Consider the following 56149-nt stretch of genomic DNA (forward strand, 5'->3'; position numbering starts at 1 on the left):
ATGCGCAAGGTCGTGCGGCGCGTCGAGGAGATGCGCGACGAGCGTTACAGCCTGCTGCGCGGCTATTTCCGCGGCGCCGACGACGCGGACGACGACGATCACGAGCAGGTGCGGCTACAATCGGTGCCGGTCGATGCGCGCGCGGACGCGGTCGGGCGTTCGCTGGAAGAACTCGGGCTGTACGCGCTCGGGCTGGAAGTCACGGCGATCCGCCGGCACGGCATCCGCGGCGTCGAACCCGATCCGCAGACCAAGCTGCGCGCGAGCGACATCGTGGTGCTGCGCGGGCTGCCCGAGGCGCTCGCGCTCGCGGAGGAGCGGTTGTCGCGCCATCGGCGCGACCCGCCGGCCGCGGCCGCGTGAGCCACGACTCACAACCTGACCCGTATTGATCAGAAACGGTGCCCGATCTTCGCGCACCGTTTTTTTCGGAGAGTTTCATGCCGCATTCGTCGTCGGGCGCACCGCTCGATCCGGTCGCCTTCATCCATAGCCAGATCCGCACGGTGCCGGACTGGCCGCAGCCGGGCGTGCAGTTCCGCGACATCACGACGCTGCTGCAGAGCCCGAAGGCGCTGCGCATCCTCGTCGACCTGTTCGTCGAACGCTATGTCGACGCGAAGCTCGACTACGTCGCGGGCCTCGACGCGCGCGGCTTCATCATCGCGCCGATCGTCGCGTACGAGCTGAGCGTCGGCTTCGTGCCGATCCGCAAGGTCGGCAAGCTGCCGTACAAGACCCGTTCGGAATCGTACGACCTCGAATACGGCAGCGCGACGGTCGAGATCCACGAAGATGCGTGCCGCCCCGGCGACCGCGTGATCATCATGGACGACCTGATCGCGACCGGCGGCACGATGATGGCGGGGCGCAACCTGCTGCAGCGGCTCGGCGCGGTGGTCGTCGAGGGCGCGGCGATCATCGACCTGCCCGATCTCGGCGGCTCGGCGCTGCTGCGCAACGCCGGACTGCCGGTCTACACCGTTACCGAATTCTCCGGCCACTGAACGCCGGTCCCCCGGGGCGGGCCGCCCCGGCTTGCGTTGATTCACGCCTGGTTCACATTCCGCAGCGAGGTCACGATGCCCAACTTCATGCTGTTTCTCGCCACGTCGATCGCGATCACGTTCGCGCCGGGTCCCGACAACCTGCAGGTGCTCGCCCGCGGCATCTCGCAGGGTCGCGCGGCCGGCTTCGTCGCCGCGCTCGGCTTCACGGCGGGGATCCTGTTCCACACGACGCTCGCGGCGCTCGGCGTCGCGGCCGTGCTGCGTTCGTCGCCGGTCGCGTTCCAGATCCTGAAGCTCGCGGGCGCCGCGTACCTCGTGTGGATCGGCATCAGGGCGCTGCGCAGCCAGGGCCTCGCGAACGCGCATGCGCGGCCGCCGCAGCCGCTCGGCACGATCTTCCGGCAGAGCGTGATCGGCAACCTGATGAACCCGAAGGTCACGCTGTTCTTCGTCGTGTTCCTGCCGCAGTTCGTCGATCCGCACGGCGCGCAGAGCGTGACGCTGCAGATGTTCGAGCTCGGCGCGCTGTTCATGCTGCAGACGGCCGCGGTCTTCTCGCTGTTCGGCGTCGGCGCGGGCATGATCGGCACGTGGCTGAAGCGCCGCCCGAAGGCCGGCGTGTGGCTCGACCGGATCGCCGGTGCGACGTTCATCGCGATCGGCATTCGCGTCGCGCTGAAGGATTGATGACGATGACGTTTCCGTGCATCGCGGCCGCGCGCCGCTTCGATCCGGCCGCGCACCTGCGTTTCGAGATCGCCGGCCAGGCGGTCGGCTGGGTGCGCCGCCAGGACGTCGCGAAGCTCGCGCGCTGGCCCGACGTGTTCGAGCTGACCGGCGAGCGCGTCGTGCTGTCGGCGCGCTACGATTCGGTCGACGCGCGCAGCATGGCGCTGGCCAGCGCGATCGGCGCGCTCGCCGCCGAAGGCGCGATTCCCGGCTGGCGCGACGAGATCTACGCGATCCGCAACCGCTTCGACGATCCGCCGCTCGCGTACATCGAGCGCGCCGCGTCGCGCTTCTTCGGCACGCAGACCTATGCGGTGCACGTGAACGGCATCGTAGAATACGCGGTTACGCCGGGCGAGCCGCCCGCCGCGGCCGCGCCGAAGATGTGGCTCGGCCGCCGCAGCGCGACCAAGGCCACCGACCCCGGCATGCTCGACAACGTCGTCGCGGGCGGGATCGGCTGGGGGCTGGGCGTTCACGAGACGCTCGCGAAGGAATGCTGGGAAGAAGCCGGCATTCCGGCCGACCTGGCGGCGCGCGCGATCGCGGGCCGCACGGTGCAGGTGCTGAATTCGCTGCCGGAAGGCACGCAATCCGAACTGATCTTCGTGTACGACCTGCCGCTGCCGCACGACTTCGCGCCACGCAACCAGGACGGCGAAGTGGCCGAGCACCTGCTGGCCGGCGTGCCCGAGGTGATCGGCTGGTTGCGCGAAGGCCGCGCGACGATGGATGCGAGCCTCGCGACGCTCGATACGCTGCTGCGCCACCGCTGGATTGCGGCGGCCGACGCGGCCGGCATCGACGTGCTGTTCGTCCCGGCGGCGTGACGCGCGCCGAGCGCGCAGCCGCGCGGCGCGAACGGGCAATTTGACGAATACGGAAACAATGGGAGTAGCGGTCATGCCGACCGATCACAGCTTTATCTTGAAACTGTCGTGCCCCGACCGGCACGGCATCGTCCATGCGGTCTCGGGCTTCCTGTTCGAGCGCAGCAACAACATCCTCGATTCCGCGCAGTTCGGCGACAGCCGCACCAGCGAGTTCTTCATGCGCGTGCACTTCGAGCAGGACGGCGGCGGCGTGGATGCCGCGTCGGCGCTCGACACGCTTCGCAAGGAATTCGCGCCGCTCGCCGAACAGTTCTCGATGCGCTGGGAGCTGCACGATGCGGCCGTGAAGCCGCGCGTCGTGATCATGGTGTCGAAGATCGGCCACTGCCTGAACGACCTGCTGTTCCGCTATCGCACGGGCCAGCTGCCGATCGAGATTCCGGCGATCGTGTCGAACCACAAGGAGTTCTACCAGCTCGCGGCGAGCTACAACATTCCGTTCCATCACTTCCCGCTGATCGGCGGTTCGTCCGATGCCGCGAAGGCCGCGCAGGAAGCGCGCGTGCTGGAAGTGATCGACGAGCACCAGGCCGATCTCGTCGTGCTCGCGCGCTACATGCAGATCCTGTCGCCGAATATGTGCGAGCAGCTCGCCGGGCGCGCGATCAACATCCACCATTCGTTCCTGCCGAGCTTCAAGGGCGCGAAGCCGTACTACCAGGCGTTCGACCGCGGCGTGAAGCTGATCGGCGCGACCGCGCACTACGTGACGACCGATCTCGACGAAGGCCCGATCATCGAGCAGGAAGTCGAACGTGTCGATCACAGCATGACGCCCGACCAGCTGACCGCGATCGGCCGCGACGTCGAGTGCGTGACGCTCGCGCGGGCGGTGAAGTGGCACGTCGAGCACCGGATCGTGCTGAACGGGACGAAGACGGTCGTGTTCCGCTGATCCGTCGGCCGCGAACGGCCGGCTCCACAAGCAAAAACGCCGCGCCCTTTACGGGGCGCGGCGTTTTTGCTTTCCGCTGGCTGGCGGGCGGTTTCAGATCAGCCGCAGCAGGTACAGCTCGCGTTTCAGGTACGCATAGAAGATCGGCGCGGCGATCACGCCCGGCAGCCCGAACGCGGCTTCCATGATCAGCATCGCGAGCAGCAGCTCCCACGCGCGCGACTCGATCTGACCGCCGATGATCTTCGCGTTCAGGAAGTATTCGAGCTTGTGGATGACCACGAGGAACGCGAGCGACGCGATCGCGGTGCCCATGCTGACCGACAGCGACACCGCGACGATCAGCGTGTTCGAGATCAGGTTGCCGATCACCGGCAGCAGGCCGACGATGAACGTGACGAGCACGAGCGTTTTCGACAGCGGCAGCCGCTGGTGGAAGATCGGCAGCGCGACGAGCAGATAGATGCCGGTGAATGCCGCGTTGATCGCCGAGATCTTGATCTGCGCGAACACGATGCGGCGGAACGCGTCGGAGAAGCGCGACACGCGCATGACGAGCGCGGTCGACAGCGGCCGGCGCACCTTGCCCTGCTCGACGCCGATCGCGATCATCGCGCCGATGATCATCCCGAACAGCACGTGGCCGAAGCCGCGCGCGACGCTCTTGCCGCTTTGCTGGAGCTGGTCCATGTGCGAGTGCATCAGCACGGCCGCCTTCGTCTTCATCTGTTCGACGTCGACGGGCAGCAGATTGGCGATCCACGCCGGCGTGCGTGCGCGGGTCTGCTCGACGATCTGCATCAGCTGGTCGAGCAGGCTCTGCAGGTTCGGCACCGTGTGCTCGAAATGCTCGATGATGCCGATCGTCAGGCCGGTGAGCGCGCCGACGATCGCGATCGACAACAGCACGACGGCGACCCAGCGCGCGCGCATGCTGGTGGTGTGACGTTCGATCACGGGTGCGATCGTGTGGATCAGCTGGTAGACGAGCAGGCCGGCGAGCATCCCGCCGAGCAGCCGGAGCTCGAGGACGAGCCACATCATGACGAGCGCGAAGAGATAGCTGCCGATCTCGAGTGCCGACAGCTTCGGCAGGCTCAAGTCGCTCGTCAGCCGCACGCTGCGCAGGTGCGGCTCGCGGTTCTGCGTGTCGCGCGACTCTTGTTGCTTCTCCATCGTGGATTCCTGTCGTCCGTGTGTCGTGCCGCGCAGCGCGCGGCAGCGTGCGGGCCGCCCGGCGCCGCACCGGATTGGTGCGGATGGCGAACCTTACGACCGTAAAGTATAGCTGCCATTATGGTCCGCAAACGGGCCGTTTGGCGCGTGGTGTAAACGCAGAAGGGAAAACGAGGAGGCGCGCGGCCGGACGGCCGCGCGCGGGCAGGGTGGAGCGGCGTCAGCCGGCCGCGACTTTGCGGGTCGGACGCTTGAGCAGCGGCGCGAGGTACTTGCCGGTGAAGCTCGCCTTCGTCTTCGCGACCTGCTCGGGCGTGCCTTGCGCGATGATCTGGCCGCCGCCGGCGCCGCCCTCGGGGCCGAGGTCGATCACCCAGTCGGCCGTCTTGATCACGTCGAGGTTGTGCTCGATGATCACGACCGTGTTGCCCTGGTCGCGCAGCCGGTGGATCACTTCCAGCAGCAGCGCGATGTCGTGGAAGTGCAGGCCGGTGGTCGGCTCGTCGAGGATGTACAGCGTGCGGCCGGTGTCGCGCTTGGACAGCTCCAGCGACAGCTTCACGCGCTGCGCCTCGCCGCCCGACAGCGTCGTGGCCGACTGGCCGAGGCGGATGTAGCCGAGGCCGACGTCGAGCAGCGTCTTCAGCTTGCGTGCGATGACCGGCACCGCGCTGAAGAACTCGTACGCGTGCTCGACCGTCATGTCGAGCACTTCGCTGATGTTCTTGCCCTTGTACTGCACTTCGAGCGTTTCGCGGTTGTAGCGCTTGCCGTGGCACACGTCGCACGGCACGTAGACGTCCGGCAAAAAGTGCATCTCGACCTTCAGCACGCCGTCGCCCTGGCACGATTCGCAGCGGCCGCCCTTCACGTTGAACGAGAAGCGGCCCGGATCGTAGCCGCGCTCCTTCGACGTCGGGACGCCCGAGAACAGCTCGCGGATCGGCGTGAACAGGCCCGTGTACGTGGCCGGGTTCGAGCGCGGCGTGCGGCCGATCGGCGACTGGTCGACGTTGATCACCTTGTCGAAGTGCTCGAGGCCCTCGATCGCCTCGTGCGGCGCCGGCTCGGCGGCCGAGCCGTACAGGTGGCGCGCGACCGCGTGATACAGCGTGTCGTTGATCAGCGTCGACTTGCCGGAGCCCGACACGCCGGTGATGCAGGTCAGGAGGCCGACCGGCAGTTCCAGATCGACGTGCTTCAGGTTGTTGCCGTGCGCGTCGACGATGCGCAGCATCCGCTCCGGATCGGGCGCGAGCCGCTCGTCCGGGTACTCGATCACGCGCTTGCCGAGCAGGTACTGGCCGGTCAGCGACTGCGGATTCGACTGCACCTGCTTCGGCGTGCCTTCGGCGACCACGACGCCGCCGTGCTCGCCCGCGCCGGGGCCCATGTCGACCACGTAGTCGGCCGTGCGGATCATGTCCTCGTCGTGCTCGACGACGATCACCGAGTTGCCGAGGTCGCGCAGGTGCTTGAGCGTCGCGATCAGGCGGTCGTTGTCGCGCTGGTGCAGGCCGATCGACGGCTCGTCGAGCACGTACATCACGCCCGTGAGCCCCGAGCCGATCTGCGACGCGAGCCGGATGCGCTGCGCCTCGCCGCCCGACAAGGTCTCGGCGCTGCGCTCGAGCGACAGGTAGTCGAGGCCGACGTTGTTCAGGAACGTCAGGCGCGCGACGATTTCCTTGATCACCTTGTCGGCGATCTCGCGCTTCGCGCCGTCGAGCGTCAGCCCGTCGAAGTAGCCGAGCGCGTCGCGCAGCGGCCAGCCGCTGATTTCATAGATGCCGCGCGCGTAGTCGCCGGTGCCGATCCGCACGTGGCGCGCCTCGCGGCGCAGGCGCGTGCCGTCGCACGACGGGCACGGCTGGTTGTTCTGGTACTTCGACAGCTCTTCGCGCACCGCGACCGAATCGGTCTCGCGGTAACGGCGCTCGAGGTTCGGGATGATCCCTTCGAACACGTGCTCGCGGATCGTCGTGCGGCCGCGCTCGTTGATGTACGAGAACGGGATCGTCTGCTTGCCCGAGCCGAACAGCAGCACCTTGCGGATCTTTTCGGGGAGATCCTCGAATGCGGCGTCGATGTCGAACTCGTAGAACGCCGCGAGGCTCTGCAGCATCTGGAAGTAGAACTGGTTGCGGCGGTCCCAGCCCTTCACCGCGCCCGCGGCCAGCGACAGCGACGGGTGCGCGACGACCCGCTTCGGGTCGAAGAACGTGATCTGGCCGAGGCCGTCGCATTCCGGGCACGCGCCCATCGGGTTGTTGAACGAGAACAGGCGCGGCTCGAGCTCCTGCAGCGAGTACGAGCAGATCGGGCACGCGAACTTCGAGCTGAACAGGTGCTCGTGATCGGTATCCATCTCGAGCGCGATCGCGCGGCCGTCGGCCAGGCGCAGCGCGGTTTCGAACGATTCGGCGAGCCGCTGCTTCATGTCCGGGCGCACTTTCAGGCGATCGACGACGACGTCGATCGTGTGCTTGTCGTTCTTCTTCAGCTTCGGCAGCGACTCGACCTCGTAGATCTTCGCGACGCCTTCGTTCGCGGCGCCGCCGCCCGAGCGTACGCGAAAGCGCACGAAGCCCTGCGCCTGCATGTCCTCGAACAGCTCGGCGTGCTCGCCCTTGCGGTTCGCGACGACGGGCGCGAGGATCATCAGCTTGGTTTCCTCGGGCAGCGCGAGCGCCGCGTCGACCATCTGCGACACGCTCTGCGCCTCGAGCGGGATGTCGTGGTCGGGGCAGTACGGCGTGCCGACACGTGCGTACAAAAGTCGCAGGTAGTCGTGGATTTCCGTGACCGTGCCGACGGTCGAACGCGGGTTGTGGGACGTGGCCTTCTGCTCGATCGAGATCGCCGGCGACAGCCCCTCGATCAGGTCGACGTCGGGCTTCTCCATCAACTGCAGGAACTGGCGGGCGTACGCGGACAGGCTTTCCACGTAGCGGCGCTGGCCTTCGGCATAAAGGGTGTCGAACGCGAGCGACGACTTGCCCGACCCGGACAACCCGGTAATCACGACCAGCTTGTGGCGCGGCAGGTCGAGATTGACGTTTTTCAGGTTGTGGGTGCGTGCCCCACGGATACGGATCTGTTCCATGAACCTGGCGAAAATGGAGGGAACCAAACCTGCTACTATAACGGCTTTTCGAGACCGTCGTTTACGGCCCCCAGCCTTTACAGCAGGTGGCAGCAAGGCGACACCTGCGCCGGGGAATGCGGTCGCGCCGCACGGTTCCGGGCGGCCCGCAGGCCGTCTGCATCCGGCCCCGACGCGTCGCCCGAAAGGCCGCCAGGCCGCCGGTCCTGATCTTCCGCCGCCCGCCGCCGGGCGGACATTCCGATCATTCGAAATTCATTCCCGATGTCCAATCCGTCTGCCACGTCTTCCCGCATGACTGCGCCCGAACTGCGCGCGACCACGTCGCTCGCGGCGATCTTCGCGTTGCGCATGCTCGGCCTGTTCATGATCATGCCGGTGTTCTCGGTCTACGCGAAAACCATCCCGGGCGGCGACAACGTGCTGCTCGTCGGGATCGCGCTCGGGGCCTACGGCGTCACGCAGTCGCTGTTCTATATCTTCTACGGCTGGGCGTCCGACAAGTTCGGCCGCAAGCCGGTGATCGCCACCGGCCTCGTGATCTTCGCGCTCGGCAGCTTCGTCGCCGCGTTCGCGCACGACATCACGTGGATCATCGTCGGCCGCGTGATCCAGGGGATGGGCGCCGTGTCGTCGGCGGTGCTCGCGTTCATCGCCGACCTGACTTCCGAGCAGAACCGCACGAAGGCGATGGCGATGGTCGGCGGGTCGATCGGCGTGTCGTTCGCGGTCGCGATCGTCGGCGCGCCGATCGTGTTCCACTGGGTCGGGATGAGCGGGCTGTTCGCGATCGTCGGCGTGCTGTCGATCCTCGCGATCGGCGTCGTGCTGTGGATCGTGCCCGATGCGGCGAAGCCCGTGCACGTGCCCGCGCCGTTCGCCGAGGTGCTGCACAACGTCGAGCTGCTGCGCCTGAACTTCGGCGTGCTGGTGCTGCATGCGACGCAGACGGCGCTGTTCCTCGTCGTGCCGCGCCTCTTGGTCGACGGCGGGCTGCCGGTCGCCGCGCACTGGAAGGTCTACCTGCCGGTGATGGGGCTCGCGTTCGTGATGATGGTGCCGGCGATCATCGTCGCGGAAAAACGGGGCAAGATGAAGCCGGTGCTGCTCGGCGGCATTCTGGCTATCCTGATCGGTCAATTGCTGCTGGGCAGCGCGCCGCATACCATCCTGATTGTGGCGGCGATTCTCTTCGTCTACTTCCTCGGGTTCAACATCCTGGAAGCGTCGCAGCCGTCGCTCGTGTCGAAGCTCGCGCCGGGTTCGCGCAAGGGCGCGGCCACGGGCGTCTACAACACCACGCAGTCGATCGGGCTCGCGCTCGGCGGCATCGTGGGCGGCTGGCTGCTGAAGCATGGGGGCGCGAACACGGTGTTCTACACGTGTTCGGGGCTCGTGGCCGCGTGGCTTATAATCGCGGCCAATATGAAGGCGCCGCCGCGCAAGGCCTGAACCTCACTCGGGCAGGCATCGGCAGCGCGCCGGCGTGCCCGGCGGGCCGTTCCGGCGACACACGCGGGCGGCCCGGCATCGAATTTACTGGAGAAACACATGGCATCCGTCAACAAGGTCATCCTCGTCGGCAATCTCGGCGCCGATCCTGAAGTCCGTTACCTGCCGAGCGGCGACGCGGTTGCGAACATCCGTCTCGCGACGACCGATCGCTACAAGGACAAGGCGAGCGGCGATTTCAAGGAAATGACCGAGTGGCATCGCGTCGCGTTCTTCGGCCGTCTGGCGGAAATCGTCAGCGAGTACCTGAAGAAGGGTTCGTCGGTCTATATCGAAGGCCGCATCCGCACGCGCAAGTGGCAGGGCCAGGACGGCCAGGACCGTTACTCGACCGAAATCGTCGCCGAACAGATGCAGATGCTCGGCGGCCGCGGCGGTTCGGGCGGCGGCGGTGGCGGCGGTGACGAAGGCGGTTATGGTGGCGGCTACGGTGGTGGTGGCGGCGGTCGCGGCGAGCAGGCGGAGCGTGGCGGCGGCGGTCGTGCCGGCGGCGCGGCGCGTGGCGGTGCGGGTGGTGGCGGCCAGAGCCGTCCGAGCGCACCGGCAGGCGGCGGCTTCGACGAGATGGACGACGATATCCCGTTCTGATCGCCAGTCACACCCTCGCATCACGATGGGCCCGAATATCCGAGTCAAGCCAGTCGCTTGGCCCGGGTTTTCGGGCCTTGTTTCGTTTACGTCGTTCCCGCCGGTCGCACGCCGGATGAACCGTGGCTGACGCACTCTCCGACCTCATCGCGCCCGATCTCGACGTCCTGTTCTGCGGGATCAATCCCGGCCTGCTCGCGGCCGCGACCGGCCATCACTTCGCGGGGAGAAACAACCGCTTCTGGCGCGTGCTCCATCTCGCGGGCTTCACGCCGACGGAAATTTCGCCGCTGGACGATCGCGAGATCCTCCGTTACGGCTGCGGGCTGACGGCCGTGGTGCCGCGGCCGACCGCGCGTGCCGATCAGCTTTCGCGCGCGGAATTCGCGGTCGCCGGCGCCGCGTTCCAGCAGAAAGTCGCCCAGCATGCGCCGCGCTTCGTCGCGTTTCTCGGCAAGGCGGCCTATTCGGCGCTGTCGGGGCAGCGCGAAGTCGCGTGGGGATTGCAGTCGGCCCGCATCGAGCATGCGCGGGTGTGGGTGCTGCCGAATCCCAGCGGGAGAAACCGCGCATTCGGGCTCGACGATCTGGTCGATGCGTATCGCGAGCTTCATCTCGCGGCGATCACGGAGGGGCACGATGCGACGCAGTAAGACGGCGGCTCCGTGGCCGGGCGCCATCGTGCCACGCGCATTCTTCGACCGCATGGCCACCGAGGTCGCGCCGCAACTGCTCAACAAGATCCTCGCGGCCGCGGACGGCCGGGCCGGCCGCATCGTCGAAGTGGAAGCGTATGCGGGCGCACTCGATCCGGCGGCGCACACCTATCGCGGCAAGACCCCGCGCAACGCGACGATGTTCGGGCCGCCCGGGCACTTCTACGTTTATTTCACGTACGGCATGCACTGGTGCTGCAACTGCGTGTGCGGCCCGGACGGCGCGGGAACGGGCGTGCTGATCCGGGCGCTGGAGCCGCTGCACGGACTCGAACAGATGCGTGCGGCGCGGCCGCCGCGCACGCGCGATCGCGACTTGTGCCGCGGGCCGGCCCGGCTGACGCAGGCGATGGGGATCGGCGGCGCGCAGGATGGCGTCGACCTGGCCGGCGCGCATCAAGGGTTCGCGATCGTCGACGACGGGCTGGCGCCACCCGCCGATCTGGCGGGCGGGCCGCGCATCGGCATTCGCGTCGGCCAGGATCTCCCGTGGCGGTGGAGCGTGCCCGGCAACCGCTACGTATCGGGCGCGGTGCCGCGCGTGTGACGCGTGGCGCGCACTGTCGCGTCCAATTCGACCTGCGTCACGCGGTCGCCATGATTGACCCGCTAAGCTGGCCGTTTCGACGTTTCGAGCGAGGGGACACCATGCGGCGGGTCGTATTCAACCAGAAGGGCGGCGTGGGCAAGTCGACGATCGTCTGCAACCTGGCGGCGATCAGCGCGAGCGAAGGATTGCGCACGCTCGTCATCGATCTCGATGCGCAGGCGAACTCGACGCGCTACCTGCTCGGCGATGCGGCGGCCGACGCGCAACCTGGCGTGGCGGGTTTCTTCGAAACCGCGCTGACCTTCAACTTCCGGCCGGTCGACGTCGCGTCGTTCATCCACGCGACCCCGTTCGACGGACTCGACGTGATGCCCGCGCATCCGGATCTCGACACGCTGCACGGCAAGCTCGAATCGCGCTACAAGATCTACAAGCTGCGCGACGCGCTCAACGAGCTCGATACTTACGATGCGGTGTACATCGACACGCCGCCCGCGCTGAATTTCTATACGCGCTCGGCGCTGATCGCGGTCGAGCGCTGCCTGATCCCGTTCGACTGCGACGATTTCTCGCGGCGCGCGCTGTACACGCTGCTCGAGAACGTGAAGGAAATCCAGCAGGACCACAACGCGGCGCTCGAAGTCGAAGGGATCGTCATCAACCAGTTCCAGCCGCGCGCGAGCCTGCCGCAACGGCTGGTCGACGAACTCGTCGACGAAGGGCTGCCGGTGCTCGCGTCGCGGTTGTCCGCGTCGGTGAAGATCCGCGAATCGCATCAGCAATCGACGCCGGTGATCCATCTCGAGCCGACCCACAAGCTCGCGCAGGAATTCCGCGCGCTGCATCGCGAACTGGCCGGCTGACCCCGCGTCCCACCGCATCGACCAAGGCCGCTTCGAGCGGCCTCGTTTTTATCGCGACCGTAATTCATCCGATCATTGAATTCGTCATTAATAATCCAGAAAACGATTTCATAATAAATCCCGAAAAAACGATTACATCGACGACCACTCCATTTTTAATGAGGGCCGGTTTTCTAATAAACGGAATAATGGATTGGTAAGTATTGCGCGACGTCACGATGCGCTATGCTGTAAAAAGGTAAAAAGGCATTGCGGGTCGGAGCGTGCGGGCATCCTGCCCGCGATGTCGGCACGCCGGACTGCGGCGGCCGCTCTAAAGGGTAATAAGGGTTTATACCTATCATTAATGCCATTTAATTGACAATTAATCGCTCTAGAATGACTTCCTTCAACCGCTCGTGCTCAAACAGGTACGGGTCGTCAATAAGGAAGCGCTGTCGATCAAGCTTCCATTTTTCTTTACGTCGTCTCTCGCATTGCTAACAGGAGCGTGTCCGATGTCCGTATTTGCCCCCGAAAAACTCGCCGCCGATTATCAATCCGGTATCGCCGCCTGGTTCGCGATCGCCCGTCCGGCGATCCACGGTTTCGAGGCCGTCGTCGAACTCAACCTGCAAGCGGCCCGCACGGCGCTCGAGGAATACGAGGACAAGCTGAAGAACGCGTTCAACGGCAACAACCCGGCCGCGGGCTTCGCGCAGCAGGTCGCCGCGCCGCAGGAAGCGGCCGGCAAGGTCGTGTCGTATGGCCGCCATCTGTTCGACATCGCGGTGTCGACGCAATCCGAATGGGCGAAGGTCGCGCAGGCCCAGTACGAACAGAACGACAAGCGCCTGAAGGACGTGCTCGGCGAACTGTCGAAGCACGCACCGGCCGGCTCGGCGCCGGTGGTGGCCGCGCTGAATTCGGCGTTGTCCGCGGCGACCGCCGCGGCCGACTCCGTGCGTGCAGCGACGGGGCAGGCGATCGAAGCGGCGCAGAGCGGTTTCGATGCAGTCAGCGAAACGGCCACGCGCGGTGCCAAGCAGACGGCTGCGGCCGCCCGCAAGGACGCCGCGGCTGCGCGCGAATCGGCTGCGTGATCTGAACGCGTGCTGAACGCGTGTCGCGCGCAGGCGCGACACGCTTGATCGGCGCCGGACGGCGCCGGCGCCGCGTGTGCCACGCGGGGGCCGGCGAGCGTCCGATGCGCCGCAAGACGCCCGTGCACGGTTGCCCGTGCGGCGGTGTGTCGTGCCGCCGGTGCGAACAGGCGCCGCCCGCCAACACGGCGCGCGACCGCGACCGCGATCGCACCGGTTGGCCCGACGCGCGCCGTCGCCCCGTGCCGGCGTCACAACGACGAACTGATTTCGATGCAGGAATTGAACATGACGGATGTAGTGATCGTATCGGCCGCGCGGACCGCGGTCGGCAAATTCGGCGGCTCGCTGGCGAAGGTTGCGGCGCCCGAACTGGGCGCGACGGTGATCCGCGCAGTGCTGGAGCGTGCGGGCGTGAAGCCCGAGCAGGTCAGCGAAGTGATCATGGGCCAGGTGCTGACGGCCGGCTCCGGGCAGAACCCGGCGCGGCAGTCGCTGATCAAGGCGGGGCTGCCGAACGCCGTGCCGGGGATGACGATCAACAAGGTGTGCGGCTCGGGCCTGAAGGCCGTGATGCTGGCGGCGAACGCGATCGTCGCGGGCGACGCGGAGATCGTGATCGCGGGTGGCCAGGAGAACATGAGCGCGTCGCCGCACGTGCTGCCGGGCTCGCGCGACGGGTTCCGGATGGGCGACGCGAAGCTGGTCGACACGATGATCGTCGACGGGTTGTGGGACGTGTACAACCAGTACCACATGGGGATCACGGCGGAGAACGTCGCGAAGGAATACGGGATCACGCGTGAAGAGCAGGACGCGTTCGCGGCGCTGTCGCAGAACAAGGCGGAAGCCGCGCAGAAGGCCGGGCGTTTCAACGACGAGATCGTGCCGGTGTCGATTCCGCAACGCAAGGGCGAGCCGCTGCAGTTCGCGACCGACGAGTTCGTGCGTCACGGCGTGACGGCGGAGTCGCTGGCGGGGCTGAAGCCGGCGTTCGCGAAGGACGGCTCGGTGACGGCGGCGAACGCGTCGGGGCTGAACGATGGGGCGGCGGCGGTGCTGGTGATGTCGGCGCAGAAGGCAGCCGCCTTGGGCCTGACGCCGCTGGCGCGGATCAAGGCGTATGCGAACGCGGGCGTGGACCCGAGCGTGATGGGCATGGGCCCGGTGCCGGCATCGCGCCGTGCGCTGGAGCGCGCGGGCTGGACGCCGGGCGACCTGGACCTGATGGAAATCAACGAGGCGTTCGCGGCGCAGGCGCTGGCGGTGCACAAGCAGATGGGCTGGGACACGTCGAAGGTGAACGTGAACGGCGGGGCGATCGCGATCGGTCACCCGATCGGTGCGTCGGGCTGCCGGATCCTGGTGACGCTGCTGCACGAGATGGTCAAGCGCGATGCGAAGCGCGGGCTGGCGTCGCTGTGCATCGGCGGCGGGATGGGCGTCGCGCTCGCGGTCGAGCGCGACTGAGCAGCGGCCGACGACACGGTTCGCTTGCGGCGCGGGTCGGCGCCGCGGGCGAGCCGGGCGGTTTTCGCGCAACACAGGTAGTCAACAACAAAGCGCGGTGCCGATGCGTGTCGCGTTCGCGAAGCGGGCGGGGGCTGCGCATCGAAGCGGTGGGGCGGCAGCATGTGCGATGCCGTCGCCCCGCCTTTCATCGATTACTTTTTTGTCGGTAATTCATAGTATGACTAAGCGAATTGCAGTTGTGACGGGTGGGATGGGCGGCCTCGGCGAAGCGGTCAGCATCAGGTTGAACGACGCGGGTCATCGGGTAGTCGTCACGTATTCGCCGAACAACACCGGCGCGGACCGCTGGCTGACCGAGATGCATGCGGCCGGCCGCGAATTCCATGCGTATCCGGTGGACGTGGCCGATCACGATTCATGCCAGCAATGCATCGAGAAGATCGTGCGGGACGTCGGCCCGGTCGACATTCTCGTGAACAATGCGGGCATCACGCGCGACATGACGCTGCGCAAGCTCGACAAGGTCAACTGGGATGCGGTGATCCGCACCAACCTCGACTCCGTGTTCAACATGACGAAGCCGGTCTGCGACGGCATGGTCGAGCGCGGCTGGGGCCGCATCGTCAACATCTCGTCGGTGAACGGCTCGAAGGGGTCGGTCGGCCAGACCAACTATGCGGCCGCGAAGGCCGGCATGCACGGCTTCACGAAATCGCTCGCGCTGGAGATCGCGCGCAAGGGCGTGACGGTGAACACGGTGTCGCCCGGCTATCTCGCGACGAAGATGGTCACCGCGATCCCGCAGGACATCCTCGACACGAAGATCCTCCCGCAGATTCCGGCGGGCCGGCTCGGCAAGCCCGAGGAAGTCGCGGCGCTGGTGGCCTATCTGTGCTCGGAGGAGGCCGGCTTCGTGACGGGCTCCAACATCGCGATCAACGGCGGTCAGCACATGCACTGACGCGCGGCGGCCCGCACGGCGTTCGCGCCCGGGCGGGCCGCGTTCCGCACCATTCCGTGCCGAAGCGGCAGGCGCGCCGCTTCGGCCTCGCATTCCGGAGAACGCATGGGCGACACCTGGATGGGACTCGTGATCGGCGGCTCGGCACTGGCCGTCGCGCTGACGATGGCGATCGCGCTCTACTGGCTCGAGCGGCGCCGCGCGCGGCTGCTGCGGAATTTCGATCATCGCGATTGCTGGCTCGTCGCGTACGGCAAGTGCTTCGCGCGCAGGCCGGCGCGGTCGTTGCGCCGCATGCGCGGTGCACGCTGAGCGCGGCGCCGACGCGTCGCGATCGGTGAACGCTCGATCGGCGATCGATGGGCGGTCATGCCCCGCGCGCATGCCGTCGGCCACGCGCGCGGGATGCGCGATCAGTCGTTCCTTTCGCTCTTTCCGGCCGACTCGCCCGAGTCGTTCTTGTGGAAGATCCGCTTCGTCGTGCGCTTGGTGGCTTCCCAGCCTTCGCGCGACGCATGCGCGACGCCGTGCCCGACCGCCTTCGCGGCGCTCGCGGTCGCGTGGCCGAAGCTGCGCGCCGCGTCGCCGGTCTTGTGCGCGGCTTCCTTCGAATCGCGCTTGATGTCCTGCTTCACTTCCGACATGTCCGCGTGGGCGAGCGGGCCGAGCAGCGCCAGAACGAGCGCGGCGCCAATGAACTGACGAACTTTCACGACCGGTTTCCTTGAGGTAAGCCTCTTCATCGAGGATTCGTGTTGCCGGCGGGCGCCGGTTGAAACGCGCCGGCGGCCGATGCGTCGAGCATCACCGCCGCGCGGCCGGACAGCAGCACGCGCTCGCCGCAGCGCAGCGCGAAGCCGTACAGCACCGAGCGGCCGTCGCCGCTTATGCGTTCCGCGTCGACGGTGAGCGGCTGCTCGAAGGTGTCGAGCCGGTCGACGAACGCGTCGACGTTGCGCACGCTCGCGAGATAGCCGGCGCGCGGGCGCGCCTCATGCGCACCGAGCAGCGCGCCGTGTACGGCCATCGCCTGCGCCGCGTACTCGATGCCGCAGACCGACGCGAGCCGCCCGTGCGCGCGCAGCGGGTTGTGCGGATCGCGGTGGCTCGTCGCGGTGCAGCGAATTCGTTCGGCATCCCACGCATCGACCGAATCGAGCACGCACATCGTGCCGGCGTGCGGAATGTGCGCGGCAATCCACGCGTGGTCGAGCGGCGTGGTCAATACGACCGTCGTGGTCATCGCGCGCGCTCCGCGAAAGAGTCGGGCATCGCGACGTCGACCTGCACGCGCGTATCGGCCAGGTAGTCGAGCACGACGCGCGTCGATTGCCGCGTGGCGAGCGCGTCCAGCAGCGGCAGCACGCGGGCGGCCGGATTGCCGGCGCGCAGTGCGTCGAGCTCGGCATGCGCGAGCGTCGTGGCGGGCGCATCGGTGAGCTGCACGTCGATGCGGGCGAGCGTGCGTTCGCTCGCTTCCGGCGCGAACACGAGCGCGACGCCGAACGCGTCGCCGATCGGCCGCACCGCACGCAGCGGTTCCGGATAGTCGGTGTCGTACGCGATCAGCAGGCTCGGTACGCGATCGACGACGACCTGGCACAGGCTTTCGAGCAGGCCGGCGGCAAAGCTGCCGTCGTGCGCGCACAGCACGTTCGACGTCGCCATCGCGCGGGTCGCGATGCTCCAGTAGCCGGCCGGGGCGTTGTGCACCGAGTTGTGGAAGCGGGTCGGCGACAGCTGGCGATCGTCGCCGGCCAGCGTTTCGCAGATCGCGTGGCAGTTCTGGCCGTCGCCGCCGGATGCGCTGAACACGGTCGCGAGGGTCGCGGCGTCGCGGCCGCTCGCGGCCACCGCCGCGTGGCCGACCGCGAGCGCGGCGCGCACGACGGGGCCCGTGCGACGCCGCTCGGCGGACGGCAGCCCGGCGGGCGGCGGCAGTTCGGTGCGGGCGGCCGCGTAGGGTGCGCGGCCCGCGAGCACGTCGGCCGCGTGCGGCCAGTCGGTCAGTCCCGGCCCGACGAGGCCGACGCTTTCGATGAACGCGGTGAGTGTCATGGCGGGCCTCAACGGCGGGCGCGACCGGCCACGTGCCGGGCGCGGCCGAGGATCAGGCTGCAATTCGTGCCGCCGAAGCCGAACGAATTGGAGAGGACGGCGCGCACGCGCGTGTCGCGGCTCGCGAGCACGTAGTCGGCGACGAGCGCCGGGTCGGGCTGCGTCGTGTTGACGCCGGCCGGCACGAACTGCTCCTGCAGCGCGAGCGCGGCGACGATCGCCTCCAGCGCGCCGGCCGCGCCCAGCGTGTGGCCGGTCGCGCCCTTCGTCGAGCTGCACGGCGTGCGGGCGAACAGCGCGCCGAGCGCGCGGCTTTCCGCTGCATCGTTGCTCGGGGTCGCGGTGCCGTGCAGGTTCACGTAGTCGATATCGTGCGCGCCGAGGCCGGCGGACGCGAGCGCCTGCTCGATCGCGGCGCGCGCGCCGAGCCCTTCCGGATGCGGCGACGACATGTGATGCGCATCGCTCGATTCGCCGATGCCGAGCAGCAGGATCGCGTCGTCGTCGAGCGCAGCGGGCGGGTCGGGCACACGTTCGACGAGCGCGAACGCGGCGGCCTCGCCGATCGAGATGCCGTCGCGTGCCGTGTCGAACGGCCGGCATGGCCGGCGCGACAGCAGTTCGAGCGAATTGAAGCCGTACAGCGTCGTCAGGCACAGCGAATCGACGCCGCCGACGACGGCCGCGTCGATCAGCCCGGCCTCGATCATGCGGCGCGCGGAGCCGAACACCTTCGCGCCGGACGAACACGCGGACGAGATCGCCATCGCCGGCCCGCGCAGCGCGAAATACGCGCGCACGAACGCGGCCGGCGAATACGGGTTGTGCGTGTGCGCATAGCGGAAATCGGCCGGCAGCGCGCCGCTCGCCGGATCGCGGCGCTGGTACGCGCGTTCGGTTTCGAGGATGCCGGCCGTGCTCGTGCCGACGAATACGCCGATGCGTGCGGCGCCGTAGCGCGCGGCGGCCGCCGCGACGCGGGCGTCGAAGCCGTCCTGCGTCAGGCCGAGTTGCGCGAGGCGGTTGTTGCGGCATTCGAAGTCGGCGAGATCGGCGCGCACGGGGTGCGCATCGACGCCGTCCACCGCGCCGATCCACGTGTCGAGATCCGCGCGCTCGAAGTTGCACGGCACGAGCCCGCCGCGGGCGCGGCGCAGCGCATCGAGGGTCGCGTCGAGGCCGCGGCCGATGCAGCTGGTGGCGGTGAAGTGCGAGAGCAGGAGAGGGTTCACGAGGGTCGCATCCGGTGGCCGGAACGGGCGCCGCAGCAGAGCTGGCAGGCGCGCCGTTCGCGGTCAGATTTTATCAAACGGGGGTGCCGGCACGCGCGGCTGGCCGGGCGGTTCGGGCGGTTCAGGCGCGAGCGCCGCGCGCAACGTGGTCCAGTGCAACTGCGCGTCGGCGGCCGCGCGCAGCACCGCGTGCAGCACGTCGAGCACGACCGGTTCGCCGCGCGCATCGCGTGCGGCATGACCGTCGTGGACCAGCAGGATGTCGCGCGCCTCGAGGCCGTGCAGCAGGCGGCGCGTGACGGTCGCGGCGTCGCGCGCCCGCGTGTCGAAGCCGCGCCGCGTCCAGCTCGCCAGTTGCAGCCCGAATTCGCACAGCACCGGTTCGAGAAACGGATTGCGCAGGCCGGCCGGCGCGCGGAAGAACAGCGGGCGCGTGCCGGCGATGTCGGTCAGCGTCTGCTGCGCGGCCGCGATCTCGCGCCGCAGCGCGGCCGGCCCCGACAGCGAGAACGTATGGCGGTGCCGCTGACTGTGGTTCTCCACCGCGTGACCACGCGCGACGATCGCCTCGATCCACCGCGGATGGCGGCGCGCGAGATCGCCGATGCAGAAGAACGTCGCACGCGCGTCGTAACGGTCGAGCAGGTCGAGCACGCGCGGTGTGACGTCCGGGTCCGGGCCGTCGTCGATCGTCAGCGCGATGCGGCGGCCCGCGCCGGCCGGCAGGCGCGTCCAGTTCGGGCCGAGCAGCGTGCTGCGCGGCCACAGGCCCGCCGCGGTCAGCGCGAGATGCGATGCGACCGCGCCACCGACGGCCCACGGCCACGTGGCCGGTTGCGCGACCACGGCGGCGGCCGCGCCCGCGTGCAGTGCCGCGGCGCCCGCGATCAGCGGCGTCGGCTTCCAGCGGCGTGCGTCGCCGGCGTGGCGCGGCGGCATGGACGACGACGCGTTCATGCGCGGCCTCCGCGTTCGCCATGACCGATCGTCGTCGCGGCGCGCGGCGCGAGAATCGCCGCGAACGCGAGCGCGAGCATCGCGCCGGGGCCGACGGTCAGCCCGAAGGTTTCGAGCAGCGGCACGCGCGACAGCGCGAGCAGCCCGAAGCCGGCGACCGTCGCGAGGTTCGCGATCAGCAGCGATACCAGCGTGTACGGCGTGACGGGCTGCGCATCCGCGCGCCGGCAGAAGAACAGCGCGTAGTTCGAGCCGACCGCGACGATCAGCAGCATCCCGACCAGGTGCAGGATCGTCAGTTGCACGCCGGCGAGCGCGAAGCCGGCCGTCACGACCAGCACGGCCGCGACGAGTGGCGCAAGGGCGCGCGCGGCGCGGCGCGGCGAGCGCAGCGCGATCAGCAGCAGCACGGCGATCGCGGCGAACCCCGCGAGCGACAGCCGGATGTCCTCGTGCACGTAGCTCACGTACAGGCGATCGGCTTCGGCCTTCATGTCGACGAACAGCGCATCGGGCACGCCCGCGCGCGCGACGGCGGCGCGAATCGGCGTCGCATCGAGGCTCGACGCCGGTTGCGCGGTGCGTGCGGCGTCCGGCGCACGCAGCGGCAGCATCGCGCTCCAGCGGCCGTCGCGTTCGGTCAGCAGCGCGTCGACGGCGAGCGCCATCGACGTGCCGTGCAGGTCCGCGCGCGTCAGCAGCGGCGCGTGACGCGCGGCGTCGACGTCGGTGAGGAACGGCGCGAACAGGTCGGGCTTCACCGCGATCGGCTGGTGCGCGACGGCATCGCGCATCCGCGCGGCAAGCGTGTTCGCATCCGGCAGGCTCGCCTGGCGGGCGCGCTGCGCGGCGTCGCTCGGCAGGTAGCGGGCCGGATTGTCGAAACCGCCGAGCGTGCCGCGCTCGACGAGCGGCTGCAATTGCGCGGCCACTTTTTCCGCGCCTTCGAGTGCGGCCTGTTCGGTCGGCGCGGCAATCACGACGAGGTAGCGCACGTCGGGCGCGCCGACGTCGGCGCGCAGCCGGGCGTCGAGCGCCTGCGCCGGTGCCGGTACGGGGCTGAGCGCGGCGAGCTCGCGGCTCCACAGGCCGTCGCGATGCAGTGCGAGCGTCGCGCAGGCGGCGACCACGAGCACCGCGAGCGGCCAGCGCAGCCGCGGCGCGGCGTCGGCCGCGCGCGCGAGCACGGCGCCGACGCGCGAGACGTCGCGGATCGCGACATGCTCGCCGCGCAGGTGCGGCAGCACGAAGCGCGTGACGAGCGCGGCGGCCGTCAGGCCGACGATCGAATACAGCCCGAGCTGCACGAGGCCCGGGAAGCCGGAGAACAGCATCGACGCGAACCCGCACACCGACGTCAGCACGCCGAGCCGGATCGTCGGCCAGTACGCGGCGACCCACGCGCGCGTCGCGTCGGCCGGGTGTGCCGTGCCGCGCGTGCCGGCCTGCGCCGATTGCACGAACAGGTAGATCGAATAGTCGACGGCTTCGCCGATCAGCGTCGTACCGAACCCGAGCGTCAGCCCGTGGACCGTGCCGAACGCGACGCTGACCGCCGCGATCCCGGCCGCGACGCCCGTCAGCACCGGCAGCAGGCCGAGCGCGAGCGTGCGCGGCGACCGGTACAGCGTGAGCAGCAGCGCGACGATCAGCACGACGCTCGCCGTCGACAGCCGCTCGACGTCGTGCCGGATCGTGTCCCGCGTGTCAACGGAGAACACGCCGGGGCCGGTCATCGCGAGCGTGGTGCCGGCCGCATTCGGCACGGCCTGCGTCGCGGCCGCGAACGCGCGGCGCACGGCGTCGATCGCGCGGGCCTGCGCATCGGTATCGGAGCCGGCGGCGGCCGTCTGCACGACCAGCACCGCGCGCGTGCCGTCGCGCGACGCCCACACGCCGTCGCGGCTCGCCGGTTCGGCCGCGCTGTCGAGCCCGTCGACGAGCGCGGCGACTTCGCCGGTCGGGTCGCGCGGCAGCATCGCCTTCGCGACGAGGCCGGCCGACGAACTCAGCAGGTCGAGGCTGTCGCCGAGCGCCTGGTGCAGGCCGTCGGCGCTGAAGCGCTGCGGCGTGACGGCCGGGCTCAGCAGGTAGCGATGAGCGAAGACGAATTGCCGGTCGCGCGCGTCGTTCGCGGCTTCGCCGTTGTGCACGGCCGCGAACCGCGGATCGGTGCGCAGCGTGCCGGCGACGCGCCGCGACAGCGCGGCGCGCGTGCCGGCATCGCCGCCATCGATCGCGACGAGGATCAGGCGCGACACGATGCCGTCGCGCAACTGGTCGACGAGCACGCGCTGCCCGGCGCTCGGCGCATTCGGCAGGAACGCGGACAGGTCGGCCGTGAACTGCGCGCGCCCGATTGCGACGCCGCACGCGACGAGCGCGAGCAGCCACACGAGCACCGCGCGCTGCCGCCACGCGGGTGGGCGACGCGTGACGGGCGAGGGGCGCGTACGATCGTCCATCAGTTCGCGTTCGCCGCGACGGGTTGCAGGCGCATCACCGAACGATCGCCGTCGGCCTGCCGGATCGCGACGCTGCGCAACACGTCGCGCGTGCCGTCGAGCGTGATCGTGCTGACGACCTTCAGCATCCGCGAGTCGAGCGGCGTGAGCGTCAGCGTCCAGTCGTCGCCGCGTCCGGCAAGGGCGACCTTGTACACCTGTTCGAGCGCGAAGCGGTTGCCGGCGAGCGTCGCGCGGATGCTGTCGATGAACGCGCCGAGTTCCGGATAGCGCGCGAGCGCGAGCGTGTATTTGCGGTTGTTGCGCTCGACGGTGAGCATCTCGCCGTCGACGACGAGGTGTTCGGGCGTCGGGCGCAGCGTGTGCTTTTCCAGATGATCCGGCGCGACGAACACCAGTTCGCCCGACGATTCGATCGGCTGCGTGGCGATCGACAGGGTCTTCGTCTCGGTGAAGGTCGCGCGGCCCGACTTGTGCTGCGCGAGCGTCGACATCAGCCGGTCGAGGGTCCAGGCCGTTCCGGTATCGGCCGCGTGCGCCGGCACGGCCAGCGCGATCGCGGCGGCGGTGGCGGCGACCACGCGGATAACACCGGCGATGCGGGGCGACGAAAACGGGAGCAGGCAGCGGCGAACGGCGGTCATGCGTCGGAATCCCTCGTGGCGGGCAGGTCGGCGCCGGCGTGCGCCGCCTCGCGGCGCGCGGTTGCGGCCACGGCATCGCCGCCTTGCCAGAAATCGAAATAGTTGAACCAGTTGTACGGCGCCGCGCGGCAGTACCGGTCGAGCAGCGCGACGTAGCGCGCGAGCGCCGCGTCGACCGCCGCCGCGCGCGCATCGCGCCGCACGTCGGAGAAATCGGCGAGCGTCTCGAAGTGCACATCGTAGCGGTTGCCGTCGCGATAGAGGCCCGTCATGAAGATCACCGGGCGCTTCAGCATCGCGGCCATGTAAAGCGGCCCGAGCGGGAACGCGGCCGGCGCGCCGAGCAGCGGCACGCGCCGCAGCGACGCGGCCGCGTCGTCGAGCAGCGTGCGGTCGGCGAGCATGCCGACCATGCAGTTCGCGTCGAGGCGCTCGCGTACCTTCAGCATCGAGTCGACCTGGCCGAGCGGAATCACCTCCGGCTGCGCGGCCGGGTTCACCGCCGCGAGCGTCGCGTTGATCTTGCGCGCGTTCTTCTCGTACATCGTGACGACCACGCGCAGGTCCGGATGCGTGCGGCCGATCGCGCGCACGACTTCGAAGCTGCCGAGATGCGCGCCCATCAGGAACGCGCCACGTCCGCCCGCGAGCGCATCGTCGACGAGCGTTTCGCCGTGCAGCCGGATGTCGAACAGGTCGAAGCGCCCGTTCATCAGGTACACGCGATCGTGGATCGTCGCCGCGAACGTGAACACGTGCCGATAGACGTCGCGCCAGCGCGCGGGGCGCCCGAGCACGCGGCGCAGGTAGTCGCGCGACGCCGCGCACGCGGCCGGCGAGAACAGCACGAAATACGTCGCGATCAGGTGCAGCACGATACGCGCGCGCGGCCGGCCGAAGCGCAGCGAGATCCACGTCATCACGCGCAGCAAGCCCGCGTTGCTGCGCTCCTGGCGTTCGGCCCATGCGGTGCGCTTCATGGCTGCGCGCCATCCTGCACGGACGGTGGTGCGGACAGCACGCCGGTCGCGACCTCGCGCGACCCGGTGCGCACCGTGAAACGGATCGCGCCGCTGGCCGCCGCGTCGTACGCGAGATCGAGCGGTTCGCCGGGCGCGACCGGGCTCAGGAATTTCGCGGACCCGAGCCGCCACGCATGCAGCGGACGGTTCATCGCCGCGCCGATCATGTGGATCGCGTGATCGAGCAGCACGACGCCCGGCACGACCGGATGGCCGGGGAAGTGGCCGGGCAGCGCGGGGTGATCGGCGGCAATCGTGAACGCGAGCGCGGACGAGGGCGTGCGGGCCGGGCCGCGCCCGGCCGGCGGCGTGGGCGTCGCGCCCGTGGCACGCGCATGTTGCGCCACGAGCGCCGCCAGCACGTCGCGCGGCAGCTTGCCCGTTTCGTTGCGCGGCAGCGCATCGACGAACACGAGCGGGCGCGGCATGAACGCCGGATCGATCCGCTCGCGCAGCGCGCGTTGCAGATCGGCGGCCGAGAGCGTCGGCGCGACGACCAGCGCGACGAGCCGCGTGACCGGCTCGAGGGCGGTGTCGCCGTGCGCCGGCGCGGCTTCGTCCGGCATGAAGAACACGCCGTCGACCACCTCCGCGATCGCGTTGAGCTGATGGTTCAGGTACGCGAGCGACGTGCGCTTGCCGGCGATGTTGACGAGGTCGGCCTTGCGGCCGTGCAGCAGGAACCGGCCGTCGCCGAGCAGTTCGAGCGCATCGCCCATCGGCACGGGCGCCTCGACGTGCCCGCCCGATACCCACACGGTCGGCCCGCTGTCGTCGCCGTCCGGTGCGTCGCGGGCATCGAGCCGGATGTCCGGGAACCGTTCCCACGCCGCGCCTTGCGACGTGCGACGGGTCGCGATCTGACCGGTCTCGGTGCTGCCGTAGATCTCGACGAGCGGCGCGTCGAGCGCGGCCTCGGCTTCGCACGCGAGCTTTTCCGACAGCGGCGCGGTGGCCGACAGCACCAGCGCCGCGCGCGGCAGCGCATGGCCGGCGGACAGCAACGCGCGCAGGTGGATCGGCGACGTGACGAGCACACGCGGCTGCGGGAGCGCGTCGAGTTCGTCGCGAATGTCGCTCGGGTAGAACGGCTGGCGGTTGCTGAACGCGAGGCCGCCGATCAGCGCGAGCAGCACCGTCGACTCGAAACCGTACATGTGTTGCGCGGGCACCGTGCCGATCAGCGTCGCCGCACGGCCGTCGAGCAGCCCGAGCCGCTCGGCCGCCGCGCGCACGCAGCCGACCAGGAAGCCCCAGGTCTTGCGGTGCGGCACCGGCGCGCCGGTCGAGCCGGACGTGAACACGTAGGCCATGATCCGCGCCGCGTCGATTTGCGGGACGGCGAACGGCGCATCGGCCGCCGGTTCGCCCGGCGCGGCGTCGGGATACGCGAAGCGCGGCAGGTCGATCGCGCAGTCGGGCGTATCGTGCAGGCAGAACGCATCGGGCGCGAACGACGCGAGCTGGCGGACCATTTCCGGCGTGTGCGTCGACGGCAGCAGGCTGATCTTGCCGGCGACGAGCGCCGCGCACAGGCTGACCGCGAAGCGATAGCGGTCGCGGCACACGTTGAACACGTGGCCGCCGGCGGGCAGCGCGGCGGCCACGCGCGCGACGTCGGCGACGAACGCGCGCACGGTGACGGGCGAGCCGTCGCGCCAGGCAATCGTCCGGTCGGGCGAGGAATGGAATACCAGCGGGTGAGTCGGCATAAATCGGTCAAGACGGGAACGAAGGCCGGCGCGGCCATGGAGCCGCGCCGGTCATGAATTCATCGCGAGGCCTGCGATGCGTGGGTCGACGCGCGATACGCGCGCACCGCGTCGACCATTCGCGGCCGCGGCTCGTGCGGCAGCGCGACACGCCGGCACGCATGCTCGGCGGCGAACATCACGGCGACGAGCGGCAGCGACAGGTAGTTCGCGAAGGTCGACCACGTGACGATCGGCGCGGTCGCGAACAGCAGCGTCGACACGGCGGCGGTCGCGACGAAGAACAGCGTCCACGCGAGCGTGATCCGGCGCGTGTAGCGCGCGACGGCCGGCGTGACGGTGCCGTGGATCATCGCGGCGAAGCGGGTGCACAGCGGCACGTCGCCGGCCACGAGCGTGCGGCCGAACAGCAGCGCCATCACGACGTTGAAGCTCGCGTGCTCCAGATACAGGCCCCATTCGAAGTGCTGCGCGAGCGGCGCGCGCGCGGCCCACAACGCGGCGGCGGCCAGCAGCCATGCCGGCACGAGCCACGCGCGCCGCGGCGAGCGCAGCGCCACGCCGAGCGCGAGCAGCAGCGGCGGCACGAGCGCCATCGCGAGGCCGACGCCGTGCGCGCCCGGTGTCGCGCTCGCGTAGTGCGCGCCAATCTGGTACGCGGCCACGGCGCCGACCGCTGCGACGCCGCGCACGACGGGCAGCAGCCGGCTCATCGACGGCCTCCGGGCGCACGGCGCGCGCACCGGCCGGCGGCCGGGCTGCGGCGGCTGACGGGCGGGCGAACCGGAACGGGGCGCAAGGGCGGACGCGGCATCACTGGAAACATCGGGCGGATCGTGGCCGGACGCGGGGTCGGGCCGTCAAACATCATATGAATGGCGGCCGGGACGCGAGTCCGGGCCGATGGTCGGGCACGCTCATTTTAGGGCCGCGGCGGGGCGGCTTCGGGCCGCCCGCGATCGGGTTTTGTAACCGATTGTATGGCACCGGGCGAACGGTTTCGCGGGGTCGGTCCATTTCCATCCAAAGCGGCTCAAGCGTCTCGTCCATTCCCGTGCGCAACGGGCCGCGGCGCCGGCTAGCGAGTCTGTAACCATTCGCGGTATACGACCCGATACCCATCGTCTAGAATCCGCGTAACTTTTACAAACGATCCCCACATGACGCAGGCGGGGAAGCCGGCAGACGCCGGAGGGACGGAGATTTGCACGCGCCGGGCGTGCACGACGGTTGCCGTTTCCGGGCGCCTCCCGCTGCCATGGGCCGCCTGCCCGCACGCATGATGAACGCACTGGAACAAGAGCTCGCCACGCTGATCATCGGCGAACTGAATCTCGAAGACGTCCCGCTCGAAACAGTGACGGCCGACACCCCGCTGTATGGCGAAGGTTTCGGGCTCGACTCCATCGACATCCTGGAAATCGCGCTGCTGATCTCGAAGAAATACGGCTTCGAACTGCGCTCGGACAATCCGGACAACCAGACGATCTTTGCGACGCTCGGTGCGCTGGCTGCCTACGTCGCCGCGCATCGCACGAAGTGACGGCGTCGCTCGGCGGACGATGCGCGACGGCATCGATCGAGGGGAAAACGCGATGAACGGAGCAAGGCGATGCGGGCGCTCGTGACGGGTGGCAGCGGTGCGCTGGGGCAGGCGATCTGCACGGCGCTCGCGCAGGCCGGCCATGAAGTGTGGGTGCATGCGAACCGCCATCTCGCGCAGGCGGAGGCGGTCGCGCAGCAGATCGTCGCGGCCGGCGGCGCCGCGCACGCGATCGCGTTCGACGTGACCGACGCCGACGCGACGCTCGCCGCGCTGCAGCCGTTCATCGACGATGCGCCGGTGCAGATCCTCGTCAACAACGCGGGCATCCACGACGACGCGCCGATGGCCGGCATGTCGCGCCGGCAATGGCACAGCGTGATCGACGTGACGCTCAACGGTTTTTTCAACGTCACGCAGCCGTTGCTGCTGCCGATGATCCGCACGCGGCGCGGACGGATCGTCAACATCGCATCGGTGGCCGGCGTGACGGGCAATCGCGGGCAGGCCAACTACGCGGCCGCGAAGGCGGGGCTGATCGGCGCGACGAAGTCGCTGTCGCTGGAGCTCGCGTCGCGCGGCATCACCGTGAACGCGGTGGCGCCGGGCATCATCGCGTCGCCGATGGCCGAACAGGCGTTTCCCGCCGAACGCATCAAGCAGCTCGTGCCCGCGCAGCGCGCGGGCCGGCCCGACGAAGTCGCGGCGATGGTCGCGTATCTCGTGTCCGACGCCGCGGCCTATGTGACGGGGCAGGTGTTGTCCGTCAACGGCGGGCTCGCATGACGAAGCGCGCCGCGTGGGCCTGACGTAACGCAACGCGGTGCAGGGCCGCGTGATCGCGCGGCCCGTGCCGCATCGTGAGGAAATCGAAGTGTCCGTGCATCCAGTCGACGCCGAACGGCGTCCGTGTCCGATGTTGCCCGCCGCCGCGCCTGCGGCCGCGCCGTTCGCGCACGGCGGCGGCCGCGCGCTGCGGCTCGTCCAGGCGAGCCATGCGAGGCTCGTCGCGCTGCTGCACGATGCGCGCGGCCGGGATGACGGATTCGATCGCGTGTTTCCCGGCGCGCTGGGCGCGGTGTGCATCGGCGCGGCGGGAACACCGGACGCATCGCGCGCGGCCGCCATGGCGCGGATGCTGACCGATGCCGCGCCCGGCCTGCCGGTCGCACCGGTACAGATGGCGCTGCTCGGCGCCGACGTCGCACCGGACGATGCGGTCTGCGAAGTGTGGCAATGCGATGCGCACGACCTGCGCAGCGAACGGCGCGGTGCGCTGCATTACCGCTACAGCGAAGCGGCGGGGCTCGTGTTCGGCAGCCTCGTCGTGCACGAGACGGATGCGGCGTACGATGCGCGGCGCGACGGCGGCACGCCGCTCGAACGCGCGACGTTCGACGCGTACCGCGCGCTGTTCGAGCTGCTCGATACGCTGGGCATGCCGCATCCGCTGCGGATCTGGAACACCGTGCCGGCAATCAATGCGGTGCAGTTCGGGATCGAGCGCTATCGTCAGTTCAATATCGGCCGTCAGCAGGCGTTCGACGCGTGCCGCCGCGCACTGACGGGCGGCGTGCCGGCGGCGTGCGCGCTCGGCTCGGTCGTGCCGGTCGCCGGCGATGCGTCGCCGGCCGCGCCGCTCGCGATCCATTTCCTCGCGAGCCGCACGCCGGCCGATTCCATCGAGAATCCGCGCCAGGTGAGCGCCTATCACTATCCGGCGCAGTACGGCCCGCGCGCGCCGACGTTCGCGCGCGCCGCCGCGTGGGCCGACGGCGACGCGACGCCGGTGCTGTTCGTCTCGGGCACCGCGAGCATCGTCGGGCACCGCACCGTGCATCGCGGCGACGTCGTCGCGCAGACGCGCGAGACGGTCGCGAACCTCGCGGCGGTGCTCGAGCAGGCCGCGCGGCAGGGGCACGGCCCGTTCTCGCTCGCGGACCTCGGCTATCGCGTCTACGTGCGCGATGCAGGCGACCCCGCGGCGCTGGCCGCGATCGGCCGCGTGCTGCGCGAGGCCGCCGGTCCTCACGTGCGGCCGCTGTTCGTGCATGCGGACGTGTGCCGCGACGACCTGCTGGTCGAGATCGAGGCCAGCGCCGGTCATGCGATGGAGTGGCTGTCATGAAGCGCGAGAGCCTCACGATCCGGCCACCGGTCGGGCAGGCGGCCGGGGTCGACGAAGCGTGCCGGCGTTCGTCGGCCGGTCATACACTTTTGTCAGGATCCCCGTCTTCGTCATCGGCTGTTTCCATGTTCAAGCTGCACGCGTCGCCCACTCATCTCGTCCTGATTCCGAGCTACAACCCGGGCGCCAAGGTCGACACGACCGTGCGCCATGCGCGCGCGCAGTGGAACCCGGTGTGGGTCGTCGTCGACGGCAGCACCGACGGCAGCGCCGAACGGCTGCAGGCGATGGCCGAGCGCGATCCCGGCTTGCGCGTGATCGTGCTGCCGGAGAATCGCGGCAAGGGCGCCGCGGTGCTCGCGGGGCTCGACGCGGCGGCCGCGAGCGGCTTCACGCACGTGCTGACGATGGATTCCGACGGCCAGCATCCGGCCGACCTGATTCCCGCCTTCATGGCGGCATCGCAGGCCGCGCCCGACGCGATGGTGCTCGGCGTGCCGAAGTTCGACGCGAGCGCGCCGCAGTTGCGCGTGCAGGGGCGCCGGCTGTCGAACGCGTGGGCCGACCTCGAGACGCTGTGGGCCGGGATCGGCGATTCGCTGTACGGTTTTCGCGTGTATCCGGTCGCGCCGCTGGCGGCGATCATGCGGCGCCAGCCGTGGATGCGCGGCTTCGACTTCGATCCCGAAGCCGCCGTGCGGCTGTGCTGGGCCGGCGTGCGGCCGATCCGCATCGACGCGCCGGTGCGCTATTTCGGCCGGGACGAAGGCGGCGTGTCGCACTTTCACTACGGCCGCGACAACGCGCTGCTCGCGTGGATGCACCTGCGCCTGTTCGCCGGCTTCGCGATGCGGCTGCCGATGCTGGTCGCCCGGCGTCTGACGCGGCGGCGCGACCAGACGGCCTGAGCGAAGAGCCGGCCGTTTCCTTCGCGGCTGCCGCCCCGCGTGCGGCGATTACCCTGCTTTTCGTCGCCAATCCGGTGCCGGATCGCCACGTCATGTCAATCCACCGAGTAATGAACGTGTCATCCGATGTAAACATCTGGTAATTTTCTGCCGGATTATGCAAAATCGCCGCTCCCAAATACAACTATCGAGGGATTCCGGGATGCAACTCAAGAAAGCGGTGGCGGCGTGTGGCGTGGCGTTCCTGTTGAGCGCATGCGGCGGGGTACAGAGCCTTGACGCGAACAGCCTGACGTCGGCGGGGACCAACCTGTACAAGGCAGCGACGCTGTCGGACAGCGACATCGCCGCGCTGTCGAACGAATCGTGCAAGTCGAGCGACGCCGAATCGAAGATCGCGCCGGCGAACAGCGCCTACGCGAAGCGCCTGACGAAGGTGATGAAGGGCTTCGGCGACATGACGCTGAACGGCCAGAAGATCAACTACAAGGTCTACCTGACCAAGGACGTCAACGCGTGGGCGATGGGCAACGGCTGCGTGCGCGTGTACAGCGGCCTGATGGACATGATGAACGACGACGAGCTGCGCGGCGTGATCGGCCATGAAATGGGCCACGTCGCACTCGGCCACTCGAAGAAGGCGATGCAGACCGCATACGCGGTGAGCGCGGCGCGCAGCGCGGCCGGCGCGGCCTCGCCGGGCGTGGCGGCACTGTCGAGCTCGCAGCTCGGCGACATCACCGAGAAGTTCATCAACGCGCAGTTCTCGCAGTCGCAGGAAAGCGCGGCCGACGACTACTCGTTCGACCTGATGAAGCAGAAGGGCATGAGCCAGAAGGGCCTCGTCACCGGCTTCCAGAAGCTCGCGCAGATGGACGGCGGCCAGAGCTCGATGATGAGCTCGCACCCGTCGTCGGCGAGCCGCGCGCAGCACATCCAGGATCGCATCGCGAAGGGCAGCTGATCACGCGGCGGAGCGCCGGCCGTTAGCGCTGGCGATCGGCAAGCGACATGAAAAACCCCACGCTCGTGGTTCGGGCGTGGGGTTTTGTTTTGGGCCGTGCCTGCGCGCCGCTTACGGCACCATCCCCGGCAGCACGTACGCCTGCACGAGCGTGATCAGCCCGACGATCACCGCGAACAGCAGGCTGTGCCGCACCGTGAAGCGGAACAGCTCGGATTCCTTGCCGACGAGGCCCGTCGCCGCGCACGCGACCGCGATCGATTGCGGCGAGATCATCTTCGCGGTCACGCCGCCCGTCGTGTTCGCGGCGACCGCGAGCGTCTCCGGCACGCCGAGCTGATGGGCGGTGGCCTGCTGCAGCGAGCAGAACAGCGCGTTCGACGACGTGTCCGAGCCGGTCAGGAACACGCCGAGCCAGCCGAGGAACGGCGAGAAGAACGGGAACGCTGCGCCGGTCCCGGCCAGCATCAGCGCGAGCGTCGACGACATCCCCGAGTAGTTCGCGACGAACGCGAACGCGAGCACGAGGCCGATCGACAGGATCGGGCGCGTCAGTTCAGTCAGCGTCTCGCCGAACGTGACGCAGGCGTCGCGCGGCTTCATCCGCAACAGCGCCATCGAGATCAGCGCGGTCACGAGAATCGCGCTGCCGACCGCCGACACGAGATCGATCTTCAGCACCGCGTCGAGCGCCTTCGGCGTCGCGGCGATCGGCGCGGTCTTCACGACGAGCTGGTCGAGCCCGGCCACGTGAAATTTCAGCACGGTCGACGCGAGCGCGCCGTGCGCGGCGAACAGCGCCTTGAACGGTGCGATGCTCCACACGGTGACGACGGCCGTCAGGATCAGGAACGGCGACCACGCGCGCACGGTCTGCGCGAGCGTGTACGGCGACGGCTGGCGGCTCGTGCCGGAGCCGTTGCCGCCTGTACCGAACCCCGTGAGCGCCGCACCGCCGCCGGACGCGACGATGCTGCCCGCCGTCTGCTTCGCGCGGCTCGGCTGCCAGACCTTCAGGAACGCGGCGAGCGCGACGAGGCTGACGAGCGACGACGTGATGTCCGGCAGCTCGGGCCCGATGTGGTTCGACGTGAAGTACTGCGTCACCGCGAAGCTGCCGCCCGCCACGAGCGCGGCCGGCCAGGTCTGCCGCACGCCGCGCAGCCCGTCCATCATGAACACGAGCCAGAACGGCACCGCGAGCGACAGCAGCGGCAACTGGCGGCCGGCCATCGCGCCGATGTGGAACGCATCGATGCCCGTCACCTGCCCGGCGACGATGATCGGGATGCCCATCGCGCCGAACGCGACCGGCGCGGTATTCGCGATCAGGCACAGCCCGGCCGCGTGCAGCGGCTTGAAGCCGAGGCCGACGAGCAGCGCGGCGGTGATCGCGACGGGCGCGCCGAAGCCGGCCGCGCCTTCGAGGAACGCGCCGAACGAGAAGCCGATCAGCAGCATTTGCAGGCGCTGGTCGTCGGTGATCGACAGCACGGACGCGCGGATGATGTCGAACTGGCCGGTCTTCACGACGATCTTGTACAGGAACACGGCCGCGACGATGATCCACGCGATCGGCCACAGGCCGTACGCGAAGCCGAAACCGGCGGCCGCGAGCGCCTGCGGCACGGGCATCCCGTACGCGAGAATCGCGACGCCGAGCGACAGCAGCAGCGTGATCGCGGCCGCGACGTGGCCCTTCATCCGCAGCGCGGCCAGCGCGACGAAAAAGAAGATGATCGGAATCGCGGCGACGAACGCCGACAGCCCGAGGCTGCCGAGCGGGGTGTAGATCTGGTGCCAAACCTGCATGGGTGTCTCCTCCATGGATTTATCGGGGTACGGGTTTGAAAGCGGGTGCTATTCGGGCTGGCCGCGTGCGCGCAGCAGGTCGGACAGGCTGCGCGGCGCCGGTTCGAGCGGCGTGCGGTGCTGCGTCCAGCCCATCTGTTTCGCGGGCGTCAGCGCGCGCAGGCGCGTCGCGGTCCAGCGGAAGGCGCGGTACGCACGCGGATGCGCGAACGCACCCGACCAGAAGCGCCACACGAGTTCTTCCGCGCGGTGGTAGTTCGCGCCCTGGCCGCGCAACGGATGCGCGACCGGCTCGTCGGGCTTGCGGTTCGCTTCGGTGCGCAGCCGCACGAGCAGTTGCGGGATCGGGATCCGCACCGGGCACACCTCGCCGCAGGCGCCGCACAGCGTCGACGCGGTCGGCAGGTCGGCCGTCGCGTCGAGGCCGAGCAGGTGCGGCGAGATGATCTTGCCGATCGGGCCCGGGTAGGTCGTGCCGTACGCGTGGCCGCCGATGCGCGTATAGACGGGGCAGTGATTCATGCACGCGCCGCAGCGGATGCACTGCAGCGTCGCGCGCAGTTGTTCGTCCGCGTACGCCTGCGTGCGGCCGTTGTCGAGCAGCACGAGATGCAGCTCGCGCGGGCCGTCGCGTTCGCCGTCGCGGCGCGGGCCGGAGATCAGGTTGAAGTAGGTCGTGATCGCCTGGCCGGTGGCCGAGCGCGTGAGCAGGCTCGACAGCGGCACGATGTGCTCGAGCTTCTCGACGACCTTCTCGATTCCCATGATCGCCACGTGCGTGTCGGGCACCGTCGTCGACAGGCGGCCGTTGCCTTCGTTCTCGACGAGCCACAGCGTGCCCGTGTCGGCGGCCGCGAAGTTCACGCCCGACAGGCCGATGTCGGCCTCGGCGAACGCACGGCGCAGCGCGCGCCGGCCGGTCTGGATCAGTTCGTCGACGTCTTCCGTGTAGCGCGTGCCGGGCAGGTGCGCCGCGAACAGTTCGGCGATGTCGCCGCGGGTCTTGTGGATCGCCGGCATCACGATATGCGACGGCTTTTCGTCCGCGAGCTGCACGATGAATTCGCCCATGTCGGATTCGATGCAGTCGACGCCGTGCTCCGCGAGGTAATGGTTCAGCTCGATTTCCTCGCTCGCCATCGACTTGCCCTTGATCACGCGGCGCGCCTTCTTTGCCTGCGCGATGCCGAGCACGATCGCGTTCGCGTCGGCGGCGGTCTCGGCCCAGTGCACGTGCACGCCGGCTTCGGTGAGCTTCGTCTCCAGCCGTTCGAGCAGCACGGGCAGTTGCGCGAGCGCATGCTGCCGCACGGCTTCGCCGAGATCGCGCAACCGTTGCAGCTCGGTGTCGTCGGGGAACTGCGTCGCACGCTTGCCCTGCAGGAAGTCCATCGCGCCGCGAAAGCTCTGGCGCAGCGCCGGATCGTCGAGCGCGGCGCGCGCACGGGTCTTGAAGTCGCCGGGGGCGACGAATTGCAGCGGGTGGTTGCTCATCGCGGCAGGTCCTCACAGGCGGGGGCGGCCGGCGGCGCGGCCGAATCGGTGACGATCACGACCCACAGGCGGCGCGGGCCGTGTGCGCCATAGGCGAGCGTCTGCTGGATGTCGGACGTCTTCGACGGGCCCGATACCAGCACGAGATTGGTCGGCATGCCGGCTTGCCAGCGCTCCGCGTGCACGGCGGCGTGCAGGTCCGCATGCACCGTGTTCGCGTGAACGAGCGCGATGTGCAGCGGCGGCACCAGCGACACCGTGCGCGGCGTGCCGGCATCGGGCGCGAGCACGATGGTGCCGGTGGCCGCGATGCCCGAGCGCGCGACGGTGAAGCCGGCGTCGATCGTGTCGAACAGTTCGGCCTTCCATGCGTCGATCGGCCGGTCGAACGGTACGGGTGCGACCGTCCCGGGCAGCGCGCGGGCGAGCGCCGCGGATTCGGCGCGGACCGGGTCGAGCAGCAGGCGGCGCACGCCGGCGTCGGCGAGCCGCGCGGCCAGCTGCGCGGGCCATGCGTCGGCGCTCGCGCACCAGACGTCCGCGTGCGAGGCGGCGAGCGCGGTCTGCATCGTCTGCGCGAGCGCCAGAGGATCGGGCGCGACCCGCGTACGCCGTGCCGCGTAGTGTGAGTCGATGCGCGCGTCGAGTGCAGCGGCCGCGTTCGTCGCGACATCCGGGGCGGCTGCGCGCAGCCGCGCGAGGATCGCGTTGCGCGCGCTCATTGCGACTCTCCGCGCAGCGAGCCGGCGCCGGCCGTGCGGCGCCACAGGAAGCTCGCGAGATGTTCGACCGGCAGCGGCGCGCCGGCCTTGGCCGCAGCGTGGCCGATGTTCAGCAGGCAGCCGCAGTCCGCGGACACGAGCCGGTCGCAGCCGGTCGCGCAGGCCGACGCGACCTTGTCGCGCACCATCGCGCCGGAGATGTCCGGATGCTTCAGCGAGAACGTGCCGCCGAAGCCGCAGCATTCGGATTCGCGTTCGTGTTCGATGCGCGTCACACCCGGCAGCGCGTCGACGAGCGCGACGCCGTGCATGCGCGTGCCCATCTCGCGCCGCGCCGCGCACGACGTGTGCAGCACGACGCGTTCGTCGGGCCCGGCGCCGGCCGCGATCGCGTCGAGCCGTACGTCGAGCACGTGGACGAGGAATTCGGCGAGTTCGTAGGTCCGCTCCGCGATCGCGCGCGCCTTCGGGCCGTGAACGGGATCGTCGGCGAACAGCGCCGGCCAGTGGTGCCGGATCATGCCCGCGCACGAGCCGGACGGCACGATCACCGGCCACGGTTGCGCGAACAGGTCGAGCTGCGCGGCCGCGACGCGGCGCGCTTCGTCGGGATTGCCGCTGCTGTAGGCCGGTTGCCCGCAGCAGCTCTGGCCGCGTGGATAGTGGACCGTCAGGCCCTCGCGTTCCAGCAGGCGGACCGCGTCGAGCCCCGCTTCGGGGACGAACAGGTCGACCAGGCAGGTCGCGAACAGATAGACGTGCGCGGGGGCGGTGGGGTACGGCCTTGGGTTCATGTCTCGCTCCAGAGGCGACGGCCCGGCATGCGGAGCGTCGATTTCGCTGCATAATTCCCGCGTCCGCGCCGTAGCTCAAATTGGTTGGGCCAATCGGTGCGGCACGCATTCTGCGGGGAGACGCGACGATGGCAGCGATGACGGCACGGGGCCGGACCGAAGTGGTGATGCGCAAGATCGAGACGGCGCTGCTCGACGGCACGTGGCCGGCCGGCGCGCGGCTGCCGGCCGAGCGCGTGCTCGCGCAGCAGTACGGCGTCGCGCGCAATACGGTGCGCGAGGCGACCCAGCGGCTCGTCGCGCGCGGGCTGCTGCAGAGCCGGCGCGGCGCGGGCGTCTACGCGACGGACCAGTTGCGCGCCGGCATCGCGTCGCCGTGGGGCCAGCTGGTCGCCGATCATCCGGCGCTGCGCGACGACATCCTCGAATTCCGCCGCGTGCTGGAAGGGGCGACCGCCTATTTCGCCGCGCTGCGGGCCGATGCGAACGACCGGCGCCGGATCCGCGCGCTGCTGCGCGAGCTCGAAACCGCGCACGCGAACGACGACGCGGCCGTCGAGGCCGCGACCGACGCGAAGCTGCACGAGGCGATCGCGCTCGCGTCGCACAACACGATGTTCCTGCACCTGCATACGAGCGTGATCGGAATGTTGCGCGAGCACATTTCGATCAACGTGGCCGGGATGACGATGGAGGACGAGCAGGCATCCGAGTTGCTCTTGCTGCAGCACCGGGTCGTGTGCGAGGCGATCTGCGCGCAGCGGCCCGAGGAGGCGCGCACCGCGATGCAGACGCATATCGACTATGTGCGCAGCCATTTCGAACGCAGCGGCGATACGTCGTGAGATTGGTCGGACCAGTGACGGCGGCAGCCCGCGCGGCGGCCGGTCGCGCATCGCGCGCCACCCTGCCCGGCGCGCGGTGCGGCTGCGCGGCCCGCGCGATTGACCGGTTCGTCGGGCGCCTACTAGAATCGACCGGAACCGCTTGTCAGCCGCGCGCCGCGGCGATGACGTGCCCATTGATCCGACTGTCGAGGAAGCTTCCGTGCTCACGTCCTTGATCCGGCGCGCACCGGTCGCGCTGTCGTGGCGCGCCGCCTGCCGCCAGGCCCGCGCGCTGGTCGTCTGCGCGCTGCTGCCGCTCGCCGCGTGCGCGACGCATCCGCCCGCCACCTCGCTCGATCGCCCGGTCTCCCACGCGTTGTCCGCCGATACCGCGACGCCGCTGCGCGATGCGCTGGCCGCGCCGGAAGCCGCGCATCCGGGGCAGTCGGGCTTCCGGCTGCTCGCCGACGGCGCCATCGCGTTGCAGATGCGCATCGCGCTCGCGCGAGCGGCGACGAAGACGCTCGACATGCAGTACTACATCGCGACCGAGGATACGACCGGCAAGCTGCTGCTCGGCGCCGCGCTGTACGCGGCCGATCGCGGCGTACGCGTGCGGATGCTGGTCGACGACCTGAACTTCGACGATATCGACCGCGTGATGGCCGCGCTGAATACGCACCGGAACATCGAGATCCGCGTGTTCAACCCGTTCGGCGCGTCGCAGCGCGGCATGGTCGAGCGCACGACCAACTTCTTCACGCGGATCGACAGCTTCACGCGCCGGATGCACAACAAGGCGATGATCGCCGACAACCAGATCGCGATCGTCGGCGGCCGCAATCTCGGCGACGAATACTTCAGCGCGAGCCCGACGCTGCAGTTCCGCGATCTCGACGTGCTCGCGGCCGGCCCGGTGACGAACGACATCTCGAAGAGCTTCGACGACTACTGGGCGAGCGCGAGCAGCTATCCGTTGCGCGTGCTCAATCATCAGACGTTCGATCCGAAGGATCTCGACGCGATGCGCGACGAGCTGCGCGACCACTGGCGCAAGAACGCCGATCCGTACAACGCGAAACCGCTGAACGCGACGCCGCTCGCCCGGCAGATCGCGCGCGACGAACTCGAGCTCGTGTGGGCGCCGGCCGAATTCGAGGTCGATGCGCCGGACAAGGTCGCGCGGCCGACCGGCACCTACGTGAGCCCGCCGATGCAGCGCCTGGCCGAGCTGACGCGCGGCGCGCAGAAGGAATTCCTCGCGTTCTCGCCGTACTTCGTGCCGCACGACGCCGGTGTGAAGATCCTCGGCGACACGACCGCGCGCGGCGTGCGCGTCGCGATCGTCACGAATTCGCTCGCGGCGACCGACGCGGTCGCGGTGCAGGCCGGCTATGCGCCGTATCGCGTGCCGTTGCTGCAGCGCGGCGTCGAGCTGTACGAGTTCAAGTCGCAGCCGGACCAGCAGCCCGCGCGGCTGTTCGGTTCGCGCTCGCGCGCGAGCCTTCATGCGAAGGCGTACGTGATCGACCGGCAAATCCTCGTGATCGGCTCGCTGAACCTCGACCCGCGTTCCGCGTACCTGAATACCGAGCTCGCGCTCGTGATCCACAGCCCGGTGCTCGCGCAGCAGGCCGCGGCGATCTTCGCGCGCGTGACGCAGCCGGACGAAAGCTACCGCGTCACGCTCGCGAAGCGGACCGACGGCAGCCCGCCCGCGCTCGAATGGACGGGCACCGACGGCGGCCAGCCCACCACCTATCACGTCGACCCGCATGCGGGGCTGCTGCGCAACGTGATGACGGGCATCTTCACGCTGCTGCCGGTCGACGACCAGTTGTAAGGGCGGGAACGGCTCCGGCAAAACCCGCGATACCGGTGCGCGGGGAAAGGTGATATGGTTGTGCGCGCAACGATATGTGAATCGTGAGGGCGCCGCCGGTCCGCTCGCACCATGCGGGCCGGAACGCGCCGAACGGCGTGCCGCCGCACGGGCGTGTACGCACCGCGCGCGCCGGCACACGATGGACGATGCGCGCCGCCATTCGCCCGGGGCCGCGCGCCCCCGCAACCGGAGTTCCTCATGCTACGTGTACCGAACCAGCCGTTCACGCGTCCCGCGCGCTTCTCCGAAGCCGAATGGCAGGCGCGGGTGCAGCTCGCGGCCGCCTACCGCATCTTCGATCATCTGGGCTGGACCGAGCTGATCTATAACCACATCTCGTTGCGCGTGCCCGGCGAGGACGGTCATTTCCTGATCAACCCGTTCGGGCTCCATTACCGCGAGGTATGCGCGTCGAATCTCGTGAAGATCGACATCGACGGCAACGTGATCGGTCATTCCGACTGGCCGATCAATCCGGCCGGCTTCACGTTCCACAGCGCGATCCATGCGGCGCTGCCCGATGCGCACTGCGTGATGCACGTGCACACGACGCCGACGATGGCCGTGTGCTGTTCGCGCGACGGGCTGTCGTTCTCGAATTTCTATTCGGCGCAGCTGTACGGGAAGATCGCGTATCACGACTTCGAAGGCATCACCGTGCATCTCGAGGAAGGCCGGCGCATCGTCGAGAGTGCGGGCGGGCGGCCCGTGCTGCTGTTGCGCAACCACGGACCGGTGACGATCGGTGCGACGCTCGCGCAGACGTTTTCGCTGATGTGGCTGCTCAACCGCGCATGCGAGGTGCAGGTCGCGACGCATGCGATCGGCGACGCATTGCCGATCGCGCCGCCAGTGCTCGAAGGGTGCGTGCGCGATTCGCTGAATTTCGATCCGAAGCATGGCGCGGGACAGGACGCGTTCGACGCGCTGCAGCGTATCGTCGACCGGATCGATCCGGGCTACCGCGCGTGACGCGGGCGGTAGCCTGATGAGGGTGCCGGGCTAGAACCGGTAGCCGACGCCGGCCTGGATCACGTCGGTGTCGCGGTCGTAGCGCGTGACCACGCGGTTCCAGGTGACGCGCGTGAGCCAGCGGTCGGAGATCCGGTAACTGGCCGAGATCGACACGATGCCGGAGAACCGGCCGTCACCCGGGCCCGGCTGGCCTTCGCGGTTGCGCTGGTTGACGGTGAAATACGCGCCGGCGCCGGCCGACAGCGTGACCTTGTCGTTCAGGAACGCGCGCGTGAGCCACAGCTCGGACGCGATGCCGTTGCGGCGAACCGACTGCTTCGCGCCTTCGTACATCCACGTCGCGGTCCAGTCGAGCGAACGCGTGAGGCCGCGCCGGTATTCGATGCTGCCGCCGAGCGCCGACGGCGACGAGCGGCTGTTCAGAATCGTCTCGCCGAGCATCGCCGTGACTTCGTTGTGCGTGACCTTGCGCGTGCGCGGCAACGCGGTGTCGCGCGGGCCCGGCGTGTCGGGCGCATCGAGCTGATAGCCGACGCCGAACATCACCGACGTCGTGTCGGGCCCGCCGAACACCTGCGCGCGGTTGACCTGAAGCTGCGCGATCCAGCGGTGCGACGTGTAGTACGCGGCGCGCACGCTCATCAGCACGCCCCAGCCATGCGTATTCGAGTAGCCGCGGCCTTCGGCGGCCGGCACCGTGTCGAAGTAGCGATACGGGCCCGCGCCGGCCGACAGCACCAGGCGGCGGTTCGCGAGCGGCACGCGGCCCCAGAACTGCACTGCCTGGCCGTCGCGGTGATGATTCGGAATGTGCCCTTCGTTGTACCACGTGAAGCCGAGCGCGGTATGCGGGCTCAAGCCTTCCTGGTAATCGAACGCCCAGGAATACGTGCGTTGGCCGCCGCCCCACAGCGGGCCGGTAAACAGCGCGAACTCCTGTGCGTCGGCGGGCGCGCCGTAGAGCGCGGCGACGGAGCAGAGACCGGCCACCAGCGGGCGGACACGGGCGGGGCGGGTCGGGCAGGGCATCGGGAGACGGGCCGGCACGGTTCACTTCTTTCCAGTCACGACAACACGCGGTCATTGTCCTGCGCACGAAAACACGTGTCGACCCGGCTGCGCGCAATAACGTATTACGCACATCGGGACAACATGCGGGTTGCGGTACTGGTCGACACGCGTTTCGATCGCGACGTGTGCGCGACGAAGCATGATTCGTCCTGCTTGATGATGAGCAGGGCCAAAGCGCGGCGTTTGCGCGCGGCATTCCGCTTGCCGTTCGAGACACGCAAAAAAAACGCGGCCGGGGTGGCCGCGTGAATACTCGCAGACTCCTTCGGACGAAGGAAACAAGCAACTGTGAAACGAAGTGTAGCGAAAGCCCGTGCACGGATTCAGGGGCCGTGCTGCAAAGGTCTCTTCCAGGTTTCGGCAGGCTGCCGGACCGGGCGCCGATCGACTACCATCACGGATGACGCCGCCGCCCGGGCGGCGTACCACGTCGTACAAGGAGAATCCATGCTCAAGCTGCGTTTGCTCCAGGTCGCGTTATGCGCGGGCGTGCTGGCGGCCGGCAGCGCCGCTGCCGAAACGGTGCGCCTGTCCGCCAACCTGCAGCCGTCGAGCGAAGTGCCGCCGACGGCGACCAAGGGCTCGGGCGCCGTCGCCGCCACCTACGACACGGCCACCCACATGCTGCAGTGGACGGTTACTTACGAACACCTCACGGGGCCGGCCACGGCCGCGCATTTCCACGGGCCCGCGCCGGTCGGCCAGAACGCCGGCGTGCAGGTGCCGATTCCGAAGGACGAGCTGGCGAGCCCGATCAAGGGTTCGAAGGCGCTCACCGACGCGCAGGTCACCGACCTGATGGGCGGCAAGTGGTACTTCAACATTCATACGAAGGAACACCCGTCCGGCGAGATCCGCGGCCAGGTGATGCCGGCGAACTGAGCGGCGGCGTTTGATATAGAGGCACCTGTCGAGCGACGCGGGAGCGTTCGCACGTACCATCGTCACACTGCGATGACGGAGTGCGTCCGATGAGTTGGCAAAGCAAGTTCGCCTGCTGGCTGCTGCGCTGGCAGTTTCGTCCGGAAACCATGCGCGAGGTGCTCGACCCCGCGCGTGCCCGGCGCTTCACCGACCTGCGGATGTTCGTGCCGCGCCGCCCGCCGTCGGGCTACCGGCTGCGGCAGTGCTATGGCGCCGGTGACGCGCCGCTGCGCGGCGAATGGCTCGAGCGCACCGACACGGGCGCGGGCCGCGGGCCCGGCCGCACGCTGCTGTATTTCCACGGCGGCGGTTACTACTTCTGTTCGACGAAGACCCACCGACCACTGGTGTTCGGCCTGACGAAGCGCGCGGGCGTCCGTTCGTTCTCGCTCGACTACCGGCTCGCACCCGAAAACCGTTTCCCCGCCGCGCTCGACGATGCGCTCGCCGCCTATCGGCAACTGCTGGCGCTCGGCACGCCGCCCGAATCGATCGTGCTCGGCGGCGATTCGGCGGGCGGCGGCCTCGCGCTCGCGACGCTCGTCGCGCTGCGTGATCGCGGCGAGCCGCTGCCGGCCGGCGCGATCCTGTTCTCGCCGTGGACCGACCTGGCCGGCACCGGCGGCACGATGCGCAGCAACGACGGCGTCGATCCGATGTTCGCGGCCGCGGCGCTGCCGAAGGCGGCGAAGCTGTATCTCGGCGACGAGCCCGCGACGAATCCGTACGCATCGCCGCTCTACGCGGACTTCACGGGCCTGCCGCCGCTGTACATCCAGGCCGGCAGCACAGAAGTGCTGCTCGACGATTCACGCCGCGTCGCCGAGAAGGCAAAGGCGGCCGGCGTTCAGGTCGAAATCGAGGTGTGGCCCGACATGCCGCACGTGTGGCAGCTGTACGCACCGATGGTGCCGGAAGCGCGCGACGCGCTCGATCGCGCGGCCGCGTTCCTGCGCCGCGTCGCGGTCGAGCGCGCGGTTCAGCGCGTGGGCGAGGCGTCGATCGCCTGATAGGCGGCCTTGACGGCCACCGAGCCGTACTTGCGTTCGAGCCGGCGCACGGTGAAGTGGCCGTGCGCCATCTGCTGGAAGTGGTCGATGAACAGCGTGTTGACGGTCGCGCCGAGCACGGCGCCGATCGCCGGGATCGACTTCGCGGCCATCTGTTCGGTCACCTGCACCGAGAAGCGCGAGGCCACCGTCTGCACGAGCTTGAACACGGCCGCCGAGCTGTGCGCGGCGATGCCTTTCGCCGTGATGTCCGACGACGCCTTCGAGATCGCCTGCGCGAGCGCGCCGCGCAGCACGAAATAGCCGAGATCGGCGTCTTCCTCCTGCTTGTCCGGGTTGCCGCCCATGCCGAGCACGGCCAGGCACTGCAACTGCGTATCGACCGACGTCAGGTCCTCGCCCTCGCTGCGCGCGATGTCGCACACCGAGCGGAAGATCAGCGTGGTCGTCACCGGCAGTTCGACCGGTAGCGCGAGGAAACCGAACGCGCCGCCCGCCGCGCCGGTCGTCGCGACCGCGAGCTTGTGCAGCAGGTTACTGGGTTTCTCGGGCTCCGCGTCCGGCGCCTGCGGCTTGCCGAGCGTGCGCAGCGCGATGTTCAGGCACTTGCGCAGCGCGAGCTGCGTCGCGTCGTTGATCTTGCCGGTCGCGAAGTCCGGCAGCCGCGCGATCATCTTCTCGACCGGCGCGCCGAGCACGCCCGTCAGCTTCATCGTCAGCGACGGGCTTTCCAGCACCTGTTTCGCGCGCCGCAGCGCGTCCCGATCCTCCGGCGACAGCGCCGTCGCGGGGGTGATTGAAATCGGTTCCATCTTTCTCCTTGGCCTGAGCGGGCCCTGAACCATCGCCAGCCTAGATTACTCCGGCATGCTAGAATTTTGAGATTCTTTGACTCGGCAAAAGTTGCATCGACAAAAAATGGCCGTTCACACCGCCGCCCACCATTCGAGCGGGCAAGTCCTGCCGTTCCGCGAGTCGCTGCTGGCGATGATCGGGATCTCGTTCGTCACCATGCTGGTCGCGCTGGACCAGACGGTCGTCGGCACGGCGCTGCCGACCATCGTCGCCGAACTCCGCGGCTTCGACCTGTACGCGTGGGTCGCGACCTCGTACCTGCTCAGTTCCGTGATCACGGTGCCGATCTTCGGCCGGCTCGGCGACTATTACGGCCGCAAGCCGTTCGTGATCGCGTCGATCGTCGTGTTCACCGGCGCGTCGGTGCTGTGCGGGATGGCCAACGACATGCTGACCCTCGTGCTCGCGCGCGGACTGCAGGGAATCGGCGGCGGGATGCTGGTCGGCACCGCGTTCGCGTGCATTCCCGATCTGTTCCCCGATTCCGTCGTGCGGCTGCGCTGGCAGGTGCTGATGAGTTCCGCGTTCGGCATCGCGAACGCGGTCGGCCCGTCGCTCGGCGGGTTCCTGACCCAGTCGTTCGGCTGGCGCTCGGTGTTCTACGTCAACCTGCCGATCGGCATCCTGTCGCTGATTTTCGTGTGGCGCTACCTGCCGCACCTGCGCCACGTCGAACACGATCGCAAGATGCGGCTCGACTGGCCGGGCGCGCTCTTGATCGCGCTGTCGCTCGGTGCGCTGCAACTGTTCGTCGAATGGCTGCCGAAGTACGGCGTCATGAGCTGGGCGTCGCTGCTGCTCGTCGTCGCGGTCGCGGCGGGCGTCGGCCTGTGGCACTGGGAGAAACGCTGCGCGCAACCGATTTTGCCGTTCGACATGTTCGGCAACCGTGCGCTGTCGGCGCTGTTCGTGCTCGCGATCCTCGCCGGTTTCTCGATGTTCTCGCTGCTGTTCTACGCGCCGCTGCTGTTCCAGGGCGGCTTCGGGATGTCGCCGAAGGAGGCCGGGCTCGTGATCACGCCGCTCGTCGTGTTCATCACGATCGGCAGCATCATGAACGGCCGCGTCGTCACGCGCATCCGCAACCCGAACGCAATGCTGCACGTCGGCTTCGTGCTGTTCGCCGTCGCGTGCGCGGGCATCGTCGTGGCGACCCACACGACGCCGGCCTGGATGCTGATGGCGCTGATGGTCGCAGGCGGCATCGGGCTCGGTTTCGTGTTGCCGAACCTCACCGTGTTCGCGCAGCAGACGGCCGGCCGCGAGCATCTCGGCATCGCGACGGCGCTCTTGCAGTCGCTGCGGATGGTCGGCGGGATGCTGGGCACCGCGCTGACGGGCACGCTCGTCAACCAGATGTATTCGAGCGGTGTGCGCAACGCGCTGTCGGCCGACCACGCGATGCAGTGGCACGCGCGGCTCGCCGATCCGCAGATCCTGATCGATCGCGCGGCGCAGGGCGGTCTCGTCGCGGAGTTGACGCGTGCCGGGCATAATGGCGCGCTGCTGCTGGAAGCGGCCCGCGAATCGCTGGTCGGCGCGATTCACCTGGGGGTCGCGATGGCGGCCGTCGTCGCCGTGGTGTCGGTGTGGCAGTGCCGTCGCGTGCCGCCGATCGCGCTGCGGCGCAAGATCGAACCGCACGTCGCGGCCGACTGACCGGTCAGGCGATCGAGCGATTCGACGACTCAACGATTCACCGGAACGAAATCAGCGCATGGAAGAACAGGACCGCGTCGCGATCTTGCAGCAATTCGGACGCACGTATCGCGCCTTCATGACCGCGTTCGAAGCGCACGTCGGGCAGCCGATGCCGCGCTGGCGCATCATGGTCGCGCTGCACACGATGGACGGGCATGCGTCGCAGAAGAAGCTCGTCGAAGTGCTGCGCATCGATCCGGGCGCGCTCACGCGCCAGTTGAAGTCGCTCGACGCGCTCGGCTGGATCGAGCGCGAATCGGACGCACGGGACAACCGCGTGACCAACGTCACGCTGACGGAAGCCGGCCGCGCGGCGTTCGACGCGTGCCTGCCGCGCCGCAAGGCGTTTCTCGACCAGACGATGGCGCAGTTGCCGGACGATGTGCTGAATGCGCTGTCGGGTGCGCTCGCGATGCTGGAATCGCGGATCGCGGACGTCGGGTCGACGCCGGTCGCGCGTTGATGCGCGGGGCCGGCGGTACTTGAGCGCCGCCGGCCGCCGCTTCATTTCATTCTGATCAGGTAACGGTTTACAGCTCGATGCGCGTGCCGAGCAACGCGAGGAACTGCGCGAGCCAGGCCGGATGCGCAGGCCACGCGGGCGCGGTGACGAACGGCGCGTCGGTCACGGCCGCGTCGACCGGGATGTCCGCGTATTCGCCGCCCGCGAGCTTCACTTCCGGCGCGCAGGCCGGGTAGGCCGAAATGCGCTTGCCGCGGATCACGTCGGCGGCCGCGAGCAGTTGCGCCGCGTGGCAGATCGCCGCGATCGGCTTGCCGGCCTCGGCGAACTCGCGCACGAGCGAGATCACCTTCGGATCGAGTCGCAGGTATTCGGGCGCACGGCCGCCCGCGATCGCGAGCGCGTCGTAGCGCGCCGCATCGACGTCGTCGAATGCCGCATTCAACGTGAACTGGTGGCCGGGCTTCTCGGTGTAGGTCTGGTCGCCTTCGAAATCGTGGATCGCGGTCTTGATCTTGTCGCCCGCGCGCTTGCCCGGGCAGACTGCATCGACGTGGTGGCCGACGGCCTGCAGCGCCTGGAACGGCACCATCGTTTCGTAGTCTTCGGCGAAATCGCCGGTCAGGAACAGGATCTTCTTCGCGGCCATGGCTTTCTCCAGTGAAGCAGCGTTGAAGGCCCGGTCGCGCCGTGCATGACGGCGGCGACGGGCCCTGAGGACGAAAGCGCAGTGTACTCCGGCAGATTGAAGCGCGCGTGACGGCCGCCGCGCGCGAGCGGCAGGGCGGCGTCGCGCGCGGCGTGCGTCAGAAGAACGTTTCGACGACTTCCGTCACGCGGAATTGCGGATCGAGCACCAGCACCTGGCGCCACTTGTCGAACGTCAGGCACGGGTGCGAGATGTCGAACGCGACCATGTCGCCGACCTTCACGTCCGCGCCCGGCGGGATCTGCAGGTATGCGTGCTGGTCCATCATCCCGGTGACGGCCCAGCCTTCGGTGGCGGCGACGTCGCGCGGCGCGGTGTCGCGGCCCGGGCGGAAGTGGCGCGCCGGCTCGGGCAGGCCCGCGTCGAACGCCGCGTCGCGCTTGCCGAGCGCGACGATCGCGCGATCGGGCTCCGGCACCGACTGCACGTACGCCCACAGCTGCAGCGCCGGCAGCAGCCCTTCGCCCATCGAGCGGGCGATCGGGTTGCGCGCGAACACGTCGCTCTGCGCCTTCTTGTAGATGCCGACGTCGTGCGTCAGGTAGCAGCCGGGACGCAGCACGACTTCCGCGAAGCCCGCGTCGGACGCCTTCCGGAATTCTTCCGCGACCACGTCGTACCACGCCGAACCGGCGCCGGACAGGATCGCCGGCGTGCGCGCGAAGCGGCCGGCTTCGGCCAGCTCGCGCGTGAGCGCGACCGCCTGCTGCAGGAACGCGCGGATCTCGCCTTCCTCTTTCAGCACGCCTTCATAGAGCTCGATGCCGGCCAGCTTCAGCGTGTCCGGATAGCGCGCGATCGCGGCCAGCACGGCCTCGCGCTGCGCGGCATCGCGCACGCCCGCGCGGCCGCCCGGCACGCCGAGCTCGATCAGCACGTTCAGCGACTTCTGCGCGGCGCCGAAGAAGCGGCCGAGCTGGTCGACGCTCTCCGCGGAATCGACGAGACAGAAGAACTCGAAATCGGGATCGGACAGCAGCCCCGCGATGATCGTCATGTTCTGGCGGCCGACCAGCTGGTTCGCGAGCAGCACGCGCCGCACGCCGCCGTGATACGCGGCCTGCGTCTGGTGCGCGGTCGCGAGCGTGATGCCCCACGCGCCGGCGTCGAGCTGGCGGCGGAACAGTTGCGGCGCCATCGTCGTCTTGCCGTGCGGCGCGAACTTGACGCCGTATTTCTGCACGAACGCCTGCATCCAGTTCAGGTTGTGCTCGACGCGATCCTCGTAAAGCACGGCGGCCGGCAGGCTGACGTCTTCCGCGAGCAGGTTCCATTCGAGCCGGCCCGCGTCGCCGAGCGGCACGCTCGCGCTCGGCAGATTGCCCAGGCCCTTGCCGAACGGATCGATCGTCGCTTCCTGATAGTTTGTAACTTTCATGTCATCCCGCTCCATCATCACTATGCATTGCACTGAAGTTGACATGCAGATGGTACAGAAAGTAGCATCGGCGCGGTGATGTTATTTAATAACATCCGGCCTCGCACCCTTTTCCGCAGATGAATACGCCCGCTTCCCCGTCCGCTCCGCCAGCCGCCGAGCCCTATCCGGCTCAGGCCGCTCCGCCGGTCCTCGACATCGTCGCGCGGATCGCCGAATGCGCGCCCGAGTTGCGCGAGGCCGAGCGCAAGGTCGCCGCGTTCATCCTCGCCGATCTGGCCCGCGCCGCGCATGCGAGCATCGGGGCGCTCGCGCGCGACGCGGAGGTCAGCGTCGCGACGGTCACGCGTTTCGCGAAGGCCGTCGGCTGTCGCGACGTGCGCGAACTGAAGGTGCTCGTCGCGCAGGCGGCGGCCGTCGGCCAGCGCTTCCTGGTGCCGTCCGACGACACGCCGGCCGACGACGCGAGTCCCGCGTCGATGGTCTACGACGAGATCCGCGTGGCGCTCGCCCACAATCACCAGCTGTTGCGCAACACGTCGTTCGACGCGGCGGCCGACCTGCTCGCCGGCGCGAAGATGACGTACGTGTACGGGCAGGGCGGCGGCTCGACCGCGCTCGCCGACGAGCTGCGCTTCCGGCTCGTGCGCTTCGGCCGGCCGGTCGCGAGCTACCAGGACAGCCTGCTGCAGCGGATGGTGGCCGCGACGCTGTCGGGCGACACCGTCGTCGTCGCGTTGTCGGTGAGCGGGCGCGTGCCCGAGCTGCTCGAGAGCTGCCGGCTCGCGAAGCGCTACGGCGCGAAGCTGATCGCGATCACCGCGCCGGCGTCGCCGCTCGCGAAGCTCGCCGACCACCTGATCCCGGTCGTCGCGTTCGAAACCGATTTCATTTACAAGCCGTCGACCTCGCGCTACGCGATGATGATGGCGATCGACGTGCTCGTCACCGGCGTCGCATTGCGGCTCGGCGATGCGGGCCGGGAATCGCTGCGCCGCATCAAACACGCGCTTGACGCGCACCGCGGCGGCGGCGACCGTCAACCGGTAGGAGACTGACCATGCATTCGCATCCCGAAGCGGCCGATACGCTGATCGTCGGCGCGCAACTGTACGACGGCACCGGCGCGCCGCCCGTCACGCGCGACGTCGCGATCCGCAACGGCCTGATCGCGGCGATCGGCAACCTGTCGAACTGGCTCGCGGAGCACGTCGTCGACGCGAACGGCCGGGCGCTCGCGCCGGGTTTCGTCGACGTGCATACCCACGACGACACGCACGTGATCCGTGCGCCGGAGATGATCCCGAAGATCTCGCAGGGCGTGACGACCGTGATCGTCGGCAACTGCGGGATCAGCGCATCGCCGGTGACGCTCGCGGGCGACCCGCCCGACCCGATGAACCTGCTCGGCGAGCGCGGCGCGTTCCAGTACCCGACCTTCGCCGCTTACGTCGCGGCCGTGAACGACGCGCGCCCGGCCGTGAACGTCGCGGCGCTCGTCGGCCACACGGCGCTGCGCAACAACCAGATGGACCGCCTCGACCGCGCGGCGACCGACGGCGAGATCGCCGGCATGCGCGCGCAGCTCGAGGAGGCGCTCGCGAACGGCGCGCTCGGCCTGTCGTCGGGTCTCGCGTACGGTTCCGCGTTCGCGGCGCCGACCGAGGAAGTGATGGCGCTCGCCGAGCCGCTCGCCCGCTCCGGTGCGCTGTACACGACGCACATGCGCACCGAGTTCGACGCGATCCTCGACGCGATGGACGAAGCCTATCGCGTCGGCCGTCACGCGCAGGTGCCGGTCGTGATCTCGCACCTGAAATGCGCGGGCCCGTCGAACTGGGGGCGCAGCACCGAGGTGCTCGCGTCGCTCGAAGGCGCGCGCCGCTACCAGCCGGTCGGCTGCGACTGCTATCCGTACAGCCGCAGTTCGTCGACGCTCGACCTGAAACAGGTGACGGGCGACATCGACATCACGATCACGTGGTCGGAGCCGCACCCGGAAGTCGCGGGCAAGCTGCTGAAGGCGATCGCGGCCGACTGGGGCGTGACCGAGCAGGAAGCCGCGCAGCGCATCCGTCCGGCCGGCGCCGTGTACCACAACATGTCCGAGGACGACGTGCGCCGGATCCTGTCGCATCCGGCGACGATGGTCGGCTCGGACGGCCTGCCGAACGATCCGCTGCCGCATCCGCGGTTGTGGGGCGCGTTTCCGCGCGTGCTCGGCCATTACGTGCGCGACACCAACCTGCTGCCGCTCGAGGAGGCGATCCGCAAGATGACGTCGCTGTCCGCGCGTCGCTATGGCATCCCGAAGCGCGGCGAGGTGCATGTCGGCTATCACGCGGACCTGGTGCTGTTCGATCCGGCGAGCGTGATCGACGCCGCGACGTTCGAGAAGCCGCAGCAGCCCGCGCACGGGATCGACGCCGTGTGGGTGAACGGCGTGCTGACCTATGAAAACGGCCAACCGACCGGCGAGCGCGCCGGCGGTTTCGTCGCGCGCGGCGAGCGCGTGCCGGCCAGTGCCGATGCGGCGTTCTGAACGCACGCATTCCGATCTTCCGTGCGCGCCGCAGCAGCCGGCGCGTGCATCCGTAACCGAAATGTGAGGAGTGAAACGATGAAGCGATATGGCGTAGGCGAAGCGAAGGGCACCGGCGGCCAGGTGATGCCGTTTGCACGGGCGGTCGAGGCCGACGGCTGGCTGTACGTGTCGGGCCAGACGCCGATGGTGAACGGCGAGGTCGTCGAAGGCGGGATCGTCACGCAGTCGAAGCAGGCGATCGAGAACGTGATCGCGATCCTGAAGGAAGCCGGCTACGGCCTCGAGCACGTCGTGCGCTGCGGCGTATGGCTCGACGACGCACGCGATTTCGCGTCGTTCAACAAGGTGTTCATTTCGTACTTCGGCGAGAACCCGCCGGCGCGCGCGTGCGTGCAGTCGAGCATGGTCATCGACTGCAAGGTCGAAGTCGATTGCATCGCTTACAAGGCGCCGGCGAAGTAACGCGGCCACGCTTTCCCGCGCACAGTGAAACAGCCCGGTCGGTTGAAGCCGACCGGGCTGTTTCGTTTGACGCGCGTGGCCGTTACTGCCGCGCCGTCCGCGCGTTGTCCGGCATCGGCTGGTTGTAGTTGGTGCGGAACGGGTTGATGTCGAGCCCGCCGCGGCGCGTATAGCGCGCGTACACCGCGAGCTTCACCGGTTTGCACGCGTGCATGATGTCGAGGAAGATCCGCTCGACGCACTGCTCGTGAAAGCCCGTGTGATTGCGGAACGAGATGATGTAGCGCAGCAGCCCCGCATGGTCGATCTGCGGCCCGACGTAGTGGATCTGCACGCTGCCCCAGTCGGGCTGGCCCGTGACCGGGCAGTTCGAGCGCAGCAGGTCGGACACGAGCGTCTCCTCGACCGGTGCTTCGTCCTCGCCGTCGGCCGCCGACAGTAGCGACGGATCGGGTTCGTACACGTCGGCGTCGAGGTCGAGCCGGTCGAGCGACAGCCCGTCGAGCTCGTCCATCTCCAGCTTGCGGAAATCGTGCGCCGACACCAGCTGGACCGACACGCTCGCGCCGCACGCGGCCGACACGTCGCGCTTCAGCACGTCGCGCACCGCGTCGACCGAGTCGAACTTCGACTGTGCGAACGAGCCGAGATACAGCTTGAACGACTTCGATTCGACGATGTTCGGCGATTCGGCCGGCACGTAGAACGTCGCGATCGCGACCTGCGGCTTGCCGCGCGCGTTGAGCCACGACAGTTCGTACGCGTTCCAGATGTCGGTGCCGAAGAACGGCAGCGCCGACGTGATGCCGAGCTGCTCGCGCGCGCCGGCGCGCGGGATCGGGAACAGCAGCGACGCATCGTACTGCGCCGCGTAGACGGTGGCCTTGCCGAGCGGGGATTGTTCGGGATTCATTGCACGAAGCCTTTACGACAGGAAGAGGCGGTAAGCCGGGTTGGCGCTCTCTTCGACATACGGATAGCCGAGCGCCGCGAGGAAGCGTTCGAATTCGGCGCGGTCGGCCTGCGGCACCTGCAGCCCGACGAGGATCGAGCTGTAGTCCGCGCCCTGGTTACGGTAGTGGAACAGGCTGATGTTCCAGTCCGGCGCCATCGACGACAGGAACTTCATCAGCGCGCCCGGCCGTTCCGGGAATTCGAAGCGGAACAGGCGCTCGTCGAGCGCGAGCGGCGAGCGGCCGCCGACCATGTAGCGGATGTGCTCCTTCGACAGCTCGTCGTGCGTCAGGTCGACGCTCTTGAAACCGTGCGACTCGAAGTTCGCGGCGATCTCCGCCGATTCGCCGCGACGGCGGATCTGCACGCCGACGAAGATGTGCGCGGACTTCTCGTCGGCGATCCGGTAGTTGAACTCGGTGACGTTGCGATCGCCGACCAGCGAGCAGAAGCGCTTGAAGCTGCCGCGTTCCTCGGGGATCGTGACCGCGAACACCGCTTCGCGCGCTTCGCCGACCTCGGCGCGCTCGGCGACGAAGCGCATCCGGTCGAAGTTCATGTTCGCGCCGGACGTGACCGCGACCAGCGTCTGGTTCTCGATGCCTTCGCGTTCCGCGTACAGCTTCGCGCCCGCGACCGCGAGCGCGCCCGACGGTTCGAGCACGCTGCGCGTGTCCTGGAACACGTCCTTGATCGCCGCGCACAGCGCGTCGGTGTTGACCGTCACGACGCCGTCGAGGAATTCGCGGCACAGCCGGAAGGTTTCCTCGCCGACGAGCTTCACCGCGGTGCCGTCCGCGAACAGGCCGACCTCGCTCAGCTCGATGCGCTCGCCCGCGTCCAGCGACTGCTTCATCGCGCACGAGTCCTCGGCCTGCACGCCGATCACCTTGATCTCCGGACGCACCGCCTTCACGTACGCGGCGACGCCGGACGCGAGCCCGCCGCCGCCGATCGGCACGAAGATCGCATGGATCGGGCCCTGGTGCTGACGCAGGATCTCCATCGCGATCGTGCCCTGGCCGGCGATCACGTACGGATCGTCGAACGGGTGAACGAACGTGAGGTCGCGCTCCTGCTGGACCTTCACCGCGTGCGCGTATGCATCGCTGTACGATTCGCCCGCCTGGATCACCTCGACGCTCGGGCCGCCGTGCGCGCGCACCGCGTCGACCTTCACCTGCGGCGTCGTGACCGGCACGACGATCACGGCCTTGATGCCCATCCGGGCCGCCGAGAACGCGACACCCTGCGCGTGGTTGCCGGCCGACGCCGTAATCACGCCGCGCGCGAGCGCATCCGTCGGAATGTGCGCCATCTTGTTGTACGCGCCGCGCAGCTTGAACGAGAACACCGGCTGGTTGTCCTCGCGCTTCAGGTAAACGGCGTTGCGCAGCCGGGCCGACAGGTTGCGGGCGGGTTCGAGTTCCGTCTCGATCGCGACGTCGTAGACGCGCGCGGTGAGGATTTTCTTCAGGTAATCGTGGGATGCCATGGGCGCTCGCGTGCAGTGCGGATGCAGACGGTAAAGGGTCAATGATAGCGCCAAGGGTCCGCCCGTACGCAAGCGGCATGCCGGGCGGCCGGCTGCGGGCGGCCGGGTGGGCGTGCCGGCAGGGGAGGCACGCCGCCGGGCGCCGCTTTTTATCGGCTTAACCGCGTGGTTACCGACCGGACGGACGGCGAATGATCGCATGAAACCGCGCCGAGCCCCGCCCGGCGCGGCTCGCGGCGATAGCCCCACGACCTGTCCGGCGTGTCACGGACCGCCCGATCATGGGTTAGAATTCCGTTTTGAATCAAGGATTCGGAAGATGCAGAGGCACCCTCGGATCGCACCGTTGAAGCCGACGCCGCGCGCAGCCAGCCCCGCGGCCGAACGGCATGCGCGCCGCGCGCGATCGTGCTGATGATCCCGAGTGCCGCCAGGCCCTGTCGCCGGCCAGGAGGGGCGAGTCGCCCGCTCCGGCCCCATGAAGGACAGCCGCGCGCCTGGTAACAGAACAGATTTCCCCAAGATTGCGCCCACGCGCTTGCCGACGCCCGTGCACGGTGTATCGGCCCTCCGAGTCGTCCGAACATGAACGCACCACAAGTTTTCGATCCGCATGGCGCGGCCGCCGCCGTCGCCGCCGACCCCGCGCCCCGCTTGCGCGAGATTCCCTACAACTACACGTCCTTCTCGGATCGCGAGATCGTGATCCGCCTGCTCGGCGAAGAGGCGTGGTCGGTGCTCGACGAGCTGCGCGCCGAGCGCCGTACGGGCCGCTCGGCGCGGATGCTGTATGAAGTGCTCGGCGACATCTGGGTCGTGCGTCGCAACCCGTACCTGCAGGACGACCTGCTCGACAACCCGAAGCGCCGCGCGCTGCTGATCGAGGCGCTGAACCACCGTCTGACCGAGATCGGCAAGCGCCGCAGCGCGGATCTCACCGAGCATCGCGACGACGCGGGCCGCGAGCGCGCGTCGCGCGTGGAGATGCTCGAGACCGCCGCGCAGCGTGCGGTCAACGAGTTCGCGGACGAATTCGACAAGATGGCCGAGCTGCGCCGCCGCGCGACCAAGGCGCTCGGCCGCTGCACGCAGAAGGACAACATCCGCTTCGACGGGCTGTCGCGCGTGTCGCACGTGACCGACGCGACCGACTGGCGCGTCGAATACCCGTTCGTCGTGCTGACGCCCGATACCGAAGCCGAGATCGCCGGCCTGATCAAGGCGTGCTTCGAGCTCGGCCTGACCGTGATCCCGCGTGGCGGCGGCACCGGCTACACGGGCGGCGCGGTGCCGCTCACGCCGTTCTCCGCGGTGATCAACACCGAAAAGCTCGAACAACTGGGCGCGGTCGAGCTGACCGAGCTGCCCGGCGTCGCGCACAAGGTGCCGACGATCTTCTCCGGCGCGGGCGTCGTCACGCGTCGCGTGACGGAAGCGGCCGAGGCGGCCGGCTACGTGTTCGCGGTCGATCCGACGTCGCTCGACGCCTCGTGCATCGGCGGCAACGTCGCGATGAACGCGGGCGGCAAGAAGGCCGTGCTGTGGGGCACCGCGCTCGACAACCTGGCCTGGTGGCGGATGGTCGACCCGGACGGCAACTGGCTCGAAGTCACGCGCCACGAGCACAACCAGGGCAAGATCCACGACATCGCGGTCGCGCGCTTCGAGCTGAAGTGGTTCGACGGCGCGTATGCGCCGGGCGAGAAGCTGCTCAAGAGCGAGATGCTCGAGATCGAAGGCCGCCGGTTCCGCAAGGAAGGGCTCGGCAAGGACGTGACCGACAAGTTCCTCGCCGGCCTGCCGGGCGTGCAGAAGGAAGGCTGCGACGGGCTCATCACGTCCGCGCGCTGGGTGCTGCACAAGATGCCCGCGCACACGCGCACCGTCTGCCTCGAATTCTTCGGCCAGGCGCGCGAGGCGATCCCGAGCATCGTCGAGATCAAGGATTACCTGTTCGAGACGTCGAAGCAGGGCGGCGCGATCCTCGCGGGCCTCGAGCACCTCGACGAGCGCTACCTGCGCGCGGTCGGCTACGCGACCAAGAGCAAGCGCAACGCATTCCCGAAGATGGTGCTGATCGGCGACATCGTCGGCGACGACGCCGACGCGGTCGCGCACGCGACGTCCGAAGTGATCCGGATGGCGAACGGCAAGAGCGGCGAAGGCTTCGTCGCGGTCAGCGCGGAGGCGCGCAAGCGCTTCTGGCTCGACCGCAGCCGCACGGCCGCGATCGCGAAGCACACGAACGCGTTCAAGATCAACGAGGACGTCGTCATCCCGCTGAACCGGATGGGCGAGTACACCGACGGCATCGAGCGGATCAACATCGAGCTGTCGCTGAAGAACAAGCTGCAGCTGGTCGACGCGCTCGAAGCGTTCTTCCGCGGCGGCAACCTGCCGCTCGGCAAGACCGACGACGCGAACGAGATCCCGAGCGCGGAACTGCTCGAGGATCGCGTCCAGCAGGCGCTGGAACTGCTCAAGCGCGTGCGTGCGCGCTGGGAATTCGTGCGCGACCGGCTCGACCAGCCGCTGCGCGAGGCGCAGCACTACCTGGTGCAACTCGGCTACGAGGCGCTCGCCGAGAAGTTCGCGGATCGTGCGGACGAACAGCCGGGCGCGACCGTGTTCCACATCACGCAGGACCGCACGGTCCGCATCTCGTGGAAGCAGGAAATCCGCGCGGAATTGCGCGCGATCTTCAACGGCGGCGCATTCAAGCAGATCCTCGACGAGGCGCAGGCGATCCACAAGCGCGTGCTGCGCGGCCGCGTGTTCGTCGCACTGCACATGCACGCGGGCGACGGCAACGTCCACACCAACATCCCGGTCAACTCCGACAACTACGAGATGCTGCAGGACGCGCACGCGTCGGTCGCCCGCATC

Annotated in this window: 53 protein-coding genes (2 of these 53 running past the window's edge); 31 read left to right on the plus strand and 22 right to left on the minus strand. The window is 69.0% G+C overall.

Annotation, left to right across the window (positions count from 1 at the left end):
• The 5 genes from DFS13_RS20070 to purU form a co-directional block, all read left to right on the plus strand.
• On the plus strand, window positions 1-363 hold the final stretch of the coding sequence (locus DFS13_RS20070; protein ID WP_006491635.1) for a monovalent cation:proton antiporter family protein. Its footprint begins 1644 nt before the window's first position; 363 of the gene's 2007 nt are visible here — the last part of the coding sequence; the start codon falls outside the window, past its left edge; the stop codon is at window positions 361-363.
• Between the two features lie 77 nt (window positions 364-440).
• On the plus strand, window positions 441-1007 hold the full coding sequence (locus tag DFS13_RS20075; protein WP_034178636.1) for an adenine phosphoribosyltransferase: 567 nt from the start codon (window positions 441-443) through the stop codon (window positions 1005-1007).
• A 75-nt stretch (window positions 1008-1082) separates the two neighbouring features.
• Complete coding sequence (locus DFS13_RS20080) at window positions 1083-1697, plus strand: LysE family translocator (RefSeq protein ID WP_111442078.1); 615 nt, start codon at window positions 1083-1085, stop codon at window positions 1695-1697.
• 5 nt (window positions 1698-1702) lie between these two features.
• Window positions 1703-2569 (plus strand): NUDIX hydrolase family protein, encoded by an 867-nt coding sequence (locus tag DFS13_RS20085; RefSeq protein ID WP_111442079.1) that lies wholly within the window; start codon window positions 1703-1705, stop codon window positions 2567-2569.
• 73 nt (window positions 2570-2642) lie between these two features.
• A complete protein-coding gene (purU, locus tag DFS13_RS20090) occupies window positions 2643-3527 on the plus strand; it encodes a formyltetrahydrofolate deformylase (protein WP_006483149.1) in 885 nt (294 codons plus the stop codon).
• Between the two features lie 93 nt (window positions 3528-3620).
• Here purU and DFS13_RS20095 read toward each other — a convergent pair whose 3' ends face one another.
• Complete coding sequence (locus DFS13_RS20095) at window positions 3621-4703, minus strand: AI-2E family transporter (RefSeq protein WP_006483146.1); 1083 nt, start codon at window positions 4701-4703, stop codon at window positions 3621-3623.
• A 220-nt stretch (window positions 4704-4923) separates the two neighbouring features.
• Window positions 4924-7809, minus strand: a complete 2886-nt coding sequence (uvrA, locus tag DFS13_RS20100; protein ID WP_006483142.1) for an excinuclease ABC subunit UvrA — start codon at window positions 7807-7809, stop codon at window positions 4924-4926.
• A 264-nt stretch (window positions 7810-8073) separates the two neighbouring features.
• Between uvrA and DFS13_RS20110 the strand changes: the two genes are divergently transcribed.
• The 9 genes from DFS13_RS20110 to DFS13_RS20150 all read left to right on the plus strand — a co-directional run bounded on the left by DFS13_RS20110 (window position 8074) and on the right by DFS13_RS20150 (window position 15866).
• Window positions 8074-9261, plus strand: a complete 1188-nt coding sequence (locus DFS13_RS20110) for an MFS transporter (RefSeq protein ID WP_006483141.1) — start codon at window positions 8074-8076, stop codon at window positions 9259-9261.
• A gap of 99 nt (window positions 9262-9360) precedes the next feature.
• A complete protein-coding gene (locus DFS13_RS20115) occupies window positions 9361-9909 on the plus strand; it encodes a single-stranded DNA-binding protein (RefSeq protein ID WP_006499008.1) in 549 nt (182 codons plus the stop codon).
• A 122-nt stretch (window positions 9910-10031) separates the two neighbouring features.
• Window positions 10032-10562 (plus strand): G/U mismatch-specific DNA glycosylase, encoded by a 531-nt coding sequence (gene mug / locus DFS13_RS20120; protein ID WP_034201357.1) that lies wholly within the window; start codon window positions 10032-10034, stop codon window positions 10560-10562.
• Window positions 10549-11172, plus strand: a complete 624-nt coding sequence (locus tag DFS13_RS20125) for a DNA-3-methyladenine glycosylase (RefSeq protein WP_034201358.1) — start codon at window positions 10549-10551, stop codon at window positions 11170-11172. Before mug ends, DFS13_RS20125 begins: the two co-directional genes overlap by 14 nt.
• A gap of 101 nt (window positions 11173-11273) precedes the next feature.
• The gene (locus DFS13_RS20130; protein ID WP_034201359.1) at window positions 11274-12038 is read left to right on the plus strand and encodes a ParA family protein; all 765 of its coding nucleotides are present in this window, start codon (window positions 11274-11276) and stop codon (window positions 12036-12038) included.
• Between the two features lie 497 nt (window positions 12039-12535).
• Window positions 12536-13120: a TIGR01841 family phasin gene (gene phaP, locus DFS13_RS20135; RefSeq protein ID WP_006491043.1), complete on the plus strand. Its 585-nt coding sequence runs from the start codon at window positions 12536-12538 to the stop codon at window positions 13118-13120.
• 288 nt (window positions 13121-13408) lie between these two features.
• A complete protein-coding gene (locus DFS13_RS20140) occupies window positions 13409-14590 on the plus strand; it encodes an acetyl-CoA C-acetyltransferase (protein WP_058902292.1) in 1182 nt (393 codons plus the stop codon).
• 220 nt (window positions 14591-14810) lie between these two features.
• Window positions 14811-15554 (plus strand): acetoacetyl-CoA reductase, encoded by a 744-nt coding sequence (phbB, locus tag DFS13_RS20145; RefSeq protein ID WP_012492403.1) that lies wholly within the window; start codon window positions 14811-14813, stop codon window positions 15552-15554.
• A 105-nt stretch (window positions 15555-15659) separates the two neighbouring features.
• The gene (locus DFS13_RS20150) at window positions 15660-15866 is read left to right on the plus strand and encodes a hypothetical protein (protein WP_006481510.1); all 207 of its coding nucleotides are present in this window, start codon (window positions 15660-15662) and stop codon (window positions 15864-15866) included.
• Window positions 15867-15967: 101 nt separating this feature from the next.
• On the opposite strand, the gene DFS13_RS20155 is transcribed toward DFS13_RS20150, so the two are convergent.
• From DFS13_RS20155 to DFS13_RS20200, 10 genes are all read right to left on the minus strand, one after another.
• Window positions 15968-16297, minus strand: a complete 330-nt coding sequence (locus DFS13_RS20155) for a hypothetical protein (protein ID WP_012492404.1) — start codon at window positions 16295-16297, stop codon at window positions 15968-15970.
• Entirely contained in the window at window positions 16294-16797 is a 504-nt protein-coding gene (locus DFS13_RS20160) for a hotdog family protein (RefSeq protein ID WP_111442040.1), read from the minus strand. The genes DFS13_RS20155 and DFS13_RS20160 overlap by 4 nt, the downstream gene beginning before the upstream one ends.
• Window positions 16794-17612 (minus strand): beta-ketoacyl synthase chain length factor, encoded by an 819-nt coding sequence (locus DFS13_RS20165; protein WP_034201361.1) that lies wholly within the window; start codon window positions 17610-17612, stop codon window positions 16794-16796. Before DFS13_RS20165 ends, DFS13_RS20160 begins: the two co-directional genes overlap by 4 nt.
• 8 nt (window positions 17613-17620) lie before the next feature.
• The gene (locus DFS13_RS20170) at window positions 17621-18844 is read right to left on the minus strand and encodes a beta-ketoacyl-[acyl-carrier-protein] synthase family protein (protein WP_111442041.1); all 1224 of its coding nucleotides are present in this window, start codon (window positions 18842-18844) and stop codon (window positions 17621-17623) included.
• A gap of 63 nt (window positions 18845-18907) precedes the next feature.
• Complete coding sequence (locus tag DFS13_RS20175; RefSeq protein ID WP_006497413.1) at window positions 18908-19801, minus strand: polysaccharide deacetylase family protein; 894 nt, start codon at window positions 19799-19801, stop codon at window positions 18908-18910.
• Window positions 19798-22266, minus strand: coding sequence for an MMPL family transporter (locus DFS13_RS20180; protein WP_111442042.1), 2469 nt, complete (start codon window positions 22264-22266; stop codon window positions 19798-19800). The genes DFS13_RS20175 and DFS13_RS20180 overlap by 4 nt, the downstream gene beginning before the upstream one ends.
• Window positions 22266-22910 carry an outer membrane lipoprotein carrier protein LolA gene (locus DFS13_RS20185; protein WP_111442043.1) on the minus strand — a complete coding sequence of 215 codons (645 nt, stop codon included), beginning with the start codon at window positions 22908-22910 and terminating at the stop codon, window positions 22266-22268. Before DFS13_RS20185 ends, DFS13_RS20180 begins: the two co-directional genes overlap by 1 nt.
• A complete protein-coding gene (locus DFS13_RS20190) occupies window positions 22907-23890 on the minus strand; it encodes an acyl-CoA synthetase (protein ID WP_006497410.1) in 984 nt (327 codons plus the stop codon). The genes DFS13_RS20185 and DFS13_RS20190 overlap by 4 nt, the downstream gene beginning before the upstream one ends.
• Window positions 23887-25644 carry an acyl-CoA synthetase family protein gene (locus tag DFS13_RS20195; RefSeq protein ID WP_111442044.1) on the minus strand — a complete coding sequence of 586 codons (1758 nt, stop codon included), beginning with the start codon at window positions 25642-25644 and terminating at the stop codon, window positions 23887-23889. The genes DFS13_RS20190 and DFS13_RS20195 overlap by 4 nt, the downstream gene beginning before the upstream one ends.
• A 59-nt stretch (window positions 25645-25703) precedes the next feature.
• Window positions 25704-26357, minus strand: a complete 654-nt coding sequence (locus DFS13_RS20200; protein ID WP_111442045.1) for a hypothetical protein — start codon at window positions 26355-26357, stop codon at window positions 25704-25706.
• Window positions 26358-26902: 545 nt separating this feature from the next.
• Here DFS13_RS20200 and DFS13_RS20205 point away from each other — a divergent pair.
• The 5 genes from DFS13_RS20205 (at window position 26903) to DFS13_RS20225 (ending at window position 31187) form a co-directional block, all read left to right on the plus strand.
• A complete protein-coding gene (locus tag DFS13_RS20205; protein WP_006490634.1) occupies window positions 26903-27187 on the plus strand; it encodes a phosphopantetheine-binding protein in 285 nt (94 codons plus the stop codon).
• 69 nt (window positions 27188-27256) lie between these two features.
• Window positions 27257-27973, plus strand: coding sequence for a 3-oxoacyl-ACP reductase FabG (gene fabG / locus DFS13_RS20210; RefSeq protein WP_006490635.1), 717 nt, complete (start codon window positions 27257-27259; stop codon window positions 27971-27973).
• 37 nt (window positions 27974-28010) lie between these two features.
• Window positions 28011-29315, plus strand: a complete 1305-nt coding sequence (locus DFS13_RS20215; protein ID WP_069353911.1) for an endoribonuclease L-PSP — start codon at window positions 28011-28013, stop codon at window positions 29313-29315.
• Between the two features lie 125 nt (window positions 29316-29440).
• Window positions 29441-30223: a glycosyltransferase family 2 protein gene (locus tag DFS13_RS20220; protein ID WP_012492410.1), complete on the plus strand. Its 783-nt coding sequence runs from the start codon at window positions 29441-29443 to the stop codon at window positions 30221-30223.
• Between the two features lie 202 nt (window positions 30224-30425).
• The gene (locus DFS13_RS20225) at window positions 30426-31187 is read left to right on the plus strand and encodes a M48 family metalloprotease (protein ID WP_006477817.1); all 762 of its coding nucleotides are present in this window, start codon (window positions 30426-30428) and stop codon (window positions 31185-31187) included.
• Window positions 31188-31298: 111 nt separating this feature from the next.
• Here DFS13_RS20225 and DFS13_RS20230 read toward each other — a convergent pair whose 3' ends face one another.
• From DFS13_RS20230 to DFS13_RS20245, 4 genes are read right to left on the minus strand one after another with little or no spacing between them, the layout of a single operon-like run.
• Window positions 31299-32999: a lactate permease LctP family transporter gene (locus tag DFS13_RS20230; protein ID WP_111442046.1), complete on the minus strand. Its 1701-nt coding sequence runs from the start codon at window positions 32997-32999 to the stop codon at window positions 31299-31301.
• A 48-nt stretch (window positions 33000-33047) separates the two neighbouring features.
• Window positions 33048-34493 carry a LutB/LldF family L-lactate oxidation iron-sulfur protein gene (locus DFS13_RS20235; protein ID WP_111442047.1) on the minus strand — a complete coding sequence of 482 codons (1446 nt, stop codon included), beginning with the start codon at window positions 34491-34493 and terminating at the stop codon, window positions 33048-33050.
• Window positions 34490-35215 carry a lactate utilization protein C gene (locus tag DFS13_RS20240; protein WP_111442048.1) on the minus strand — a complete coding sequence of 242 codons (726 nt, stop codon included), beginning with the start codon at window positions 35213-35215 and terminating at the stop codon, window positions 34490-34492. The genes DFS13_RS20235 and DFS13_RS20240 overlap by 4 nt, the downstream gene beginning before the upstream one ends.
• Complete coding sequence (locus DFS13_RS20245; RefSeq protein WP_006497401.1) at window positions 35212-36009, minus strand: (Fe-S)-binding protein; 798 nt, start codon at window positions 36007-36009, stop codon at window positions 35212-35214. Before DFS13_RS20245 ends, DFS13_RS20240 begins: the two co-directional genes overlap by 4 nt.
• A gap of 128 nt (window positions 36010-36137) precedes the next feature.
• Here DFS13_RS20245 and DFS13_RS20250 point away from each other — a divergent pair, with 128 nt between their 5' ends.
• The 3 genes from DFS13_RS20250 (at window position 36138) to DFS13_RS20260 (ending at window position 39693) form a co-directional block, all read left to right on the plus strand.
• Window positions 36138-36854 carry a FadR/GntR family transcriptional regulator gene (locus DFS13_RS20250; RefSeq protein ID WP_012492411.1) on the plus strand — a complete coding sequence of 239 codons (717 nt, stop codon included), beginning with the start codon at window positions 36138-36140 and terminating at the stop codon, window positions 36852-36854.
• A 202-nt stretch (window positions 36855-37056) separates the two neighbouring features.
• Window positions 37057-38679, plus strand: coding sequence for a phospholipase D family protein (locus DFS13_RS20255; RefSeq protein ID WP_006497399.1), 1623 nt, complete (start codon window positions 37057-37059; stop codon window positions 38677-38679).
• Window positions 38680-38919: 240 nt separating this feature from the next.
• Complete coding sequence (locus tag DFS13_RS20260; protein WP_109341170.1) at window positions 38920-39693, plus strand: class II aldolase/adducin family protein; 774 nt, start codon at window positions 38920-38922, stop codon at window positions 39691-39693.
• Between the two features lie 30 nt (window positions 39694-39723).
• Here DFS13_RS20260 and DFS13_RS20265 read toward each other — a convergent pair whose 3' ends face one another.
• Window positions 39724-40725, minus strand: coding sequence for a hypothetical protein (locus tag DFS13_RS20265; RefSeq protein WP_060214811.1), 1002 nt, complete (start codon window positions 40723-40725; stop codon window positions 39724-39726).
• Window positions 40726-40800: 75 nt separating this feature from the next.
• Between DFS13_RS20265 and DFS13_RS40865 the strand changes: the two genes are divergently transcribed.
• The 3 genes from DFS13_RS40865 to DFS13_RS20280 all read left to right on the plus strand — a co-directional run bounded on the left by DFS13_RS40865 (window position 40801) and on the right by DFS13_RS20280 (window position 42701).
• A complete protein-coding gene (locus DFS13_RS40865) occupies window positions 40801-41016 on the plus strand; it encodes a hypothetical protein (RefSeq protein WP_241308563.1) in 216 nt (71 codons plus the stop codon).
• A gap of 198 nt (window positions 41017-41214) precedes the next feature.
• Window positions 41215-41649, plus strand: a complete 435-nt coding sequence (locus DFS13_RS20275) for a CHRD domain-containing protein (RefSeq protein ID WP_111442049.1) — start codon at window positions 41215-41217, stop codon at window positions 41647-41649.
• An 89-nt stretch (window positions 41650-41738) separates the two neighbouring features.
• A complete protein-coding gene (locus tag DFS13_RS20280; RefSeq protein WP_006497395.1) occupies window positions 41739-42701 on the plus strand; it encodes an alpha/beta hydrolase in 963 nt (320 codons plus the stop codon).
• Here DFS13_RS20280 and DFS13_RS20285 read toward each other — a convergent pair.
• Window positions 42671-43513 (minus strand): EcsC family protein, encoded by an 843-nt coding sequence (locus DFS13_RS20285; RefSeq protein WP_006497394.1) that lies wholly within the window; start codon window positions 43511-43513, stop codon window positions 42671-42673. The two genes, DFS13_RS20280 and DFS13_RS20285, sit on opposite strands and share 31 nt — an antisense overlap.
• 106 nt (window positions 43514-43619) lie before the next feature.
• Between DFS13_RS20285 and DFS13_RS20290 the strand changes: the two genes are divergently transcribed.
• Window positions 43620-45215, plus strand: a complete 1596-nt coding sequence (locus DFS13_RS20290; RefSeq protein ID WP_048987449.1) for an MDR family MFS transporter — start codon at window positions 43620-43622, stop codon at window positions 45213-45215.
• 58 nt (window positions 45216-45273) lie between these two features.
• Complete coding sequence (locus DFS13_RS20295) at window positions 45274-45720, plus strand: MarR family winged helix-turn-helix transcriptional regulator (RefSeq protein WP_006487928.1); 447 nt, start codon at window positions 45274-45276, stop codon at window positions 45718-45720.
• Window positions 45721-45787: 67 nt separating this feature from the next.
• Here DFS13_RS20295 and DFS13_RS20300 read toward each other — a convergent pair whose 3' ends face one another.
• Complete coding sequence (locus DFS13_RS20300) at window positions 45788-46369, minus strand: DJ-1/PfpI family protein (protein ID WP_006487930.1); 582 nt, start codon at window positions 46367-46369, stop codon at window positions 45788-45790.
• A 157-nt stretch (window positions 46370-46526) separates the two neighbouring features.
• A complete protein-coding gene (locus DFS13_RS20305) occupies window positions 46527-47807 on the minus strand; it encodes an amino acid deaminase (RefSeq protein WP_034201374.1) in 1281 nt (426 codons plus the stop codon).
• Between the two features lie 119 nt (window positions 47808-47926).
• On the opposite strand from DFS13_RS20305, the gene DFS13_RS20310 reads away from it, so the two are divergent.
• The 3 genes from DFS13_RS20310 (at window position 47927) to DFS13_RS20320 (ending at window position 50814) form a co-directional block, all read left to right on the plus strand.
• On the plus strand, window positions 47927-48865 hold the full coding sequence (locus DFS13_RS20310) for a MurR/RpiR family transcriptional regulator (protein ID WP_006487897.1): 939 nt from the start codon (window positions 47927-47929) through the stop codon (window positions 48863-48865).
• A gap of 2 nt (window positions 48866-48867) precedes the next feature.
• Window positions 48868-50349: an amidohydrolase family protein gene (locus tag DFS13_RS20315; RefSeq protein ID WP_034201376.1), complete on the plus strand. Its 1482-nt coding sequence runs from the start codon at window positions 48868-48870 to the stop codon at window positions 50347-50349.
• A 78-nt stretch (window positions 50350-50427) separates the two neighbouring features.
• Window positions 50428-50814, plus strand: a complete 387-nt coding sequence (locus DFS13_RS20320) for a RidA family protein (protein ID WP_006497391.1) — start codon at window positions 50428-50430, stop codon at window positions 50812-50814.
• Between the two features lie 82 nt (window positions 50815-50896).
• Here DFS13_RS20320 and queF read toward each other — a convergent pair whose 3' ends face one another.
• Both queF and ilvA read right to left on the minus strand, forming a co-directional pair.
• A complete protein-coding gene (queF, locus tag DFS13_RS20325; protein ID WP_006497390.1) occupies window positions 50897-51727 on the minus strand; it encodes an NADPH-dependent 7-cyano-7-deazaguanine reductase QueF in 831 nt (276 codons plus the stop codon).
• 12 nt (window positions 51728-51739) lie between these two features.
• Window positions 51740-53263, minus strand: coding sequence for a threonine ammonia-lyase, biosynthetic (ilvA, locus tag DFS13_RS20330; protein WP_006487895.1), 1524 nt, complete (start codon window positions 53261-53263; stop codon window positions 51740-51742).
• Between the two features lie 585 nt (window positions 53264-53848).
• Here ilvA and DFS13_RS20340 point away from each other — a divergent pair.
• Window positions 53849-56149, plus strand: partial view of a DUF3683 domain-containing protein gene (locus DFS13_RS20340; RefSeq protein WP_006487887.1) — the 5' portion only. Its footprint extends 1725 nt past the window's final position; only the first 2301 of its 4026 coding nucleotides appear in the window; its start codon is at window positions 53849-53851; the stop codon falls past the right edge of the window.

Source organism: Burkholderia sp. 28_3, assembly GCF_003253915.1.
In the GTDB taxonomy this organism is placed as follows: domain Bacteria; phylum Pseudomonadota; class Gammaproteobacteria; order Burkholderiales; family Burkholderiaceae; genus Burkholderia; species Burkholderia cenocepacia.

Coding starts and splice junctions, on each gene's coding strand:
- DFS13_RS20075 (WP_034178636.1), top strand. CDS start 441: ATGCCGCATTCGTCGTCGGGCGCACCGCTCGATCCGGTCGCCTTCATC.
- DFS13_RS20080 (WP_111442078.1), top strand. CDS start 1,083: ATGCCCAACTTCATGCTGTTTCTCGCCACGTCGATCGCGATCACGTTC.
- DFS13_RS20085 (WP_111442079.1), top strand. CDS start 1,703: ATGACGTTTCCGTGCATCGCGGCCGCGCGCCGCTTCGATCCGGCCGCG.
- purU (WP_006483149.1), top strand. CDS start 2,643: ATGCCGACCGATCACAGCTTTATCTTGAAACTGTCGTGCCCCGACCGG.
- DFS13_RS20095 (WP_006483146.1), bottom strand. CDS start 4,703: ATGGAGAAGCAACAAGAGTCGCGCGACACGCAGAACCGCGAGCCGCAC.
- uvrA (WP_006483142.1), bottom strand. CDS start 7,809: ATGGAACAGATCCGTATCCGTGGGGCACGCACCCACAACCTGAAAAAC.
- DFS13_RS20110 (WP_006483141.1), top strand. CDS start 8,074: ATGTCCAATCCGTCTGCCACGTCTTCCCGCATGACTGCGCCCGAACTG.
- DFS13_RS20115 (WP_006499008.1), top strand. CDS start 9,361: ATGGCATCCGTCAACAAGGTCATCCTCGTCGGCAATCTCGGCGCCGAT.
- DFS13_RS20125 (WP_034201358.1), top strand. CDS start 10,549: ATGCGACGCAGTAAGACGGCGGCTCCGTGGCCGGGCGCCATCGTGCCA.
- DFS13_RS20130 (WP_034201359.1), top strand. CDS start 11,274: ATGCGGCGGGTCGTATTCAACCAGAAGGGCGGCGTGGGCAAGTCGACG.
- phaP (WP_006491043.1), top strand. CDS start 12,536: ATGTCCGTATTTGCCCCCGAAAAACTCGCCGCCGATTATCAATCCGGT.
- DFS13_RS20140 (WP_058902292.1), top strand. CDS start 13,409: ATGACGGATGTAGTGATCGTATCGGCCGCGCGGACCGCGGTCGGCAAA.
- phbB (WP_012492403.1), top strand. CDS start 14,811: ATGACTAAGCGAATTGCAGTTGTGACGGGTGGGATGGGCGGCCTCGGC.
- DFS13_RS20150 (WP_006481510.1), top strand. CDS start 15,660: ATGGGCGACACCTGGATGGGACTCGTGATCGGCGGCTCGGCACTGGCC.
- DFS13_RS20155 (WP_012492404.1), bottom strand. CDS start 16,297: ATGAAGAGGCTTACCTCAAGGAAACCGGTCGTGAAAGTTCGTCAGTTC.
- DFS13_RS20160 (WP_111442040.1), bottom strand. CDS start 16,797: ATGACCACGACGGTCGTATTGACCACGCCGCTCGACCACGCGTGGATT.
- DFS13_RS20165 (WP_034201361.1), bottom strand. CDS start 17,612: ATGACACTCACCGCGTTCATCGAAAGCGTCGGCCTCGTCGGGCCGGGA.
- DFS13_RS20175 (WP_006497413.1), bottom strand. CDS start 19,801: ATGAACGCGTCGTCGTCCATGCCGCCGCGCCACGCCGGCGACGCACGC.
- DFS13_RS20180 (WP_111442042.1), bottom strand. CDS start 22,266: ATGGACGATCGTACGCGCCCCTCGCCCGTCACGCGTCGCCCACCCGCG.
- DFS13_RS20185 (WP_111442043.1), bottom strand. CDS start 22,910: ATGACCGCCGTTCGCCGCTGCCTGCTCCCGTTTTCGTCGCCCCGCATC.
- DFS13_RS20190 (WP_006497410.1), bottom strand. CDS start 23,890: ATGAAGCGCACCGCATGGGCCGAACGCCAGGAGCGCAGCAACGCGGGC.
- DFS13_RS20195 (WP_111442044.1), bottom strand. CDS start 25,644: ATGCCGACTCACCCGCTGGTATTCCATTCCTCGCCCGACCGGACGATT.
- DFS13_RS20200 (WP_111442045.1), bottom strand. CDS start 26,357: ATGAGCCGGCTGCTGCCCGTCGTGCGCGGCGTCGCAGCGGTCGGCGCC.
- DFS13_RS20205 (WP_006490634.1), top strand. CDS start 26,903: ATGGGCCGCCTGCCCGCACGCATGATGAACGCACTGGAACAAGAGCTC.
- fabG (WP_006490635.1), top strand. CDS start 27,257: ATGCGGGCGCTCGTGACGGGTGGCAGCGGTGCGCTGGGGCAGGCGATC.
- DFS13_RS20220 (WP_012492410.1), top strand. CDS start 29,441: ATGTTCAAGCTGCACGCGTCGCCCACTCATCTCGTCCTGATTCCGAGC.
- DFS13_RS20225 (WP_006477817.1), top strand. CDS start 30,426: ATGCAACTCAAGAAAGCGGTGGCGGCGTGTGGCGTGGCGTTCCTGTTG.
- DFS13_RS20230 (WP_111442046.1), bottom strand. CDS start 32,999: ATGCAGGTTTGGCACCAGATCTACACCCCGCTCGGCAGCCTCGGGCTG.
- DFS13_RS20235 (WP_111442047.1), bottom strand. CDS start 34,493: ATGAGCAACCACCCGCTGCAATTCGTCGCCCCCGGCGACTTCAAGACC.
- DFS13_RS20240 (WP_111442048.1), bottom strand. CDS start 35,215: ATGAGCGCGCGCAACGCGATCCTCGCGCGGCTGCGCGCAGCCGCCCCG.
- DFS13_RS20245 (WP_006497401.1), bottom strand. CDS start 36,009: ATGAACCCAAGGCCGTACCCCACCGCCCCCGCGCACGTCTATCTGTTC.
- DFS13_RS20250 (WP_012492411.1), top strand. CDS start 36,138: ATGGCAGCGATGACGGCACGGGGCCGGACCGAAGTGGTGATGCGCAAG.
- DFS13_RS20260 (WP_109341170.1), top strand. CDS start 38,920: ATGCTACGTGTACCGAACCAGCCGTTCACGCGTCCCGCGCGCTTCTCC.
- DFS13_RS20265 (WP_060214811.1), bottom strand. CDS start 40,725: ATGCCCTGCCCGACCCGCCCCGCCCGTGTCCGCCCGCTGGTGGCCGGT.
- DFS13_RS20275 (WP_111442049.1), top strand. CDS start 41,215: ATGCTCAAGCTGCGTTTGCTCCAGGTCGCGTTATGCGCGGGCGTGCTG.
- DFS13_RS20280 (WP_006497395.1), top strand. CDS start 41,739: ATGAGTTGGCAAAGCAAGTTCGCCTGCTGGCTGCTGCGCTGGCAGTTT.
- DFS13_RS20285 (WP_006497394.1), bottom strand. CDS start 43,513: ATGGAACCGATTTCAATCACCCCCGCGACGGCGCTGTCGCCGGAGGAT.
- DFS13_RS20290 (WP_048987449.1), top strand. CDS start 43,620: ATGGCCGTTCACACCGCCGCCCACCATTCGAGCGGGCAAGTCCTGCCG.
- DFS13_RS20295 (WP_006487928.1), top strand. CDS start 45,274: ATGGAAGAACAGGACCGCGTCGCGATCTTGCAGCAATTCGGACGCACG.
- DFS13_RS20300 (WP_006487930.1), bottom strand. CDS start 46,369: ATGGCCGCGAAGAAGATCCTGTTCCTGACCGGCGATTTCGCCGAAGAC.
- DFS13_RS20305 (WP_034201374.1), bottom strand. CDS start 47,807: ATGAAAGTTACAAACTATCAGGAAGCGACGATCGATCCGTTCGGCAAG.
- DFS13_RS20310 (WP_006487897.1), top strand. CDS start 47,927: ATGAATACGCCCGCTTCCCCGTCCGCTCCGCCAGCCGCCGAGCCCTAT.
- DFS13_RS20315 (WP_034201376.1), top strand. CDS start 48,868: ATGCATTCGCATCCCGAAGCGGCCGATACGCTGATCGTCGGCGCGCAA.
- DFS13_RS20320 (WP_006497391.1), top strand. CDS start 50,428: ATGAAGCGATATGGCGTAGGCGAAGCGAAGGGCACCGGCGGCCAGGTG.
- queF (WP_006497390.1), bottom strand. CDS start 51,727: ATGAATCCCGAACAATCCCCGCTCGGCAAGGCCACCGTCTACGCGGCG.
- ilvA (WP_006487895.1), bottom strand. CDS start 53,263: ATGGCATCCCACGATTACCTGAAGAAAATCCTCACCGCGCGCGTCTAC.